The sequence below is a fragment of the Neotamlana nanhaiensis genome (assembly GCF_000943555.1).
GTDB lineage: Bacteria > Bacteroidota > Bacteroidia > Flavobacteriales > Flavobacteriaceae > Neotamlana > Neotamlana nanhaiensis.
In genome coordinates this window covers 57672-115342 of the sequence record NZ_JTDV01000014.1, presented here as the reverse complement: position 1 = coordinate 115342, position 57671 = coordinate 57672, and the positions used below count along the sequence as shown (strand labels likewise).

Below are 57671 nucleotides of genomic sequence, written 5' to 3'. Positions count from 1 at the left end.
GCGTTAAGACTTACCGATAAACTTACTGTAAATGCAAACTTATCGTTTATTTATAATAACGAAACGCAAAATAATCAAGGGCAAGCTTATAAAACTAGCCCAATGTATTTGTCGTTAACCAAATCGCCTTTTGTTGGTGTAAATATTATAAATGGCGATGGCGAAGTATCACCAAACCTAACCGATGTCGATATTTTTAATAGCAGTAACCCAGTAGCTATTCAAAGTAATGGCATAGGCGTAAATAAAAATTACCGCTTTTTTGGTAACCTTAATTTTCAGTACGACATAAGTAAAAACTTAAAAGCAAATTTAATTGCAGGACTTAATTTTAATAAAGAACGCGAAACCTTCTTTATACCAGATTATGGAGTTGCCGATATTATTTTACCAACAGCTATTGGTACAAACCGAAGCGGTAGTGAGGTGCAACGTTACTATGGTTTGTATACCGATACTTCGTTAGATTTTTCTAAAACAATCAACTACAAAAATCATTTCGATGTTAAACTAGGTTTAAGAACGCAAACAAACGAATCTGAAAGTGATTTAGGATTAGGCTTTAATGCTGCAACCGACGATTTTACCTCGGTTGGTTCGGGTAGTAATTTATTACGTATTATTGGCGGAAGTATTGGCGATTGGAAATGGTATAACGCTTATTTAAATGCAAAATACAATTACATTAATAAGTACTTTTTAACCTTAAATGCTGCTTACGATGGTTCTAGCCGTTTTGGTGAAGATGCTCAATTGGCTCCAATGGCTTCGCTTTCAGCAGGGTGGTTATTGTCATCAGAAGGCTTTTTGAAGAACGCTAGCTTCATCAACTTATTCAAACTTCGTGCAAGTGCAGGTATAAGTGGAAACGACGATATAGGAAACTATACAGCTCAACAACTTTATGTGTCTCAAAATTTATTAGGCTTACAAGGTTTGGTAAAGAGCAATATTGGTAACCCAGAGTTAAAGCATGAAACTGTTTTAAAATTAAATGCGGGTGCCGATTTAGCTTTGTTCAACGAACGTTTAAATGCATCTTTTGATGTGTTTCAAAACAAAACGACCGATTTAATTACATACGAAGCCATTAATACAACAAGCGGTTTCGATTATGTAGTAGCTAATAACGGAAGTATGCAAACCAAAGGTTTCGATTTTGGTTTACAAGGCAGACTAATAAATACTGCCGATATGACTTTCGATTTAGGCGTTAATGTTTCACGTTACAAAAATGAGGTATTAACTATGCCAAACGAGAATACTATTACCCAATTTGGTGGCGCTACTTATTTAACACAAGAAGGTTACGATGCTAACTTGTTTTACGGGTTACAAGCCAACGGGGTGTATGCTACAACGGCTGCAGCTAATGCCGATGGGTTATATCGTCGTTTAGAAAATGGAAGTCTTATTCCGTTTCAAGGTGGTGATATGATGTTTGAAGATGTAAATGGAGATAATATTATCGACGATAACGATCGTAAGATTATTGGTAATCCAAACCCAGACTTAACAGGAAGTATTAGTGCTAATTTTAGCTATAAAGGGTTAAGTGTTTCAGCGTTATTTAATTACTCATTAGGAAACGATATTTACAATTCGGTGCGTTACAATACTGAAAAAATGAGTGGTTACGAAAATCAAACTAAAGCTGTAAATAACCGTTGGGTTGCCGAAGGACAAGTAACCGATGTGCCAAGAGCAACATGGGGCGATCCGTTAGGAAACTCAGATTTTTCAAGCAGATGGATTGAAGATGGTTCTTTCTTAAGATTTAAAACCCTAATGATTTCGTACGATATTGATGTAGATTTTAACACTGTTAAATACATAAAAGTTTATGCCACAGGTAACAACTTATTTACGGTAACAGATTATTTAGGATACGATCCAGAATTTAGTGCGACCTCGTCTATTTTTGGTCAAGGTACCGATGTTGGTTTAATGCCACAGTTTACATCATTTCAATTAGGACTACGTTTAGGTCTATAATTTAAAAACAGAACTATAAATATAAAATGAACCATAGCAATATGTTGATATCAACAAAAATGATTCATGGTAATTAACATCTGACCGATGAAAAACAATAAATAAAAACAGATGAAAACATTTATAAAAAACTCACGAAATAAATTAATCTTAGCAGCCTCATTAGCCGTGGTTTTTAGCTTTAATTCATGTCAAGATTACCTCGATGTAGATCCTAAAGATAAATTAAACGAAGACCAAGTTTATAATGATATTTTCGATGCTGATGCTGCCGTAATTGGTATTTACGGTAAGTTTATGGGGCTTGCCGAAAAATACGTTGTACTTAACGAGTTGCGTGCCGATTTAGCGAGTACTACAAACAATGCCGATTTGTATTTGCAAGAATTAAACGAGCACGACGTGTCTATGGGGAATCCTTATGCGAATCCTCGCGATTTTTACGAGGTTATAAATCTTTGTAATGATGCGCTTAAAAACTTTCAGTCTATGTCAGACGATAACCGTTTAGACACCACTGAGTTTAACGAACGCTATTCCGATATCGGAAACATCCGTAGTTGGTTGTATTTGCAATTAGGTATTCATTATGGCGAAATTCCATATATCACCGAGCCAGTTGATAATGTAAATGATATTAAAAATGATACTAATACAATTACATTCGTTCAGTTATTAGATGAATTGGTTGCATTTACTGAAGATTTACCCTTTACAAATCCTTATAACCCAAACAGTACTTTAGTTATTGATGTTGATGGGTATAATACTGCGAAATTCTTTATTAATAAAGAGTGTTTATTAGGCGATTTAAATTTATGGAAGGGTAATTATGTTGAAGCTGCATCACATTATAAAAATGTAATGGAAACATCTACTTCAAGTAGTAGCCAAAGTGCATTATACGATATTTATCGTGTAAAATATGCCGATGTAGCTAATAATAACGACTTAGCTGTAGGTTATTTACGTTACCGCGAGCAAGATGCAAGATCGTTGGTTAATAATAATACCCAAGGATGGCGATCTATGTTTGCAAGAGAAAAAGATGTGCTTTGGAATACAGAATGGATTTGGTCTTTGCCTTTCGATAGTAATTTTGCACCTGCAAATCCGTTTATCGATTTATTTTCAAATCGAGCTGGAAGTTATTTAATAAAACCATCGGAATATGCGATGGAACTATGGAAAGGCGAAACACAGCGTAATGGTTTTTCTTATGATGCAAGAGGTGAAAAATTCACGTATAATATGATTAATAACGAACCTGTTATCATGAAATATTTGTATAAATTTTTGGATCCTACAAGTCAAATTCCAATTAGTGATTTCGAAAGAAACGGCGATTGGTTTTTGTACCGTGCTGGACAATTGCACTTAAGGTATGCTGAAGCTGCTAACCGCGATAGCCAACACAAATTGGCCGACGCTATCTTGAACTTCGGTATTCAGTCAGCCTATACTGTCGATGGTCAGGTTGATGTAACCGATATTGAACAAACACATTTACCATTTCCATATGATTTTGATGCACGTCAAGGCGATTTTCCTTACTTTAGAGGTGATTGGCATAGAAATGGTGGAATTCGTGGTCGTGCCTATGTTGAACGTGCCGAAGTATTTGGTGACAGTTTAATTTCTATTGAAAATAACATTATTAAGGAAGCTGGTTTAGAGTTGGCCTACGAAGGAAGCCGTTGGGCAGATTTACTTCGTGTAGCTTTACGTCGAAACGATCCTGCTTTTTTAGCTGATAAAATTTATAATAAATTAGAAAGCGAAGGAAACCCAAGAGCAGCAGAAGTACGCAGTAAGCTTATGGATGCAAATAATTGGTATTTACCTTTCGTTTGGAAAGAAGAATAAATAAGAGACGAGTAGTTTTAAGTAATTACTCCCATTAGTTTATATTTTGCTGGGGTTAGATTTTTATCTAACCCTTTTTTTTGAGTGTTTTACACCTCCCTTATTCCCTCCTTGTTAGGAGGGAAACTGTTGTGTTTATTAAAATTTTGCATAAAATTATTAAGAGTGTGAGTGTTCCCTCTAAAAAGAGGGGATTCAGGGGTGTGTTCTCAATAAGTAATTCGCATCTAACCCTATAAAATATCTTTTAAAAGATCATAATATTGCTTAGTAATATGCAATCCATTATGTCCAGCATCAGTGATGTAATACAGTTTTGTTTGTTCGGGTTGGATTGCTTTTAGTTTTTCGGCATTGGTTTTGGGGTTAACCAAAAAGTCTCGTGTTCCGCAGAAAATTGTAATAGGGCAAGATACCGATTTTAGAAACTCGTAGGAAGGGATGTCATATTTCATAATAAACTTAGGGATAGGTGGTGCGATTTCGTCGGCAATTAAGGTTTTCCATGAGTAGTAAGGTGCACCTAAAATTAGTTGTTTAGGGGTGTTTTTTGATGCTACATAAGACGCTAAACCCGAACCTAAGGAAAACCCAAATACAATAATATTTTGTTCGTTGTAATCTTGTTTAACAAAATTATAAACCTTTTGCGCATCGCTTAAAAGTTGGTCGCTATTATTGTATTCGCCATCACTTTTTCCGTAACCTCGATAATCAACAAACAGGACATCGTAATTATTTTCAAGATACAAATGTGCGCGAGTACCCCATTCGTGAATGGCTCCGGCATTGCCATGGAAATATAAAATTATGCCTTTAGAATGTTCTGCCTTAAATTTTACAGCGTTTAAATTTATGTTTGGTTCAACGGGAATAATAAGTTCTTCGAAAGGTTCGTTAAAGCTGAATTTATAATTTTTGTCTAAAATTTTAGGGTTGAAAAAGAAGCGTTCTTGTTTAAAAAATAAAAAGACTAGCGATACTAAGTAAAGACTAATTAATACAATTATAAGACGTTTAAAGAATCTGAATATTTTATAGAAGTTTATGGTCAACGGATTTCTTTTTAAAAATTTCAAATAAAAATACGCTAAAAACTACAATATACTCTAAAGCGATAACCCATAAATTTTCTGATTTATCCATAGAATTAGTATTTAAATACGCCAAGTAACTTAAAATAATAATATAACTCCAAACCAACGGAAACTTGTAATTGGTGAAAACGGATAGTATTAAAAGTGTTGAAATGTACCAAGGATGTACCGTTGTTGCTGTAAAAAAGTAAAACGATAGTACGAATAACATAGCAGAAATAAGCTGTGGTAATGTGCGGTTTTTTCTGAAAAAGGAAATGGCAATAATAAAAAGGATAACAATAATTTGTGAAAGTTTTCCAATTATGGCAATTTCGTTATGTCCTCGAAAGCTATATCCAATGGCTCTAGCGATGTAATAAAGACTAGCATTGAACTCGAAATTGTTAAACCATAAAGTCGTTGTTGTAGTATAGTTACTTATTAAATTAGAATTGTAAAAAGGAAGAAAAAGAAGCAACGTAACACCAATTACAATGATGTAAAATAATACTAGTTTTAAAAGTTTTGAGCTAAGTGATTTTAAGTTGAAATGCTTTACGTTGTTGCGATTTTTTTTAGTTATAAACCACTGAAAAAATAATGGGAGCAACATTAAAGGGAAAAGCTTTATTGAAATTGAACAAGCAAAAGTTAAGGCAGCAAGCATCGATTTTTTTTGCTGTAATAAGTACAAACTCCAAACAAGGAAAAAAATCATGACACCTTCGAAATGTAAATTTCCAGTAAGCTCAATTATTATAAACGGATTTAAAATATACCAATAGATTTTATGCTCAGGAAGGTTTAAGTCTTTTAGTAGTTTTTTTCCAAAATATAGGGTGCCAAAATCGGCTAGAATGATAATAACACGAAGTACAATTACAGAGCCTAAAATGTTGTGGTTTGAAATTAATGCTGCTAAAAAAAAACAGAGCTGATTTAGTGGTGGGTAATTGCTAAAATGGCTCGCATTTAATTGTCCCATACCTTGGCGTAGTATTTCGGCTTGAGGAATGGGAAATATATCGTTTTCTAAAAACGTTTGTACGCTATACAAATATGGATTATAACCTGCAAAAATAAGGCGTCCGTCCCAAATAAAGCGATAAAAATCTTGTGATAGGTTTGGGATGGCCAGTATAAAAAAGGCACGAAAACAAAATGCAAAAGCGGTTAAGGCTTTGGTGTTTTGTTTAAAGATGTTTACTATTTTATAAAACAGGTAAAATAATGCCGAGTAAAGCGTGACTAGTTTTATATAATCGGTGCGGACTAAGTTGTAGGCAAAAGACCAATAAAACAGCATGGAAGCAAGCACTAACAATAACGGAATTTTATAAGTTGTTATAAAGTTTTTGTTTAGTAACATACTTTAAATTTTGTTGTGAGCTCCGTTAGCGATTGCAACGGTTAGCTTTTGGCGAGGCGCGCATCGAGCCAAAACTATGAGTGTAAAGCGCGACCCTTTAGGGAAACGCCAAAAAAAATCAACAAGTTAGTTGTATTTTGATTTTAAATTTGCACTATACTTTTGATGCTAACGATTTGAAAAACACATAACCAAAGCCAACAAAAAGCATTAAATGGAATGGAAATAACCCAAAATCGCCACCTTGATTGCCTACTATAAACGCGCTATACATACCAAAACCAAAATAGAGCATAAGTAAACCTTCGAACACGACGTTTACGGAAAGGTTCTTTTTCATGTATTTGTTGGTTTTCCAGTTGTCTTTAAACTTGCTTAAATTGAATTTTGGCGTGCGTACAAATTCGCTTTTTTTACCAAAATGTCCTTCGAGAACGGCAATGGAATTGTGTAATGAAAAGCCCATAGCTATTGAGAAAAACACGAAAAACATGCCAATGTATTTAAAGAAGTTTTTAAAGCCAGAGCCGTAAATGTTTTTATACATGTGCCAGTAGCATATAAAAAATATTATGGTACTAAGCACAAAGAAACTCATAATGTAAAAATATGGTTTTAAGTGGGCATATTCGTTTTTAATGTATAGCATTGGGATGCTTAAAACCCCAACAATTAATACGTTTAAAAACATGGTACTGTTTAAAAGGTGAAGCAAACCGTGTATTTTGGTTTTTGCCGAAATGTTTGGAGATTTTAAGACGCGTCCAAGCATTTTTCGAAAGTTTTCGGCGCCACCTTTATTCCAACGGAATTGTTGCGAACGTGCTGCACTAATTACTACTGGTAATTCTGCAGGTGTTTCAACATCTTCTAGGTATTTAAATTTCCAGTTTTTAAGTTGTGCACGGTAGCTTAAGTCGAGGTCTTCGGTTAGGGTGTCGCCTTCCCAGTTTCCAGCATCGATAATGCATTGTTTGCGCCAAACGCCTGCAGTACCGTTAAAGTTTATAAAATGACCTTTACTATTACGGCCAACTTGCTCGAGTGTAAAATGCGCGTCGAGTGCAAATGCTTGTATTTTTGTAAGAATGGAGTAATCGCGATTTATGTGTCCCCAACGGGTTTGAACAACGCCAATATTTTCGTTTTTAAAGTATGGTACGGTGCGTAATAACCAGTCTTTATTTGGAAGAAAATCGGAGTCGAAAATAGCAATAAATTCACCTTTAGCAATGGCTAAACCTTCTTTTAACGCACCCGCTTTAAAGCCTTTTCGGTCGGTTCGAGTAATGTGTTTTATGTCTAAGCCAGTGGCTTGTAATTGTTCGATGTGAGCTTTAGTGGTTTCAACGGTTTCGTCGGTAGAGTCGTCTAAAACTTGAATCTCTAATTTGTCTTTTGGATAATCAATTTCAGCAATATTATCGAGCAAGCGCTCCATAACATACATTTCGTTAAAAACAGGAAGCTGTATGGTAATTACGGGAACTTCGTTGGGGTTTGATAAGTTAAATTTTTCACAATTATCTTCGGCCTTTTTAGAAGTTAGATAATTAAATAATAAATTTAACTGTGCTAAGGCATACATGAATATGAGCAGCAGCGAAATAGAATAAATTAAAATAATAACAGATTCAAGAATCATTTTTTAATACTGTATTTAAAAATCCAACCAAGTATTTTTACGCCTGCAAATATAGCACCTTTTATGGTACCTGAAACTTTAGATTGTCCTATTCTGTTTCTGTAATTTACGGGTATTTCGGTATACGATAAGTTTTGTTTTAATGCTTTTAGTTGCATCTCAACTGTCCATCCGTAGGTTTTGTCTTCCATATTTAAAGCTAAAAGTTTGTTGTATTTTATGGCTCTAAATGGTCCTAAGTCGGTAAATTTTGCATTAAAAAATAACGACATAAGATTGGTTGCTAGCCAGTTACCGAAAACTTGTGGAATTGTCATAGCACCTTGTTCTCGAAGTGTTTTTACCCGAGCGCCTATTACAAGGTCTATATTTTGGTTGGTTATTGGTTCTACTATTTTGGTTAATTCTTCAGGGTAATCACTATAATCACCGTCCAAAAATACAATAATATCTGGTTTTTCGATTTTTTTTGCGATATAATGCAATCCTTTTAGGCAAGCATAACCATAACCTTTATTTTTTTCGGTTAAAACGGTAGCTCCTGCTTTTTTTGCATTGTCCTCGGTGGCATCGGTAGAATTATTGCTTACTACAATAATTTCGTCTACCATTTTAGGAATATGCTGTATAACCAGTGCAATGGATGCGGCCTCGTTATAAGCAGGGATAATAACATTAATTTTTGGCATTTGGGTTGTTTTGCAGCGCCAAAAATACAATTTTAGTTTGTATTGTTATTTAATTGTTGTTGGTATTCTTCTTGTTGTGCGGGTACAATGTGTTTATCGAAATACCAAGAGCTCCATTTTTCTAGGGTTAAAAAGATACCAACACCTAAAACTATAATAATTACGGTTACCAAAATCAGGTTTTTTTTCTTGCGTTTAGGATCTATGGAGCATTGATTTTGTTTTTTTCTAAACATATAAATGCCATAAATACCAATAATTACGGCAGCAGCACGAAGTAGCCATGAACCAAGACCAACAGAGCCATCTTCGGCGTAAAAGAAATCGGCAAACGAAATGGCATAAATACCGCCCATTAATCCGAACATGAATAATACCGCGGGAGCTACACAGCATAATATTCCTGCAATACCTGCAGAAGCGGCAAACTTAAAGGCCCATTTAAAAATGTTAGGTTCTTGTGGCGTGCTGTTTTTTGTCATAACTTTTGTTTTTCGCTTTGGTCTTGTAAAACTTAAAAACCTTTCAAGGCAGCGACAATTTAATTTAAATTTAAAATACCATAGTGGTATTTACAGAAAATATAACAGTATATTTCTAGCATGAGAGCTATTTTTGTGTTTTGTCTGCTTATTTTAAGTGTTGGTTGCGCGCAGCCAGCGAAGTTGACCAAAATAAACGGCGTTAGTTTTGTAGCACATCGCGATTCCGTTAATCAAAAGCATATTAAACCGGTTGTAAATTTAAATGCCAATTATGCGGCCATTATGCCATTTGGTTTTATTCGAGATTTAAATCATCCTGAAATAGTGTTTAATACTAACAGGCAATGGTTTGGAGAAACGCGAACAGGTGTAAAACAGTACATATTTCAGTTAAAAAAAGAAGGTATTAAAACCATGGTTAAACCTCAAATTTGGGTTGGTCGTGGTATGTTTACTGGGTTTATTAAGTTGAAAACCGAAGCAGAATGGGCTGTTTTTGAGGCATCTTATACCGATTTTATTTTACAATTTGCTGAAGTAGCCCAAGAAACCAATGCCGAAATATTTTGTATAGGTACCGAATTAGAAGGATTTGTAGATAGCAGACCAGCATTTTGGTTTGGCCTTATTAAAAAGGTTAAAGCCATTTACAAAGGCAAGCTAACTTATGCCGCCAATTGGAATGAATTTAACAGAACACCGTTTTGGGAAGCCCTCGATTTTATAGGTATAGACGCTTATTTTCCAGTAAGCGACAGTAAAACACCAACAGTTGAAGCTTGTTTGCACGGTTGGAAAAAGCATAAAGCCGATATCTTAACCGTTCAGCAAGCAAATAATAAGCCCGTTTTGTTTACCGAATTTGGTTATCGCAGTGTAGATTATTCGGGCAGAAAACCTTGGGTTAGCGATCGAGATATGAATCAAGTAAATTTGCAAGCACAAGTAAATACCACCGAAGCTTTATTTAAAACCTTTTGGGACGAGCCTTGGTTTGCTGGTGGTTTTGTGTGGAAATGGTTTGTTAATCACAATGATGTTGGCGGAGAAAATAATCATCAGTTTACACCACAAAACAAACCTGTAGAAGCACTAATTAAAAACGAATACGCAAAAAAACGACATTATAAATTATGAGAACCTTTGCAATAGGCGATATACATGGCGGCTTAAAAGCCCTGACTCAAGTATTAAATAAATTAGAAATAAAAGATGAAGACACACTTATTTTTATGGGCGATTATGTTGATGGCTGGAGCGAATCGGCTCAAGTTATTGATTTGTTAATTGATTTATCTGAAACTATTAATTGCATATTTATAAAAGGAAACCATGATGTTTGGTGCGAAGACTGGCTTAGAAATAAGGAAGTAAACCCAACATGGTACATTCACGGAGGTAAAGAAACTATGGATAGTTATGAAGGGTATTCGGTGGAACAAAAAAAGATACATTTAGAGTTTTTCGAAAACACGCGAATGTATTATCTTGATGATAAAAATAGATTGTTTCTTCACGCAGGTTTTACTTCGATGCATGGTGTGGAACGGGAAGTAGTTAAAGAAACCTTGTATTACGACCGAACCCTATGGGAAATGGCTTTGACCATGGATAAAACCATCGACAAGGATGCTGTAATTTATCCGAATAGATTAAAGCATTATTCCGAAATTTTTATAGGCCACACGCCAACAACTAATTTTAATGAGTCCGAACCTATGCATGCCGCTAATGTATGGAATGTAGATACTGGCGCCGCTTTTAAAGGGAAAATTACAGGGATAAATATTGATACCAAAGCCTTTGTACAAAGTGATAATTTACCAGGTTTGTATCCTAACGAAAAAGGTAGAAATAAGTAAATGTTAGGCCAAGGCTTTTTTGTAATAACGATGCAATGTTTCGGGCGAGGCGCCTAACCATCGTTTTAAGTAAATGGTTAAAAATATACGTTGAAGCTTAAAAACACCTTGAGTTTCATACAAACGTGCCGATGTTTTTAAGTTTTTTTGAATTACCACAAACGTATTAATGCGGTAAAGCGTTTTTATTAAAATATAATCTTCGTAAATTATAAATGCTTCATTATAACCACCAATGGCATTAAAAAGCGATTTGGTGATAAACTGACTTTGGTCGCCACCTCGACAAGCCATCAAATTAAATTGAGTAAACCAACTAGCTAGTTTTAGCCACCAATGGTCGCTGTTAAATTGCATTTTAAAGCAGCCTGCTTCGTTGCCATTTTCAACTTCATTTAAAATAAAATAATCGAAATGTTTTGGCGGATACGAATCGGCGTGTAAAAAATATAAAATAGAGCCATTGGCGTGTTTTGCACCAAAATTCATTTGTTTGGCACGTCCTTTTGCCGCATGTAAAAGGTTAACTTGGTTTAAGTTTAGATCTTTAATTATGGAAACTGTCGCATCGGTGCTGCCGCCATCAACTACAAAAATTTCAAGATTTTCTGGAGATTTTGCGTTGTTTAATAGATACGCAAGTAATTTGCTAATATGTTCGGCTTCATTTAAAACCGGAATAATAATGCTTATTGTAGGCATATTTACTTTGTTTTTTAAAGTTGAATTCATTCATTTAAACTCCAGTTATACTCTAAATAACTTTTCTTGACATGAGGCGTTATTTGTACTTCAGAATAGGTGTTTAAAAAATCTATTAAATCCGTATTATTCGTTTTAAAATCTTTGGCAAACCATTTAAATATTTTCGAAAGTTTTAATTCGTTAGAAGTTATTTGGTTTTTGGTTGAATCGTTTAAAAATGCGTTTGTAGCTTTAGTTAATTGCGCGTTTAAAGAATCGGCCTTAAACGCTTCATTTAGTAATTTAGGGCAGGAAACCGATGCGCAAACAATGGCAAAATGTATGCGTGGTTCGTTCATTTTACGCAAAATAGTGTGTTCTATTTCGTTTAAATTAATCCATGTTTCACCGAGTTTCCAGTAACGCGCTTCCCAAGGATTTTTAATGTCTTTTATACTTTTTACCGGGTAATGGCGAAGGATTAAATCGATAGTAAAAGCGTTATAAGCATTTATCCAAAAGGCTAATTTTTGATTGGAGTTAAATTCTTGAAAGGCTTCGGCGTTGTACGTAGCTTGTAAACTTTTTATGTAACTTAAAAGTTTAACATAGTCAGTTTTAAAACCTTTGTAATTTACCTTGCCATCGGTTGAAACGTGTCGTTTTAAAAGTGTATCCCATTGGTCGTGTGTGCCTAAAAATCGTTTTTTAAGGATTTGTTTAGGTGTGATAAATGGTGTTGCGTCTTGGGTTGAAGTTTGAACTAGGTTTTTTGGAGTTGCTAGTGCTTCAGTGTTTTTAACAGCATCAATAACGGTTTGCGATACGCTATCTATTGTAGCATGCTTTTTTTGACTGACTTCGGGAACCTTTTTAGTTCCAGTACATGCTAAACACATCAATACAAGATAAATAACTATAAATGGTTTCATTTTTTTAAAGGATACATTTCTTGATGTAAAAAATCCTTCGGAAAATTTTCGTCGCCTTTAAAACCTAATTCAATATCTCTGCCATTATGCGGAATGTAATTGGTTTTAAAAATATAATCCCAAAGGCTTAAGGTTAGTCCGTAATTTACGCCGTGCCTTACATGCTTTGGTAAGTGTTTTACATGATGCCAAATATGCATTTTGGGGTTATTAAAAATGTATTTTAAAAAACCGTAATCCCATCCTAAATTAGCATGATTTAAATGCCCAATGGCGATGTTAAAAAAATGGATAATTGCAACATCTTGAGCATCGAAACCGCCAATAATAGCCAAAGGGATGTAAAGTAGAGATTTATAAACTACCGGTTCCATCCAGTGGTAGCGCAGGTGTGCAGCAAACCCCATTTCCTTAACGCTGTGATGGACTTTATGAAAATTCCATAGCCAAGGTACCCTGTGTAATAGTCTATGGGTGTTCCATTGAACAAAATCAGAAACCAAAAAGAAAATAAGTAAACCAAGCCATGTTGGTAAATCGTCAATATCAAATAATTGAAACTTGTAAAGTGAAAGGTTAAATAAACCTAAAATATCATTAAAAAATTGAGCAACTGTATTCGATAAAGCAATAAGAATGATGAGGTTTAATAGGAAAAAGTTGAAAAACATGTAAAATGTATCAAGCCAAAAATCTTTGCGAAAAACAGACTGGTTTTTCCGCCAAGGAAATGCAATTTCTAATCCCCAAACAACAAGCGATATCACAATTAATCCGTAGAAATAATTATCCCAATGGTTAATGTTTATAAGTTCGTGTTTTAGGTAATTCCAGTATCCAGAATACGATTTTTTTATGATATCTAAATACTTTTCCATGGTTATGCTTTGGTTTTAAAAAGTGATATTACACCAAAAAGAGGTCCTAAAAATAAGATAATAAAAATATAGTTTAGGTTTATGATTTGCGTGAGGTAAGCCATAAATTCAATACTTAAAATAGTAATGCTATAACCTATGCAATTAACTATGGTTAAAGCGGTGCCACGTGTTTCGGGATGCGCATGTTTAGCCGCCATAGTAGAAAGAAGTGGAGAATCCATAATAACCACCATGCCCCAAAATATTAGAAATAAAATGAATATAACTATTGATGATGTTGATAGGAACAAAGGCGAAAATAAACAACATAATCCAGAGAGTGATAAGGCAATAATTGTTGTTTTTTTGACAGTAATTCGTTCTGAAATATAACCACCAATAACACAAGCTATACTTCCCGAAGCAATAATTACAAACGCCCAAAATGGGATATTTAATGTTGTGTTTTGGTGCGTGTTGTAGTAGTTTAAAATTATAGGAACAAAAGCCCAAAAGGTATAAAGTTCCCACATATGGCCAAAATAGCCAAAGGCTGTTTTTCTGAATGTTTTCGATTTAAAAATAGAAATGAAAAGTGATAAATCTATTTTAGAATTCGCCATTCTATAAGGGCCATTTGGTACAAATATTAAAACTAATAAACCTCCAATACCGCTTAAAATTGAGGTGTAAATGATTGCCTGTTTCCAAATAGAAGCCTCAATAGTATGACTTAATAAATGAGGGAATGCGGTGCCAATAACCAAGGCGCCAACTAAAAAACTTAACGATTTCCCTAAGCCTTTTTTAAAATAGTCGGAAGCTATTTTCATGCCAACAGGATAAATGCCTGCAAGTAAAATGCCAACGCCAAACCTTAAGCCCATTAAACTTAGTAAACTGTTTTGTGGTAATAGGATACCCAAATTTAAAAGAGATGCCAACAGCGCGCTAATAAAAAACACTTTTGATGGCGAAAAGCTATCGGCTACATTAAACGCTGCAAATACTAAAGTGCCACAAATAAACCCGAATTGTATTGCAGAGGTTAGTAAGTTTAAAGCATTATTCTGTAGGCTAAAAGTTTCAATTATAGGGTTAATAACCGCATTTGAAGCAAACCACAACGATGTACAGCAAAACTGAGCCAATACAATTATGGTTAAAATGCGCTTATTGTTCATAATGAATTTTTAACAACAACCGCCACCGTCGTAATGATATGTTGATGGGCTAATAAAAATATCGTCGCGATTTAAACTAGCCAATGCAGCGGCTGTTTTGTCGCAAACAGCTAATGGTTGGTTTTTTAATAACACGTGTCCTTTTTTATCATCAAAATAATCAGACTTTCCGTAATAAATGGCCGCTTTCCCGGTGAAAATACAAGGCCCATCATTAGGCATAGGATCTTTTATAGCCGCAACCTCAATCGATTCGATATAAATTAACTCGTTTGTTGGATAATGTTTTGGATCTAAAATACGATATGGTTTTCTCGCTCTAATTTCTATAGTTCCAAAACCAGCATCAGTAAGCGCTTTAACGTATTCTGCAATGGGTAAGCTACCGCTTAAACAAAGGGCTCGAAGTCGTTCGTCGTTTCTAAGGGTTTCGTTCATGGGTTGTTCGCAAGTAGGATCGCTCATTACCAATCGTCCATAAGGTTTTAAAACACGATACATTTCGGCTATGGCTTGTTTTAAATCATCTGCTTTAAAAATATTAAACAAACAATTTTGAGCAGCAACATCAATCGAGTTATCTTCCACAGGTAAGTTCATAGCGTCGCCTTTTTTTAAATCGACAAATTCACTTTTAAACCAAGGATTTTCAGCTTCAGCTTCAATAAAGTTTTTACGAGAAGCTTCCAACATTTCATCGACAACATCAACACCAATAACACCACTTTTTTGCCGGTTAAAATAAGCAAATTGTAAAAGCTCCATACCACCGCCAACACCAACGTAAAGCGTTTTAGGATTGTTTGTTAAATCGCGCGCATGCACCGTAGAACCACAACCGTAGTTCATCTCTTGCATTATTTTCGGGATTTTTAATCCTGGTAATTCCCAAATAGGTTTTGTAGTGCAACATAAACCTACATCGGGTGTTAAGGCAGCTTCTTTATATACGTTTTTTGTGGTGTCTAGGTAACTCATGTTTTGGTTTTTAAATACAGTCTCAGTTTTTTAAGCGATATTGCGAGGCGTGTAATGCATGATGTGACAATCTTTTAAAAGATTCCTTCACTTTGTTCGGAATGACATTAAATACTTTTCAATAATTCTTTAAAAAGCAAAATCATATTAGGTTCTGCTTTCGAGGCATGCGCAATTATATCGTCGATATTTACGGGTTCTAAGTTATCTGGGTCGCATTCATCTGTTAAAACTGACACGGCAGCCACTTTTAAATTTAAATGATTAGCAACAATTACTTCTGGAACCGTACTCATACCAACGGCATCGGCACCAATAATTTTTAGCATGCGGTATTCGGCGCGGGTTTCTAGTTGCGGCCCAACAACACTAGCGTAAACTCCTTTGTGAAGTGTAATGTTATTTTTCGAGGCTATTTTTTTAAACGTTGTATTAATTTTGGCGTCGTAAGGTGCGCTCATGTCTGCAAAGCGCTCTCCAAGTTCGGAAACGCCTTTAAAGGCTAATGGTGAGCTCCCTTGAAGGTTAATGTGATCGTCGATGAGCATTAATTCACCTTTTTTAAAGTTTAAATTAATGGCTCCAGCCGCATTTGAAACTAGCAGCGTTTTAATACCTAGTTTTTCCATAATGCGCACCGGAAAAGTGACATCTTGTAAGGTGTAGCCTTCGTAAATATGAAAACGGCCTTGCATAACCACAACCTTTTTATCTTCAATATTACCGTAAACAAGTTTACCTTTATGAAACTCTACAGTGGCTGTCGGAAAGTTAGGAATATGGTTATAGCTTACTTGGGCAATTATTTCTATTTCATTAATTAATTGCCCTAAACCTGTGCCTAAAATAATCCCAATTTCGGGGCTATCGAAACCTTTATCTTTTAAATAATCAACGGTTTCTTCTATAAATTTAATCATGTAATTGTTGTATTTTTTCTTGTAATAGTTTGTTGTTTTTGTAAAAATGCGATGCAATTAAATCATCGTAAGTATCAATATCATTTAGGGTTTCTAAAGTACTAAAAGAATTGTTGTTTCGGGTTAATTCGTTTAGTGTTTCTTTTAAAAGCGAAGGTTGGCTCCATGGTTTGTTTTTAAAAATTTCAGGAATAAGTTTAGATAATCCAACGAGGTAATATCCGCCATCTTGAGCAGGACCAAATACAGCATCGTTGGTTTTTAAAGCTTCAAAACCTTGGATGATGTGTGTTTTGGAAATGTCTGGTAAATCCGAGCCAATTAGAATGATACGATTATAACCCGCTTTAAAGCCTTCTTTAAAAGCGTTTAACATACGTTCGCCTAAGTCTTTTCCGTTTTGAATGGTTTTAAAATGATTGCTCCAAGTGTTTTCATCAACAGAGTTTGAGAAATAAATACGCTTATCGCAATTTACTGTATTTACTACTTGCTCTGTAATTTTTAATAGTTGATTGTATACCTCGAAAGCGGCTAAATCGCCAATAGTTTTAGCGAGTCGGGTTTTTACGGTTCCTAAGGTTTTGTTTTTTACGAAAACAATTAAAAGCGTATTAGTCATAAATTTTGTTTCCTTTTTTTAGCCATTTACTCCACGATCTGGAAAATACGTGCACGTTTTCGGTAGGTTCGTTGTTTTGGTTGTAAACGGTAAAGTTGTTGTTTTTCCATTCAAAAATACCACCAAATAAGTTGAAAACATTCGTGTATCCTGCTTTTTTTAACTGTTTAGCAATGTTGTTTGAGCGTATGCCTAAACTGCAATAAACTACAATGGTTTGCTGTTTGTTTTTAAGTTTTTCTGAAATTTCTTGTATGCTGAAGTTATCATATCCAACGTGAATGGCATCTTGAATATGGCTTGTTTCAAATTCTATTTTTTCGCGAGCATCCAGAAGTGTTGCTTTGGTTTTTGGCATTGCTAATTCGTGCACGGATATATACGGAACCGATTTGTTATTATGATTTTTTAATAATTCCGACAGTGTTTCTTGTGAAAATAAGATTCCAGAGAATAGTAATGTTATGTATAAAAATTTCTTTTTCATTTCAAGAATGCCAGTTTTCGTTTGTACTATGCTACAGTACCTTGGCAACTGCTTCCAGCACCTGCGGTACAACCATAACAATGCTGGGAAATAACAATGTTTCTGCCTTCTAAAAGTGTTTCGTTGTATTCCGAAATGTGTTTTACTTTACTGTTTACAGGTAATTGTAGCATTTGATTAAAATCGCAATCGTACAAATAACCATCCCAACTTACAGAAATGGTATTGGTACACATTACGTTGGATACGGCAGCAGGATTGTAAGCATCAACAAGGGCATGCATATAATCTTCGTAATTTTCTGAAGCTATTAAATAATCTAAAAACCGACTAATTGGCAAATTGGTAATGGCAAATAAATTATGAAATCGAATGCCGAAATCGTCTATTAAAGCCTTCTTAAAATCTTGTTCCATGGATGCTTGGTTGCCTGGTAAAAATGCTCCCGAAGGATTATAAACCAAGTCTAACCGTAAATTACTATCTGGCATGCCGTAGCCAATGGCGTTGAGTTCTTGTAACGCTTTAATAGATTTATCGAAAACGCCATTACCACGTTGTTTATCTGTTTTTCCGCGAGTCCAATGCGGCATAGAACTTACGACGTGTACGTTGTGTTTTTTGAAAAACTCTGGTAAATCGTAATATTGTTTGTTAGCTCTAATAATTGTTAGGTTAGAGCGCACGATAAAATCTTTTATACCTGCTTTGGCAGCTTCTTCTACAAACCAACGAAAATTAGGATTCATTTCGGGAGCGCCACCGGTTAAATCGAGTGTATGCGCACCTGTGTTTTTAATAACTTCAAGGCACTGTTGCATGGTTTCGCGAGTCATAATTTCCTTTCGGTCAGGGCCAGCATCTACGTGGCAGTGGGCGCAAACTTGATTGCACATGTAGCCTACGTTTATTTGAAGAATTTCAAGTTTTTTAGCTTTTAAAGGAAACTGATTGGTTTCGGCAATTTTTTTAGCAAAGGTTGGTAGTTCGCCATCTTGAAAGATACCGTTTGATAGAATTTCAAGTTGCTTTTTACTATTTGCTAAGTCGCTTTCGCGTTTTTTTAGGGACTTTGTTGCCATTGTTGTTTATTGCTAAATGTATAGTTATTAGGTTAAAATAGGTTTGCGTTAGGGATTGTAGTGGAAAGCCCACAGCGACACCGCTAGGTGAGAGCGAGGACTTGTAGCGTAAAGCCCGACCCTTGTGGTAACGCCCAAATATTAACCGTCTAACTTATTAACTTTATTCATCATTTGTACACCGTGCACTAGCGTTGCGCCACTTTTTATTGCGGCGCCAACGTGTATGGCTTCCATCATTTCTTCTTTAGTAACACCGCGTTGTAAGCCGTCTTTTGTGTAGGCATCGATGCAGTAAGGGCATTGCTCGGTGTGAGCTACAGCTAGGGCAATTAAACTTTTTTCGCGAGCGGTTAAGGCGCCTTCTTCGAACACTTTGCCGTAGTAATCGAAAAATTTGTTCCCAAGTTCTTCGCTCCATTCGGTGATTTTACTGAATTTTCTTAAATCGGCAGGGTCGTAATAGTTTTTAGACATGTATGTTGTTTTTTATTAAAGATAGAAATGTATATGAAAATTGGTCGTTCTCTTTGGGAATTCTTAACAAAAAAAGGTTCAAGTTTAAGCCCGAACCTTTGTTTTTATGTTATTTAAAAGTTTAATCTCTTAAAACGCTTCTTGAAATTACAATTTTTTGAATTTCGCTTGTGCCTTCGTAAATCTGCGTTATTTTGGCATCGCGCATTAAGCGTTCTACGTGGTATTCTTTTACAAAACCATTGCCACCGTGAATTTGTACGGCTTCAACGGTGTGTTTCATGGCGACATCGGAAGCTTTTAATTTTGCCATAGCACTCGATGTGTCGTAATTTGCGCCTTGGTCTTTATCGAAAGCCGCTTTCATGACCAACATTCTAGCTGCTTCAATATCGGTGTACATATCGGCGAGTTTAAAGGCAATGGCTTGGTGGTTTGAAATTTCGGTGCCAAAGGCTTTACGCTCTTTGCTGTATTTTAAGGCTAATTCGTAAGCGCCAGATGCAATTCCTAAGGCTTGTGCGGCAATACCAATGCGCCCGCCAGAAAGGGTTTTCATGGCAAATTTAAAACCAAAGCCATCATCGGCAATTCTGTTTTCTTTTGGCACTTTTACATCGTTAAATTGTAGGGTATGCGTATCGCTTCCGCGGATACCTAGCTTGTCTTCTTTTGGACCAACATGGAAACCTTCCATATCTTTTTCAACAATAAAAACATTAATACCTTTGTGGCCTTTGTCTCTGTCGGTTTGCGCAATAACGAGGTAAATATCGGCTCTTCCGCCATTAGTTATCCAGTTTTTGGTGCCGTTTAAAAGGTAATGGTCGCCTTTGTCTATTGCGGTTGTTTTTTGTGACGTGGCGTCGCTACCAGCTTCGGGTTCGCTTAAACAGAAAGCGCCAACAAACTCGCCGGTAGCTAATTTTGTTAAGTATTTTTGTTTTTGTTCTTCAGATCCATAGGCTTCTAAGCCATAGCAAACTAAGGAGTTGTTTACCGAAACAATTACAGATGCTGAAGCGTCGATTTTCGATAATTCTTCCATAATAAGAACATAAGAAATGGTATCCATACCACTGCCGCCATATTTAGGATCGACCATAATGCCTAAAAAACCAAGATCTCCCATTTTTTTTACTAATTCTTTGGGGAAATGTTGTTTTTCGTCACGTTCTATAACGCCTGGAAGTAATTCGGTTTGCGCAAAATCGCGTGCGGCGTCGCGAATCATTTTATGTTCTTCGGTAAGTTCAAAATTCATTTTTCGTAATAATTTGTTTAGTTTAGTTCGGTTTTTTTTCAAATATAGCTTTTTGATGTGAATTTTTCAATAACGATGTTGTTTTTGCAAAACGGTAATTTTAAAGAGAGTTTTAAAAATAAAATTGAAGAATCTTTGGTTAAAGTTTAGTTTTTTGATTTTTTTTGAGAATATTTAGACAAAATAATTCGAATGAAAAATGTATTTCACGTTGTTGGTGTTATGTCGGGCACATCGCTTGACGGTATAGATTTGGTTTATGTGAAATTTGAAAATAAGCACCAGTTGCAATTCGAAATTTTAAATGCTGAAACTGTTTCCTATCCTAAAAAGTGGTATGACATTTTAAAGGGTTTAATTGAAAAAGATATAGATACCCTTAAAACAGTTGATGAAGATTACACCACATTTTTAGCCGAAATTATTAATCAATTTATAGCGAAGCATTATTTAAAAGATATTGATGCTGTTTGCTCTCATGGGCATACGGCATTGCATCAGCCAGAGCAAAATTTAACTTATCAAATTGGTAATTTACCCAAACTAGCAACACTAATTAACCAAAAAGTAGTTTGCGATTTTAGAGTACAAGATGTGGCTTTTGGCGGACAAGGTGCTCCTTTAGTGCCTATTGGTGATAAGTTGTTGTTTAGTGATTACGATTATTGCATAAACTTGGGTGGTTTTGCAAATATTTCAACCGAAATTAGTAATGCGCGTATTGCTTACGATATTTGTCCGGTAAACATAGTGTTAAATCATTATGTAAAACCATTAGGTTTTAGCTATGATGATGGTGGAGAAATTGCAAAATCGGGTGATGTAAATCAGGAATTACTCGCAGAACTAAATCAATTACCTTTTTACAGTAAGTCGTACCCCAAATCGTTAGGATTAGAATGGGTAAACAAAACTGTTTTTCCAATAATTGATGCTTATAAACTTGAAACTACAAATGTTTTACGAACTTTTGTGGAGCATATCGTAGTTCAATTAGCCGCAGAAATCAATAAAAAAAATAACGCTAATGTTTTAGTAACTGGCGGTGGTGCGTATAATTCCTTTTTAATGAAAGCCTTAAAAACCAAAACAAACAATAAAATTGTTATTCCCAAGCCTTCGGTTGTCGAGTTTAAAGAAGCGCTTATTTTTGGGTTGCTTGGTGTGCTAAAACTCACAAAACAAGTAAATTGCTTAAAAAGTGTAACTGGCGCTAGTAAAAATCATAGCTCTGGCAAAATTTATCTTCCTTAAAAATAACACAAAATTAATCTTTAAGGGTTTTAGTTTTTTATATTTGTTACCATACAAAATACGATTTATTATGACTCTGCTTTAGCTACGATTTATCTATCCTCAAATATCCCGAAATAATAAAATAGCTTAAATCAAGTCATATTATAAAAATGAAAGCATTACTTAAAAAGTACGAAAATAAAGAACCTGAAATCGTTTTTAACTGGAAAGACGCCGAAACCGAAGCTGAAGGCTGGGTGGTAATAAACTCCCTTCGTGGCGGTGCTGCTGGCGGAGGCACACGTATGCGTTTAGGGTTAGATGTTAACGAAGTTTTATCGTTAGCTAAAACCATGGAAATTAAATTTACCGTGTCTGGTCCTGCTATTGGTGGCGCCAAGTCGGGCATTAATTTTAATCCGCTCGATCCAAGAAAAAAAGGTGTTTTAGAGCGTTGGTATAAAGCCGTTTCGCCTTTGTTGAAAAGTTATTACGGTACTGGTGGCGATTTAAATGTAGATGAAATTCACGAAGTTATCCCAATTACCGAAGAAAGTGGTGTTTGGCACCCGCAAGAAGGTGTTTTTAACGGCCATTTTAGACCAACTGAAGCCGATAAAATTAATCGCATTGGGCAATTGCGACACGGTGTTATAAAAGTTATTGAAAATCCAAAGTATTCTCCAAATGTGGCTAGAAAATATACAGTTGCCGATATGATTACAGGATTTGGTGTAGCCGAAGCCGTAAAACAATACTATAATATTTATGGTGCCACTATTAAAGGTAAACGCGCCGTTGTACAAGGTTTTGGTAATGTAGGCGCCGCTGCGGCTTTTTATTTATCTCAAATGGGAGCGAAAGTAGTGGGTGTAATTGATGTTGTAGGAGGCGTAATTAATGAAGAAGGATTTTCGTTTGAAGAAATTACCGAACTATTTTTAAATAAAACAGGAAATACATTAAATGCTGAAAATTTAATACCTTTTAATGAAATTAATGAGAAAATTTGGGAAATAAATACCGAAATTTTTGCACCTTGTGCGGCATCTCGATTAATTACAAAAAATCAAATAGATACAATGATAAATAGTGGGTTAGAAGTGGTTTCTTGCGGGGCAAATGTGCCTTTTGCCGATAAAGAAATTTTCTTTGGTCCTATTATGGAATATACCGATGATCGTGTAAGTTTAATTCCCGATTTTATTTCAAACTGCGGTATGGCTAGAGTTTTTGCTTACTTTATGGAGCGTAAAGTACAAATGACCGACGAAGCCATTTTTAGCGATACATCAAATGTTATAAAAACAGCTTTACAGAATATTCACAATAAAAATAAATTACAAACAAAAATTAGTGCAACAGCTTTCGAAATAGCACTAAACCAACTCATTTAAATAATTTTCTCATGTTAAAATATTTTTTAGGAAGTAGTCCAAAGTGGTTTAAGTTAACCATGATTAGTTTTTTAATTTTCAATGTATTTTCGTTTTATGTTTTGGGTAAAACGGTAACCTCTTGGTTATTCATTGCCGAGTTTATATTTACTTTGGCAATGGCGTTAAAATGTTATCCGTTGCAATCGGGTGGTTTATTAGCTATCGAGGTTATTGCACTAGGGTTAACATCACCGCATAATGCTTACCATGAAGTGGACCAAAACCTTGAAGTTGTGCTGCTTTTAGTGTTTATGGTGGCTGGTATTTACTTTATGAAACCGTTGTTAATGTTTATTTTTAGTAAAGTATTTACTAAAATTAAATCGAAATTAGTGCTATCACTTTTATTTGTGTTTTTATCGGCTATACTTTCAGCATTTTTAGATGCTTTAACTGTTACAGCCGTTTTAATTAGCGTAGCGGTTGGTTTTTATGCAGTTTATCATAAAATACATTCTGGAGAATCGGATTTTGATAAAAGTGGAGTAAAAGATAAAAAAGAGTTGAGCGGCGAAACCTTAGAGCAATTCCGTAGTTTTTTACGTAGTTTAATAATGCATGGTGTTGTTGGTACAGCCCTAGGAGGTGTGTGTACGCTTGTTGGCGAACCGCAAAACTTACTGATTGGTGAACGTATGGGATGGGATTTTATTCAGTTTTTCCTTCAAATGGCTCCAATAACAATCCCGGTGTTATTTGCAGGTTTGTTAACCACCGTAGTTTTAGAGCTTACAGGAACCTTTGGGTTTGGAGCAAAATTACCTCCAGTAGTTGGAGATATTATTGAAAATTATACGAATGAGCAAGACGCTAATAGATCAGATAAACAAAAATATGCATTAATAGTTCAAGGGGTTGCGGCAGTATTGTTAATTATTGGTTTAGCCTTACACATTGCGCCAGTTGGTTTTATTGGTTTGGCTTTAATTATTTTCCAAACTGCATTTATTGGTATTATCGACGAGCATCAATTAGGACACGCTTTCGAGGAAGCTTTACCGTTTACAGGATTATTAGTGGTATTCTTTGTAATTGTGGCCATGATTCACGATCAGCATTTGTTTAGTCCAATAATTCACTGGGCTTTAGAGCAAGATCCAGCATCGCAACCAGGTTTATTTTACATTGCTAACGGCGTATTATCGGCAATTAGCGATAACGTATTTGTAGCTACCGTGTATATTGGCGAAGTACAAGAAGCCTTTAAAAGTGGCGCTATAGATAGAGAACATTTCGAGAAGTTAGCCATTGCAATTAACACAGGTACCAACTTACCTAGTGTAGCAACGCCAAATGGTCAAGCAGCATTTTTATTTTTATTAACGTCGGCTTTAGCGCCATTAATTAACTTATCGTATGGTAAGATGGTAAAAATGGCTTTACCTTATACTATTGTTTTAGGCGGATTAGGATATTTAATGGTAAAATTTGTTCTAGTATAATTTTATTAATAATTTTCCGTTACCAAATTAAGTAAATTATAACCTATGTTTATACAAGAAGTTCAAGACGGTGCAGAAGCACTAACTGATGGGGAATCGGTAGAAAAAACGCTCTCCATTATAGAATTAATAAGTAGTGGCGGTGTTGGTGGCCAAATAATTATTGCCATTTTGTTTTTACTTTTAGTAGCGGCCATTTATATTTATTTTGAACGCATTTTTGCTATTAAAGCAGCTTCAAATGTTGATGCTAACTTTATGAATCAAATAAAAGATCATGTAAGTAATGGTAAAATAGATGCCGCTCAAATGCTTTGTGCCCAAGTAAATTCGCCAGTATCACGTTTAATTGCCAAAGGTATTTCTAGAATAGGGAAGCCCTTAGCTGATATTAATACAGCTATTGAAAATGCGGGGCGATTAGAAATTTACGGACTAGAAAAAAACGTAAGTATTTTGGCAACAATTTCTGGAGCAGCACCTATGATTGGGTTTTTAGGAACAGTAACTGGTATGATTCTTGCTATTTTCGAACTGGCTAATGCTGGTGGTACCATTGAAATGGATGTGCTTGCTGGTGGTTTATATACCGCCATGACAACTACGGTTGCAGGTTTAATTGTTGGTATTGTGGCTTATATGGCATACAACCATTTGGTTGTTAGAACCGATAAGGTGGTTTATCAAATGGAAGCAAATTCCTTAGAGTTTTTAGACTTGTTAAACGAACCAACATAGTATGAATTTTAGAAGTAGAAATAAAGTAACACCAGAATTCAATATGTCGTCTATGACAGATATTGTATTCCTGTTACTTATCTTTTTTATGATTGCTTCAACCTTGGTTACCACAAATGCTATCGATATTATTTTGCCAAAAGCTAGTGGTAAAACCGAAAATAAACGCTCAGTTTCAGTAAGCATAAAAAAAGATTTAACATACTATATAGATCAAAAACGTGTTGGTGAAAGCGTTCTTGAAAATCAGTTATTAGCTGCATTATCTAGTCAAGAACAACCAACCATTGTATTAAGAGCCGAAAAATCGGTGCCCGTTGAAAATGTGGTTAAGGTGATGGATATTGCCAATCGAAATAAATTCAAAGTCATTTTAGCCGTACAACCTAAATAATTAGGAGTTTTCTACCAATAATTATGAAGTACTTAAACACAAAACACGAACGTAATTCTGCAAAGTTAACAGCTTTAATTACTGTTATTTTGTTGTTATTATTGTTTGTTGTTGGTACTACTTATGAAGATCCGCCAGAAGAATACGGTGTAGCTGTAAATTTCGGGACAAGTAATTTTGGTAGTGGTAAGGTTCAGCCCAAAGCACCTATAAAATCGGTTCCTAAAGAAATTAATGAACCACCCCAACCCGATGTTTCAAAGTCTGAACCATCCGCAGCGCCTTCCGAAGTTAAAGAAAATGTTTTAACGGCAGATAATGCTGAAGAAATTGCCATAAAAAAGCAAAAGGAAGCTCAAGCTAAGGCTAAAGCAGAAGCAGAGGCCAAAGCAAAAGCTGAAGCAGAACGAATTGCTAAAGAAAAGCGTGAGCAAGAAGAAAAAAGGAAAAAACTTGATGCTTTAATTGGTGGTGTTAGCAAGTCTGAAGGAACCAGTTCGGGTAGTGAAGGCGACGATAACAAAGTTGGTGATAAAGGTCAGTTAGATGGCGATCCGTATGCGCCTAGTTACTTTGGCGGACAAGGAACTGGAAGTGGTGGCGTTGGTTATGGTTTAAACGGACGCGGACGAGCCACATTTAAAACACAAAGACAAGATTGTAATGAATCGGGTAGAGTTGTGGTTAAAATTGTTGTTAACCAAAACGGGAATGTTATTTCGGCCGAACCAGGTGTAAAAGGAACTACAAATACGGCATCTTGTTTGTTAGAGCCAGCAAAAAAAATAGCGTTATCTCATAAATGGCCATCCGATTCTAAAGCACCTGTGAAACAAATTGGCTTTGTTACTGTAAACTTCAAATTAGGCCAGTAATTACATGACATATCAAGAAACCCTAAATTGGATGTTTGCGCAATTGCCAATGTATCAAAAACAGGGTAAAACGGCTTTTAAAAAAGACTTAACCAATACCGTAAATTTAGCACAATATTTAAATAATCCAGAAAGAAGATTTAAATCTATTCATGTAGCCGGAACTAACGGCAAAGGTTCTACAAGCCATATGATAGCTTCTATTTTACAGGAAGCTGGCTATAAAGTAGGTTTGTATACGTCACCGCATTTAAAAGATTTTCGAGAGCGTATTAAGATTAATGGACAAGTTGTTAGCAAGCAATTTGTAATGAGGTTTATAAAACGAAATAAGCCTTTTTTCGAAGCTAATAATCTTTCGTTTTTTGAAATGACAGTTGGTATGGCGTTCGATTATTTTGCCAAACAAAAAGTTGATATTGCTGTGGTTGAGGTTGGTATGGGAGGCCGATTAGATTCAACCAATATTATAACGCCAGAAGTTTCGGTAATTACTAATATAGGACTCGATCATACGCAGTTTTTAGGAGATACGCTTGAAGAAATAGCACACGAAAAAGGCGGTATTATAAAACCAAATATACCTGTTGTAATTGGTGAAACACAACATGAAACAACAGCGGTTTTTAAAGCATTATCAGAACAAAACAACGCAGCAATAACATTTGCTGACTCATCGGTTGTTGAATTTTATGAGTCGGATTTAAAAGGAAGCTATCAAGAAAAAAATAAAAAAACAGTTGTAAGTACTGTAAATGCATTGCAAGACTTGGGGTATTCTATTTCTAAAAATAATATTAAGTCAGGTTTTTTAAATACCGTTAAAAACACGGGGTTATTGGGGCGTTGGCAAATATTACAAAATACACCTAAGGTAGTTTGCGATACGGGTCATAATAAAGAAGGTTTAACTTATGTGATGAATCAGTTAAAAAATGAATCATATAACACACTTCATATTGTATTTGGAGTTGTAAATGATAAGGATTTAGATTCTATTTTGCATTTATTACCTAAAGAAGCGACCTATTATTTCTGTAAACCTGAAATTTCTCGTGGTTTAGATGAAAAAATTTTACAAGAGCGGTTTAAAATAGAAAGGTTGTATGGTAAATCGTATAATTCTGTAAATGAAGCGTATATATCTGCTTTAAATGAGGCTTCAGATGAAGATTTGGTGTTTGTTGGTGGTAGTACTTTTGTTGTAGCTGAAATAATTTAAAATTTTCTTGAAAAAGTTTTTGCAGATCGAAAAACTCGCTTATATTTGCATCCGCAATCAGGAACAATGATTGTTAAAACATAAGGGCGCGTAGCTCAGTTGGTTCAGAGCACTTGGTTTACACCCAAGGGGTCAGGGGTTCGAATCCCTTCGCGCCCACAGAAAGCTTCCAGAAATGGGAGCTTTTTTTGTGTTTTTATTTTTCTTCTATTTTATAAGTTATCCTGTTTTATTAATTTCGTATAAACTCTCGAACAATGACTAGTAGCCATATTAAAGATTTGTACAAAATAATTTTTCAATCTTACGCTAAGCCTTCCTTAGAAAGTCATATTGAAAAAATTATAGAACTTGATCCTTATTTGCCTTATAATTCTACTTTTTTTTGCATTACAAATACTCAAAAGCTTTCGTTTGAGTACGTGAGTAAAAACCTAAAGGCTTGTTTAGGGCTCGATGTAGAAGCTCTAAAATCTGGAGGTATGAATATGTTTTGGAAACGCATGCATCCCAACGATTTAGAACAATGGTTAAATGCGCTAAATGGTTTAATGGAGTTTACTTTAAATGAAATAGATGATGCGAGTAGGAGTAAGATGAGTTATACTTGGAATTACCGATTAAAAAATGGAAATAACGAGTATGTAAATATTATACAAAATACAACGCCACTTGAGTTTGATGCTAATAATAAACCTATAATTGGTTTGGCGCATTATACCGTTTTAAGTGGAGAAATAAATATGGAGGTTTGCGCTTCGGCAAAAATGTTAAATGAAAATAACGAGTACGAAACGAAGTATTTTAGTAACTTTTCAAATAAATTATTAGCTAACGGTGTAAGTAATCGAGAGCGTGATGTTATTAGATTGCTAATGTTGAAATATACAAGTAAACAAATAGCCGAAAAACTTAGTATAAGCCATAATACGGTCGATACGCACCGAAGAAATATTATGAAAAAACTCAATGTGTCGTCAACTGGAGAACTAATAGGAATGTTAAAAGGAAATAAATATTTTATATAAAAGGTAAGAAATACTCAAATTGAGTATTGTAATACTATTGATATTAACAGATATTTGTAGAGCTATTAATTAGTTCTTAGGGAGAATTTTTAAGGTGCCTGTTTAGTTTTTATAATTAAACAGGCATTAGCTTTTTTATAAAAGTTCTAAAACACGCTCTAAAGCCATGCCTCTTGAGCCCTTAATTAGTATAGTTGAAGATTGTAAGGTACTAATGTTGAATTGCGATTTAAAATTATTAAAAGTTTTAAATTGTTGTGATTTTGTTTGAGTTTTATAAAAGTTTTCTCCAATTAATATTACAGTATCAATACTTAATGAGGTTGCTAAATTGGCAATGTTTTGATGTTCTATTTCAGCTTCATTGCCTAATTCAAACATATCGCCTAAAATAGCTAGTTTTAATCCGTTTTGTTTTTCAAAATTTAATAGAGCCGCCTGCATGCTACTTGGGTTTGCATTATAGGCATCTAAAATTATTTTATGTTGCCCTTTTTGAATAATTTGAGACCGGTTATTTGTTGGGACATAGTTTTCTATGGCTTGTTTGGTGTCTTCAATTGAAACTTTAAAGTATTGGCCAATGGCTATGGCCGCTGCAATATTATTGAAATTATAATCGCCAATTAATTGACTGTTAATTTTAATACCTTTTAATAAACAACTCACAAAAGGGTTAGCTCCAATAAATTCTATGTTTAAATAGGTTGTTTTATTACCAAATGAGATTGTATTCGCGGTTTTAGTTTTTTCAACTTGTATCGTATCATTGGCATTAACAAATACAGTTTTATTATTATCTATTAAGTAATCATACATTTCGCTTTTTCCTTTTATAACGCCTTCAACACCACCAAAACCTTCTAAATGAGCTTTACCAAAATTGGTTATATAGCCATAGTCTGGCTGCGCTATTTGGCATAAAAATGCTATTTCTTTTTGGTGATTTGCGCCCATTTCTACAATACCTATTTCGGTGGTTTTTGTCATAGATAATAGTGTAAGTGGCACACCAATATGGTTGTTTAAATTACCAATGGTAGCTGTGGTACGGTATTTTTGTTTTAGTACCGTGTTTATTAGTTCTTTGGTTGTGGTTTTGCCGTTGCTTCCTGTTAAGGCTATAATTGGAGTTTTTAAATAATTACGGTGGTAAGTAGCTAGTGCTTGTAGTGTTTTTAACGTGTTTTCAACTAAAATGCATGCACTCGAAGTGTTGTATTCTGGATCGTCTATAATTGCGTATTTAGCGCCTAAACTTAAAGCTTTGTTGGCATAAGTATTGCCATTAAAATTATCGCCAGTTAGAGCAAAAAACATATCGTTTTGGCTTATTTTACGCGTGTCGGTATTTGCAGAATTACAGGTTAAAAATAATTCGTGAAGTTTAGCTATGTTCAAGTTTATGTGTCTTTTTGTTTAATTAAATGTATAAAAAAAGTCCTAACTAATGGTTAGGACTTTAAATTTATTATAAACTAAAATTTAGTTTTTTGTTTTGTTTTTGTTTTTGCTTTTAGAGCCTACACGAGACATAGCACATCTAAATCCAATATAATCGGTAGCCATATCTTGTGGGAAGAAACGGCGTTGAGCAGGATCTAACCAATATTCTCTATCTTTCCAAGAACCACCTTTGTAAACTCTAACTTCGTCGTTAATTAAAGATGTACGCCCATTGGCTTTGTCATTTTCTCTAATTAACTCACCGTTTTCAATTCGAGTGTTGTGTTTAGGAGCATTATACATTTCGCTGGTTTTGCCTTCATCTTCAAAATTACTAAATTCTCTAGAAGAACGTCTGTCACCATCTCTAAAGTTAATTTCATCACTTTTATCGAAGTTGGTTCGTAAGTACGTTTCGTTTTCATCAATAGGAACTTGTAAGATTTCACCAGGTAAGTTTCTAGCAATAACTTTTCCGTTTGATAATGTATCGTAAACAATATCATCGGTTGTGATTACTTTTACCGACCCGTCTTCGTTTAACGCATTTTTAGTATATACGTTACCACGATAGTAGTTAAAGTCGTTAAATTCGTCGTCAACAATAGGTCTGTAAACATCGGCAACCCATTCGGCTACGTTACCAGCCATATCGTATAACCCAAAATCGTTTGGAGCGTACGATTTAACGGCGTTTGTAATGTCGGCCCCATCGTCAGACCAACCTGCAATACCACCGTAATCACCTTTGCCTTGTTTAAAGTTTGCCATTTGGTCACCACGTATTTTGCGTTTTCCAGAGCGTGTATATTGTCCGTCCCATGGGTATTTTTTACGTCCGCGGTACATGTTGTAACTTCTTAATTCACTTAATCCTAAAGCAGCGTATTCCCACTCGGTTTCGGTTGGTAGTCTGTATTTTGGAGCAAATAAACCAGTTTCGCGTGTGGCATAAATGTTAGATTCGTTTCCATCTACATCGGTACGCACATAGCGTTTGTTTTTACCCTCAAAATTTGTAATTTCTTCATTACCACCGTAAGATTCGGTAGGCGCATTAATATAGGTATCTGTACTAAACGTTTGGTCTGAACTAACATCGGTAACTTTGGCATCACGCTTTAAAAATCCAGCTTTTTCTAAGTTGTATTCATTAACGCGATCTGAACGCCAGTTAGCGAATTCAACAGCTTGAATCCAGCTTACACCAACTACTGGATATTCACCATAACCAGGGTGACGTAAGTAGTTTTCTGTCATTACTTCGTTAAAACCTAAGCGGTTTCTCCAAACTAATGTATCTGGTAAGGCACCTTCGTAAATGGCTTTAAAGTGATCTTCAGATGGCGGGTAAACACGTTTAATCCAATCTAAGTACTCCATGTACATAGCGTTGGTAACTTCGGTTTCATCCATATAGAAAGACTGAACGTGTTGCTGATTAGGACTATTGTTCCAGTCGTGCATTACGTCGTCTTGCACTTGACCTTTTGTAAATGTTCCACCTTCAATAAACACTAAACCAGGAGCGGTTTCTTGTTCTTTAAAATCGGAATTGTATTGAAAACCTCCCTTTTTATCGTTAATAGCCCACCCAGTTGCGCGCGAACTATTTTTAGAGCTGGAAGATTTTTTACAACTCGTTGCGAATATAGCAAGTGCTAAAACTGCTATAATCTTGAATGCCATTACTTTTTTCATATCCATACGTTTAAGTAAGCTAATAATATTTTTGGTGCTGCAATATAGTAATTTAACCTAACAAAGCAAGCTATTTTGTGCATTTTATCCAAAAAATCATGTATTTCACCTTGTTTTTTATACCGTACAACGATGTTTTTCTTGTTTTTTGTCGTTGTTTTGTGTTGTATAAACGACTGTTTTACTAATTTATTATTGTATTTTTGAACTTGTTTAAAAATTGTTACAAATTTAATACTAACATGTTGCTAAACGCGTTTATTTAGTAATGAAAAAAAGATTTTTTTTAATACTGCTTTTTTTTACGGCAGTACTTTATAGCCAACAAAAAAAGTATACTATAGCTTGGAGTGATTACAAATCGCTTAGTGGCGATAGTTTTACAATTCAAGTGCCTAGATTCAATGATGCTAATTTTTCATTTAATTTTAACGATGGTTTATGGTTTGTAGATCAATGGGAAAGCACCGGTTTAATTAATGAAACGTCTGTTGTAGTTAATAATATTGTGTATGCTTCAATTTCGAAAAATGAACTAAAAAATCTGGATGAAAGTTTAATTCCGAACGAAGTAAAATTTACACTTAAAAATACAACCGCAAGAACAAAACAGTTTACCTATTTTCAAATTTCGCCTATAATTAAAGATAAGAGCGGAAACTTTAAAAAAATCATATCATTTCAATTAAATTACAGTTTTGGAAATACTGCAAGATTAAATTCAGGCAAAAGCTTTAATAATTTTAAAGGTATAAACAATTCGGTTTTACGATCGGGCGAATGGTATAAGTTTTATGTGGATACCACTGGGGTTTTTAAATTATCAAAATCTTTTTTGCAGCGTTTAGGTGTTAACGTAAACACTGTAGATCCAAGAACCATAAAACTTTATGGTTATGGTGGTAGCATGATCCCTTATGCGAATAATGTTGAATACCCAACCGATGTGCCCGAAAACGCTATAAAAATTATAGGTGAAGATGATGGTAATTTTGATAATGATGATTATATTTTATTTTATGCGCAAGGTCCTAAAGGTTTTAACGCCGAAAGCCAAACCCATATTAATTGTTATACCAATAAAACATATTATTATATAAATGTAAGTTCGGGCAATGGAAAGCGTATTACAACAATGGCACAACCATCTGGAACACCAAATCTTATTATAAATACATTTGATGATTATCAATATCACGAAAACGATGATTATAATTTAGTATCGCTAGGACGCCGATGGTTTGGAGATAAATTTGATGTTGAAACAACCAAAACTTTCGAATTTAATTTTCCCGATTTAGTAACAACCTCGCCAGTAAATGTATCGGTTAAAGTAGCTTCAACCGCATTAAGCAATAGTAGTATGGGGGTAAGTGTAAATGGAAATTCTGTAGCAAGTTTATCGCTTACCGAAATAGCTTCACCTACATTAGCTACAGGAGCATCCTATACAGGTGATGTTTCTGTAAATAATGCAAATATTTCGGTGCAATTAAATTACGATAAAGCAGGTAACCCGAGTGCAGTTTCTTATCTAGACTATATTGCCATTAAAGCAAAACGTAGTTTAAATTTTCACGGCGACCAATTTCAGTTTGAAAATAGCGAGGTTGTTACAAACTCAGGAATAGGAGAGTACACCATAACCAATGCCTCACAACTTTCAGAGGTTTGGGATGTTACTAATATATACGATGTAACAGGAGTTAATAATCTCGAAAATAGCTCAGAGTTTAGCTTTTTATCTGCCTTAGGAAGCTTAAAAACGTTTGTAGCCGTAGCACCTCAAGATTATTTTGAGCCTAAAATGGACTCCGAAACGCGAGTAATCAATCAAGATTTAAAGGGAACCGTTTTTAATAATGCTTCAGGTACATTTCAAGATATCGATTATATTATTGTAGCTCCATTAAATATGTTAAGTCAGGCACAGCGCTTGGCGAACATAAATGAATTACAATATGGTTTGCATGTTAAGGTGGTAACATTAAACGAAATTTATAATGAATTTAGCACCGGAAATCCCGATGTTGGTGCCATTAGAAATTTTGTAAAATATGTATATAATAATGCAAGTTCAGCTAATAATAGATTGAAATATTTGTGTTTGTTTGGCGATGGCTCGTACGATTATAAAAACAGAGTTGCAAACAACACCAATATAGTTCCATCGTGGCATGCTTATAATAGTTTTAGTTTAACAAATTCCTTTATTTCTGATGATTTTTACGGGTTAATGGATGATAATGAAGGTACTTTGGCAACTAGCGATAAATTAGATATTGCGGTTGGCCGTATACTTGCTGATACGCCGCAACGTGCCGTAGAGTTGGTTGATAAAATTGAATCCTATTACAATAAAGCATCTTTAGGAAGTTGGCGTAATAATTTTGTGGTAATTTCCGATGATGTCGATCAAGATTGGGAAGGATTATTGCAAGAAACAACCGATAATGTTGGGAATTTGGTAAGCAACGAAAAGCCTTTTATTAACGTAACTAAAATTCATTCTGATGCTTTTAAACAGGAAACTTCGGCAGGAGGTGAGCGCTACCCCGATGTAGCCACGGCAATCTCAAATGCCATCGATAATGGTGCTTTGGTTGTTAATTATTTTGGGCATGGTGGCGAAAACGGACTTTCAGAAGAACAAATCTATTTAAAAACAGATATTAACAATCTTAGAAACTTAAATAAATTAAATTGTTTTGTTACAGTTACTTGCGAATTTTCAAGGTTCGATAATCCACTTCGTGAAACTGCAGGCGAGTTTACCTATTGGAATAAAGATGCTGGAGCCATTGGTTTAATCACCACGACGCGTCAAATTTTCGTAAATTTTGCCATTAATTTTAATAACACTTTAGGGCAATATTTGTTTTCGTATAGCGATAACGATAATTATGCCGATCATGAATATCCATCAATGGCAGAAGCTTTGCGATTGGCAAAAAGCGATCCGTCGGTATCTAGTGCCAGTCAAAAACGACTCATATTTTTTATTGGCGATCCAGCTATGAAATTGGCTTTTCCTAAGCCAAATATTAGGCTAACAAAAATTAACGATGTACCAATTACACAAGCAACCGATACCTTAAAGGCATTAAGTTATGTAAAACTTGCTGGCGAAGTCACCGATTTATCAGGAAATATAATGTCCGATTATAATGGAGCCTTAGCTACAACTATTTTCGATAAGGATATTGAACGACAAACTTTGGCAAATGACGGAACTCAATTAAATGGAGAGTTAGTAAAACTCGATTTTACAACCCTTGGCGAAATTATTTTTAGAGGACAAGCTGCCGTTACTAATGGGCAATTTGAATTCGATTTTATTGTGCCCAAAGATGTTGGTATTCCTGTTGGATATGGTAAGGTGAGTTTTTATGCCAATAATGAAGCTTTAACCGAAAATCAAACCGGAGCAAGTATAAACACCGTACAAATTGGTGGTTTAAACGAAAATGCGCCCGAAGACAATACGGGGCCATTAATTACTTTGTTTATGAATGATGAAAGTTTTATTTCTGGAGGCATAACCAACGAAAGTCCTACGTTGTTAGTAAAACTTGAAGATTTAAACGGTATTAATACTGCAAGTGGCGTTGGGCACGATATAAAAGCAGTTTTAGATGGCGATGAAACCAATCCGTATATATTAAATAGTTATTACCAAACCGAAGTAAACGATTATACCAAAGGCGATATTGCTTATTTGTTTCGCGATTTAGAACCAGGTTTACATACTTTAACCATTACCGCTTGGGATGTTTATAATAACTCATCAACAGCCGAAATTCAATTTATTGTATTCGACGAGAACGAACAGTTGGTCGTAAATAACGTGCTAAACTATCCTAATCCGTTTGTAAATTATACAGAATTTTGGTTTAATCACAATAGTTCACAGGCTTTAGACGTTTCTATACAAATATTTACCGTTTCGGGTAAACTGGTGCGCACATTAAATGGGCAAACTACCAGTGCCTTGTCCAGAGATATTGTTTGGGATGGTCGAGACGATTTTGGCGATAAAATTGGTAAAGGTGTGTATATTTACAAATTAAAAGTGCATTCCAACCTTTTAAATAAAACAGTTGAAAAAATTGAAAAACTTGTTATACTCTAATAAAAACATATATTTGTTAACTAAACCTACATTTATGAAAAATCATATACTACTTTTCTTAGCGTTTGTTTTGCTTTTAAATACGCAAAGTTTTGCTCAAGAAACAACACAAATAGTGCCAAACGAAAACGATAGCCGTGTTATTACTACAGGTATTCCGTTTTTACTCATTACTTCCGATGCACGTGCAGCTGGATTAGCAGATATGGGTGTGGCAACAAGTGTAGATGCCTTTTCACAACAATGGAATTCTTCAAAATATGCCTTTTCCGAAACGCAATCTGGTATTGGTGTTAGTTATACGCCTTACTTAAGTAAATTGGTAAACGATATTTTTTTAGGAAGCCTTACATATTACAACAGACTTGATGAGCGTAGTGCTTTTGCAGCTAGTTTAAGATATTTTTCTTTAGGTGAAATTGAATTTGTTAATGGTCCAGACGATACACCAAGGCAGCAAAAACCAAATGAGTTGTCTTTAGATGCTTCGTATGCTTTGCGTTTATCCGATCAGTTCGCAATGTCTGTAGCTATGCGTTACTTACGTTCCGATTTACGTATCCAAGGTATTGGAGGCGATATAAGTGCGGCAAATACGTTTGGTGTCGATATTTCGGGATATTATCAAGGTGAGGAAGAAGCATACAATAGTTATAATGGCCGTTGGCGTGGTGGTTTCGCTATTCAAAATATTGGCCCTAAGTTTAAATACGATGAAGGCGGTCAAGAAAACTTTCAACCTACCACATTACGCTTAGGTGGTGGTTTCGATTTTATTTTCGACGACTACAACAAAATAGCTGTTACCGCAGAGGTTACTAAATTATTAGTGCCAACGCCACCAAAATACGGAACAGAGTATGTGTTTGAAGATTTAAATGGGAACGGAACTTACGAAGAAGAAGATGATAATTTAATTAGCGAAACAGAAAATGTTATTTACCAAGGTAAATCAAACGATGTAAGTTTTCTATCGGGTATGTTTCAATCTTTTGGTGATGCACCAGGTGGTTTTAGCGAAGAGTTAAACGAGTTTACCTGGGCGTTAAGTGCCGAGTATCAATACCAAGATTCTTTTGCGTTTAGAGCAGGTTATTTTAACGAAGCTGAAGATAAAGGAGCGCGTAAATTTTTAGCATTAGGTGCTGGCTTTAAAGCGAGTATTATAAATATCGATTTGTCTTATTTATTCTCGGCATCAAAAGTACAAAGTCCTTTAGAAGGTACGTTGCGTTTTTCGCTAAGTTTCAATATTGGCGAAGGTGCTTATGTAGAGTATTAGTATAAATCAACATAAAAATTAATAAAAACTATTGTCTATGGCAGTAGTTTTTTTATTTAAACAAGATTATAAGTACATTTGAGTATGAAGGAACTATCAATTGAATCTAAATTATATGTATTCGATAATTTAGAAGCACTTCCAGAGCAAGTCTATAACTTAATGTTACAGGCCTTCGAAGCTAGAAAAAAAGCTTATGCACCGTACTCTCAATTTCAAGTTGGTGCTGCTTTACTGTTAGATAATGGTGAAATTATTCTAGGAAACAATCAAGAAAACGCCTCTTATCCATCGGGTTTATGTGCCGAACGTACTGCTATTTATTATGCAGGTGCGCAATTTCCAGAAGCAAAAATGCTTCAAATGGCTATTTCTGCAGGCTCTTTAAAAAAAGAAACTACCGAGCCTATTCCGCCTTGTGGAGCTTGTAGGCAAGCTATTGCCGAATACGAAATTAAGCAAGAATCGCCTATCGAAATATATTTTATGGGGCATTCGGGTAAGGTCGTAAAATCACATTCTTTAGAAAATTTATTGCCTTTAATGTTTAATAAAGAGGCATTATAAAAAATTGAAGCAAAAAATTACGATTTTCGGTTTTTTCATTAATAACTAAAGTGTTACTTTTGTTACCCGCTTGTAACAGTTAAAAGTGGCAAGCAGTATTTTTCTTTATAAATTAAATTAAATGCAAAAAATCACAAAAGAGGTTTACCTCAAATGGTATGAAGACATGTTATTCTGGAGAAAGTTTGAAGACAAACTAGCTGCAGTTTATATCCAACAAAAAGTAAGAGGATTTCTTCACTTGTACAACGGTCAAGAAGCGGTATTAGCAGGAGCTTTACACGCTATGGATTTAACAAAAGATAAAATGATAACTGCTTACCGTAACCACGTACAGCCAATAGGTATGGGGGTAGATCCTAAACGTGTTATGGCCGAACTTTACGGTAAAGGTACTGGAACCTCACAAGGTCTTGGTGGTTCTATGCACATTTTCTCTAAAGAACACCGTTTTTTTGGTGGTCATGGTATTGTTGGTGGTCAAATTCCATTAGGTGCAGGTATTGCATTTGGTGATAAATACCACGGTAGCGATGCAGTTACCCTTTGTTGTTTTGGTGATGGTGCGGCACGTCAAGGGTCGTTACACGAGTCATTCAACTTAGCTATGCTTTGGAAATTACCAGTAATCTTTGTTTGTGAAAATAATGGTTATGCTATGGGTACTTCGGTTGAGCGTACAGCAAACCACACCGAAATCTGGAAATTAGGTTTAGGTTACGAAATGCCTTGCGGACCAGTAGATGGTATGAATCCTGTAAAAGTAGCTGAGGCTTTCGATGAAGCCATTCAACGTGCGCGTCGTGGTGAAGGGCCAACATTCTTAGAGTTAAAAACATACCGTTATAGAGGGCACTCAATGAGTGATGCGCAGCATTATAGAACAAAAGAAGAAGTAGAAGAATACAAGAAAATCGACCCAATTACTCAGGTAAAAGATGTTATTCTTGAAAAGAAATATGCTTCAGAAGCCGATATTAAAGTAATTGATAAGCGTGTAAAAGCTAAAGTTTCAGAATGTGAGAAATTCGCTGAAGAATCTCCATTCCCAGAAACAAATGTAATGTACGACGTAGTTTACGAACAAGACGATTATCCATTTATTAAACATAAACTATAAACAATGGCAGTAGTAGTAAATATGCCGCGTTTAAGCGACACCATGGAAGAAGGAACCGTGGCAACTTGGTTAAAAAAAGTTGGCGATAAAGTTGAAGAAGGCGATATTTTAGCTGAGATTGAAACTGATAAAGCCACGATGGAGTTCGAATCTTTTAACGAAGGTACTTTACTTCATATTGGTGTAGAAGAAGGTGAAACCACTAAAGTAGATGAACTTTTAGCTATTATAGGTGAAGCTGGCGAAGATATTTCTGGTTTATTAAGTGGAGGTGCTGCTCCTGCAGCCGAAACTGCTGAAGCTGCTCCAAGTACACCTGAAGCGCCTAAAGCAGCTGAAACTCCAGCTCAAGAATTGCCAGAAGGTGTTGTAGTGGTGACTATGCCACGTTTAAGTGATACCATGGAAGAAGGTACTGTGGCCACCTGGTTGAAAAAAGTAGGTGATGCTGTTGAAGAAGGTGATATTTTAGCTGAAATAGAAACAGATAAAGCCACTATGGAATTCGAATCATTCCAATCTGGTACTTTATTAGAAATAGGATTACAAGAAGGCGAATCGGCAAAAGTAGATTCGTTATTAGCCATAATTGGCCCTGCAGGAACCGATGTTTCTGGAGTAGCGGCAAATTTTTCAGCACCTGCTGCAAAAACCGAAGCTGTTAAAGAAGCACCAAAAGCAGAAGCGCCAAAAGCGGCACCTGCACCTGCGAAAACTGAAGCTAAAGCGAGTGCGCCAAAACCAACGCCTGTTACTGCAAACGGACGTGTGTTTGTATCGCCATTAGCTAAAAAATTAGCTGAAGAAAAGGGTATTAACTTAACAAAAGTACAAGGTTCTGGTGAAAACGGACGTATCGTAAAACGCGATATCGAAAATTATGAACCTGCTGCAGCAGTTGCAGAAAGTGCTCCAGTAACTAGTTTTGCAATTGCAGGTGAAGAAAACACCGAAGAGGTTAAAAATTCTTCAATGCGTAAGGCTATTGCAAAAGCTTTAGGTAATTCTAAGTTTAGTGCGCCGCATTTCTACTTAAATATAGAAGTAGATATGGATAACGCAATTGCTTCACGCAAAACGATTAACGCTATTCCAGATACAAAAGTATCATTTAACGATATGGTCGTTAAGGCTTGTGCAATGGCATTAACAAAACATCCGCAAGTAAATACCACTTGGGCCGATAATACAACGAAGTTCCACAGTCATATACACGTTGGTGTAGCTGTAGCTGTAGAAGACGGTTTAGTGGTTCCAGTAATCAAGCATACTAATGTATTAAGTTTAACGCAAATTGGTGCTTCAGTGCGCGATTTAGCTGGTAAGGCTAGAAACAAGAAAATTAAACCAGATGAAATGTCTGGAAGCACGTTTACTGTTTCTAACTTAGGTATGTTTGGTATCGAGAGTTTTACATCAATTATTAATCAACCAAACTCTGCGATTTTATCGGTTGGAGCAATTGTACAAAAACCAGTTGTTAAAGACGGACAAATTGTTGTTGGTAACACGATGATGTTAACGTTAGCTTGCGATCACCGTACGGTTGATGGTGCTGTAGGTGCACAGTTTTTACAAACATTAAAAACATTTATTGAGAACCCAGTAACTATGATTGCGTAGTTATAAGTTATTCAATTTATAATATTAAAAACCTGTTTCATAAGTTATGATACAGGTTTTTTTTATCTTTAAAACTATTAAAATCAATTAAAAAATGAAACATATATTTTCCCTTTTAAGTGTGTTTATGGTGTTTAGCTGTTCAACATCAAAAGCATTTCAAATTCAAGAATCTTCTGTAAAAGAAAGTTTAACCTATTTAGCTTCCGATGAGTTAAATGGTCGTCAAACCGGTACACCAGGCATCGAAAAAGCTGCCGTTTATATCGAGACATTTTTTAAGAAGAATGATGTAAAACCTTATTTTGAAACTTACCGAGATTCTTTTCAACTAAAGAAAATAACAGGATATAATATTGTAGGTTTCATAGAAGGAAATGATCCTGACTTAAAAGATGAGTTTATTGTGCTTGGTGCGCACTACGATCATATTGCAACTTCAAAAGCAGTTGATGGCGATTCGATTTCTAATGGTGCTAACGACGATGCATCGGGAACGGTGGCCGTCTTAGAATGGGCAAAATATTTTGCAAAAACCAAAACCAATAAACGAAGTATATTATTTACACTTTACGCTGCCGAAGAAATGGGCTTAAAAGGATCGGAGCATTTAGCTAAAGTTTTAAAAGACCAAGGATTAAATTTATATACCATGATAAATTTTGAAATGATTGGTGTGCCACGTGCTTCAGGTGAAACTTTAAGTTATATTACAGGTTACGATAAATCCAACATAGCAGAAAAATTAAACGCTTATGCAGGAGAAGAATTGGTAGGTTTTTTAGTGCAAGCGAAAGCTTATAACCTATTTAAACGTTCGGATAACTTTCCGTTTTTTAACGAATTTAATGTGCCTGCTCATGCTATTTCAACCTTCGATTTTACAAATTTTGAGTATTATCATCATGTGGATGATGAAGCCGATAAAATGGATTTTACGCACATGACCAGCTTTATAAATAAAATGATTCCTGCCCTTGAAGGTATGGCTAATGCGCCGTCGCAAGAAATAAAAATGAATAATGAGTAAAAACATCATCATAACAGGAACGAGTCGAGGCATCGGTTTCGAGTTGGTGAAACTATTTGCGAAAGCAGGACACAATGTTTTAGCGCTTTCGCGGAATGAAAAACCTATTCAACTTTTAAAACTTGACAATGTAACCGCGTTTTCATTCGATTTAGGCGATGCTAAAGCGTACAAAAAAGTACAAGATTTTATTTCCGAAAACTGGCAGCAAGTCGATGTTTTAATTAACAATGCAGGCGCTTTAATTAATAAACCATTTTCGGAATTAAGTATGCAAGATTTTGAGGCCGTTTATAAGACGAACGTTTTTGGTGTTGCCGAATTAACTCGTGTCGTGTTGCCGTTCATGCAAGCAAGTAGTCATGTGGTTACAGTAAGTTCTATGGGAGGTGTACAGGGTAGTATGAAGTTTCCTGGGTTGGCCGCGTACAGTTCTAGTAAAGGAGCTGTTATAACCTTAACCGAATTACTTGCCGAAGAATATAAAGACTCTGGAATAGCATTTAATGTACTTGCTTTAGGAGCAGTGCAAACCGAAATGCTAGAAGAAGCATTTCCGGGTTATCAAGCACCAACAACTGCCGAAGAAATGGCCAATTATATCTTCCATTTTTCATTAACCGGTCACAAATATTACAACGGGAAATTGTTGCAGGTTTCTAATTCTACACCTTAACTTATTTAAACGTAATTATTTGCATTAAAACAGAAAACAGATAGGATTGTAATAGGTTTTTCTATTTTAGCTTGTATGAAAAATACTTTCCTATTTGTATTCTTATTTTGTTTTTCGCTATACGTAAGTGCGCAAATAACTTTATCTCATAATGTTGGTGATGTATTAATTGATTCGGGTATGACGCCTTGCGAAGATGATGAATCGTGGGCTCGCGTTTTTAATCTATCCGATTATGGTAAAACGGCAAACGATCAGTTTATTATTAACACAGCTGAGATTGGAATTAGCAAATCGTATAATGGCGCATATCTTGGAGTTTCGGTTTATAGTATTGATTCAAACTTTCCTAATTCTAATCCTGTTCCTTTGGGAGCTGGTGGTTACGGGTTGTTGCCTAATATAGATTCTCCGCAAGTTGTAACATTAGATTTAGTAAGTCCAATAGTTGTTCCAAGAGAAGTTGATAGAATTTTAGTTGCTTTCCATAAACACGAAGACTTTTACAACCCTAATTCAGCAGAAGTTATAGTTGCCGGAACAGAACAAGATACGGATGTGTCTTGGTATTATGGGTGTAGAGAGTATTATGATTACGTAACAACAAATAATCTTAAAAATCCGGTTCCAAATGCTAATTTTTTCATTAATGTTACAGGAAACATGGTAGATGTTTCAAATTCTGGAGAACGGATAACTTTAATTCATAATGTTGGTGATGGTATTAAAAGAACTCGAATGTTTAGCTGTTCGTACGGCGCATATCATTGGGCGAGAGTGTTTAATTTAGGGGAATTTGGAATATCTCAAAATGAGGAATATGTTGTTACTTCTGGGCAAGTAGGTGTAAGTGGAGCTGATGGAGGAGCCAGTTTGAAATTTAATTTTTACAGGATTGATGATAACTTTCCTAATTCTTTTTCCGAAGAGAATTTAATAGGGAGTAGTCAATTTCAAAGAGTGCCACCCATATCAGAGTACAATCCTCAAATAATAAATATTGAATTCGAAGACCCCATTGTAATTAAATCTTCAGTTGATAAAATATTAGTAGAAGTTGTACATGATATTGTTTGGGGAAGCGGTGTTATGTTTGTAGCTGGTACCGATAATGATTTAGATTTTTCGTGGTACAAAGGTTGTGGTATGGGAGTTAATGGAGGTGATTGGTGTAATTTAGAATTTATAACAACAGATAAATTAAGTCGTGGAAATATTAATTTTTATATCAATGTTTCAGGTAAAGCAAATCCTGTTTCTAATTTGTCATTTGATATGGATATTTCAAATATTTGCTCGGAATTTTTAAAGGAATTTAGTGTTACAAATAAAGCTAATGTAGCATCAGTAATTTGGGATTTTGGAGATCCTGCTTCAGGGGTCAATAATACTTCTACAGATTTGTCTCCTTTTCACGATTTTTCAGTTGATGGTACCTACACAATTACAGCAACCGTAACAGCAATCGATGCTAGTGTGCATACATTTACTAAAACAATTGACGTTAGCGAACCACCACAAGCCTACGGTATTGAAAATGTTTACGCATGTGAGGATACTTATAATTCAGGAATGTCATCTTCTTTTGATACATCTGGCATTTTAGAACAGGTTTTAGGAGGACAAACCAATAAGGATGTTCAGTTTATAAATTCTATAGGAATGGTGTATGATAAATTACCAAACCCTTATAGTAATACAATGCAAGGAAGGGAAACGATAACAATTCGTGTTTCACATAGCAATAACCCTTGTTGTTATTCCGAAACGACTTTCGATTTTATTGTTAACCCGTTACAGCAATTAGAATCTATCTCAGATTTAGTAGTTTGCTCAATGGCAACCAATGGTTTTTCAACATTTAACCTTCAAGATGTACAAGAATCTTTAATAGGTACCGCGAATAATTTGCAAGTTTTATTTTTCCATGAAGATGGAGAACAAGTTCAAGGCGATTTAACAGCTGTAGAAAACACTGTTGCTAACGAAGAAGAAATTACAGTTCAAGTCCATAATACAGACACTAATTGCTACAATGAAACCACGTTTAAATTAAAAGTAAATCCGTTGCCCGAAGCTCATGTACTATCAGAATTAGTTGGTTGCGATGATAATGATGATGGTATTTCAGAATACTTTAATACCTCGAATGTAGAAACCGAAGTTTTAGGAAATCAAACAGGTTTGTTGGTGACTTATTTTAAAGCTAACGGTGAGGAATTACCCAATCCTTTACCAAATCCATATACGAATGCTACAGCAAACAGAGAGGAAATTACAGTACGCGTTACAAATCCTGCGACCTCATGTTTTTCTGAAGCAGTACTTGTTTTAAATACTTCAACTAAACCACAAATTAACGTGCCACAGTCAATTTTTAGTTGCGATTTAGGTAATGGATACGCAGATTTTGATACTTCAAATATTGAATCAGAAATTATTGGAAGTCAAAACGGATTGAAAGTACTGTATTTTGATGCTAATGGAAACGAGATAAATAATTTTGTTAGCTCTAACTTTCAAAATACAACACCTTGGCAACAAGCCATACATGTTCGGGTAGAAAATGAATTTAATAGTGCGTGTTATTCCGAAACAAGTTTAAATTTGGTTGTTAACGAATTGCCATCAGTAACGTTACAAGATTCTTATTTTTTATGTGATTTAGAACCTTTTTATACGTTGAGCATTGAAGATGGTTTCGATTCGTATTTATGGGAATATCAAGATGGCTCTCAAGTGTCAACGGGCAACGTTGTAAATTTGGAGCAGGCAGGAAATTATACATTAACATTAGGTAAAACCACGAACAACACCTATTGCGAAAATAGTTTTAATGTGGCATTAGTACGTTCTCAATTACCTACCATTACGAGTGTTGAGAAGCGAGAGTTATCCGATAAAAACTATATAGAAGTTTTTGTTTCTGGTGATGGCGATTTTGAATATTCTATCGACGGAGAAAATTTTCAAAACAGTAACTTATTTGCAAATGTATTAGGTGGAGTTTATTCAATTTCTGTTAGAGATAAATTAGGTTGTGGTGCCGATAATCAAACTGTTGTTTTGGTTGATTACCCAAAGTTTTTCACACCAAATAACGATGGTATTAACGATTATTGGAACATTAAAGGTGTCGAAAATTTCCCAGAAGCCACCGTGTTTATTTATGATAGATACGGTAAAATTCTTAAGCAATTAAAAACTAATAGTATAGGTTGGGATGGAACTTTTAGAGGCGAATTTATGCAAAATTCTGATTATTGGTTTAGCGTAAAATTAGATGAAAATTATAACTTTAAAGGACATTTTTCATTAAAGAGATAATATGAGTAAATACAAATGTATTATTTTCGATTGCGATGATATTCTAGTGGATAGCGAAATTGTAAGCAATCAAGTTTTGGTTGATATGGCAAACGAACATGGCGCCAATATAGATTTAGAATATGCTTTCAATCATTTTAAAGGAAGTTTTATAGAAGCTTGTGTGGAGAAAATTTCGGCTATAGCAACAAAACCACTTATTGATAATTTTATTGAAGTTTACAGAGAAAGAAGCTTTACTGCTTTTAAACAAAATATGAAACCTGTTAAAGGTATAAAACAAGTTTTAGAACATTTAGAATTACCGTTTTGTGTAGCTTCTAGCGGGCCAGAAGATAAAATAAAACTCAATCTAGAATTAACAGGATTATTACCGCATTTTGAAGATCGGATTTTTAGTTGCTACAAAATTCAGAAATGGAAGCCTAATCCAGCGGTGTTTTTATGGGCAGCTGAAACTATGGGTTTTAAACCAGAAGAATGTTTAGTGATTGAAGATAGTTTGTCTGGAGTAACCGCAGCCATAAATGGTGGTTTTGATGTTTTTGGTTACACCGAACGCGATTATAAAAACGAGTTGCAAACCAAAGCAACAAAAACATTTGGAGATATGAGTGAACTTCTAAATTTAATTTCAGGCCAATAAGTGCAATCTAAATTAAAAAATTACATACCCGATAATGCTTTAGAGTCAGTTTTAAAACTCTTAGAACACGATAATTTAATTGTAAAAATTAAAAGTGAGCGCAAAAGCAAACATGGTGATTATAGGGCGTTACCCAACGGGAAACATCAAATTACAGTAAATGCGAACTTAAACGAATATCGGTTTTTAATCACATTAATTCACGAAATCGCCCATTTTGAAGCCTTTAAAGCGTTTGGAAGACAAATAAAACCGCATGGTTTAGAATGGAAACGCACGTTTCAGCGCCTTATGCTGCCATTTTTAAACCCAGAAGTTTTTCCGATGAGTTTGCTGCCGCTTTTGGCTAATCATTTTAAAAATCCAAAAGCATCAAGCGACACCGATGTTAAATTAGCATTATCATTAAAACAGTTTGATGAACCCAATAATAAATCGTATATTTTTGAAATACCGTATGGTAGCATTTTTAAAATATACAACGGCAGAGTTTTTAAAAAAGTAAGTAAGCGTGTAAAACGCTACGAATGTGTTGAAATTAAATCGGGAAAATTGTATCTTTTCAATCCCAATGCAGAAGTAGAAATTATAAATACAAAATAACAATAACAAGTAAATAAAAACGAATAACAAAAAACACAACCATGAATAAAAATTATTATGCCATTTTAATGGCAGGTGGCGTGGGGTCTCGATTTTGGCCAGTGAGTACACAAGAGTTTCCAAAGCAATTTCACGATATGTTGGGCACCGGCGACACCCTTATTCAAAAAACATTTAAACGTCTTTCGCATCTTATTCCAAAAGAAAATATATATATTTTAACCAACGAGCGTTACAACGATTTGGTTTTAGAGCAACTTCCAGAGGTAACTCAAAAACAAGTGGTTTTAGAACCTGCAATGCGTAATACAGCGCCTTGTATTTTGTACGCATCATTAAAAATTCAAAAGGAAAATCCAGATGCAGTCATGATTGTGGCACCAAGTGATCACTGGATTGAAGATGAAGCAACGTTTTCTAAAAATGTAGAGCAAGCTTTTGAGTTTTGTTCAGACAACGATGCATTAATGACTTTAGGTATTCAACCAACTTTCCCAAACACGGGTTATGGGTATATTGAATTTGATAAAAGTGCTTCTGAAGACATAAAATCGGTTAACCAATTTAGAGAAAAGCCAGATTACGAAACGGCTAAATCGTTTATCGATCAAGGTAACTTCCTTTGGAATGCTGGTATTTTTATGTGGAGTGCTAAAAGTGTTGTAAAAGCTTTTGAGAACAATCAACCTGAATTATACAAACATTTCGAGGCGGGAATTTCGGCTTATAATACCGATGCCGAAGCAGCGTTTATTAAGGAAAATTATCCGTTAGCAGAAAACATTTCAGTCGATTATGCGATTATGGAAAAATCTGATAATGTTTATGTGATTGGTGCCGAATTCGATTGGAACGACCTTGGTACATGGGGCAGTTTATACGATAAATTAGGCGCTAACGATAACGGAAATGCGGTCGTAAATGCCAGAACCTTAGTTGAAGACGCTTCTGGAAATATGATTAGAACCAAAAACAATAAAATTGTAGTTGTAGATGGTTTAAATGATTATATTGTGGTAGATAAAGAAGATGTATTATTAATCTATCCGAAATCAAAAGAACAAGACATTAAAAAAGTACTCCAAAAAGTAAAAGATAAATTTGGAGAGCAATATGGTTAATAACATATGAGTGACGAAAGTAAATTCAATTTCTCTGAAGAAGAAGTTAAAAAAGAGCAAACCGTAGAACAGAAAAAAGAAGCAGTTAAAAAAGATGCTCAAGGTTTATTTAAGAGTATAAAAACTTTTTTTAGTGAGCTATTGGATTTTCGAGAAGACACCGATAGAGATGCGACTATTGCAGCTATTAAAGGCGATATACCGTTTAAAGGTGCAACGGCTTGGATTTTGGTGTGTTCTATATTTGTGGCTTCCATTGGTTTAAATGCCAACTCCACAGCAGTGGTTATCGGAGCCATGTTAATTTCGCCACTTATGGGGCCTATTTTAGGTGTAGGTCTGTCTATTGCCATAAACGATATTGATACCTTAAGACGCTCGTTAATAAACTTAGCCATTATGATTGTGCTTAGTTTATTAACGGCGTTTTTATTTTTTAGGTTCTTTCCGTTGAGTGAAGATACTTCGGAACTTTTAGGACGTGTAAAACCCGATATTCGAGATGTGCTTATAGCGTTTTTTGGTGGTTCTGCTTTAATAATTGCACGAACTAAAAAGGGGACCATTGCATCGGTTATTTTTGGTGTTGCTATTGCTACAGCGTTAATGCCACCACTATGTACGGCAGGTTATGGTCTAGCAAAAGCGAATTGGGAGTATTTTGGGCAAGCCATGTATTTGTTTACTATAAACACCATTTTTATTGCCTTAGCAACCTTTTTGGTACTTAAAATTTTGCGTTTCCCAATGCTTAGGTATGCAAATTCTAAGAAACGTAAACGCATTGCACAATTAGCAACCTTAATAGCAATTATGGTCATGATTCCAGCATCTTTTACCTTTTGGAGTGTGTATAAAGAAAGTACGTTTAATAGAGATGCGATTAAATTTATTGATACGGAATTAGGTGCATTGCCACATGCCGAATACATTAAAAAAAATACAACTTATAAATATTTTGAAGATGGTGATGGATTAATAGAATTAAATTCTTTTGGTTTAGATGAAATTCCAGAAAGCACGATTGGTTTGCTAAAAACACGTTTAGCCGATTATCCTGCTTTAGTGAAACAGAACACGAAATTAGTTTTTAACCAGAATAGAAATGCTTCGGTTGATGGTTACAATACCATGAAGCAATTACGCCTGCGAGATTCTTTGGATTTATTATCGCAACAAGATCAAATTCGTTACTTACAAAAGCGTGTTAATACCTTGGAGCGTTTAGAAAAAGATTATATTCCTTTTGAAGAGTTAACGCAAGAAATTAGCATGAATTACGAAACTATTGATGAGATTTCGTTTGCAAACATCATCCATTCTAATTTTAAAAAGCTAGATACTTTACCTGTATTTTCTGTAAAATGGGTAGATTCTTTAGCTAATGAAGCTGCTAGAAATAAAGACAAACAGAAGCTTGAAAAATGGCTTAAGTTTAAATTAGATTTAGATACGGTTGTTGTAAAACGTGTGAATTAAGAGTTCTCCTCTAAATACACTCTACGAACCTTTTTAAATAAATTTGAAGAATACACAAAATCGGTAACCGATTGGTTATCGGTTTTAAATATAGTGTCTTTAGAGCCTTCCCATTCTTTAAGGCCGTTTTTTAAGAACACAATTTTTTCGCCTATTTCCATAACCGAGTTCATATCGTGCGAGTTAATTACGGTGGTAATTTGATATTCGTCGGTTATCTCTTGAATTAAATTGTCAATTACAATAGATGTTTTTGGGTCTAAGCCAGAGTTAGGTTCATCACAAAATAAATATTTTGGGTTATTTACAATGGCGCGAGCAATAGCCACACGTTTTTGCATACCACCAGAAGCTTCACTTGGCATTTTTTTGTGAGCATCATCAAGATTTACGCGTTTTAAAACAAAATCGACACGATCTTCCATTTCGCTTTTACTTTGTTTAGTAAACATTCGCAATGGAAACATAACGTTTTCTGCAATCGTCATCGAATCAAACAAGGCACTACCTTGAAAAACCATACCAATTTCGGCACGAATGTTACGTTTTTCATCTTCCGATAGTTTCGAGAAAACCTGTCCGTTATAGGCAATGCTTCCTTCCTCGTAATTAAAAAGGCCTAATAAACATTTTAAAAATACAGTTTTACCCGATCCACTCTGCCCAATAATTAAGTTGGTTTTACCTTTATCGAAAGTGGTGGTTATGCCTTTTAAAATATGGGCATCTCCAAACGATTTATGTAAATCTTTAACTTCAATCATTAGCCTAAAAGCATTTGGGTTAAAAAATAATTTATTACAATTACAACAACACTGGTCCAAACAAACGATGTTGTACTGGCTTTACCAACTTCAAGTGCGCCACCTTTCATATAGTAGCCATGAAAAGAAGGAATGGTAGCTAATATAAAAGCAAAAACAATAGTTTTTATAAAGGCATAAACAATGTGAAACGGAATAAAATCGGTTTGAATACCAACAATATAATCTTCAACAGAGCTAAATCCGCCATAAACACATGCCGCCATACCACCTATAATTCCTAAAAACATAGCAATAGAAATAACAAATGGATATAATAAAAGTGCTATAAATTTAGGAAAAACTAAATAGTTTACGGCGTTAATTCCCATAACTTCTAGAGCATCAATTTGTTCGGTTACACGCATGGTGCCAATACTAGAAGTGATAAACGAACCCACTTTTCCGGCCATAATAATCGAAATGAAAGTTGGCGCAAATTCTAAAACAATAGATTGTCTTGTGGCAAAACCCACCAAATATTTTGGTATTAAAGGGTTATCAATATTCAGTGCGGTTTGTATACTAACCACGCCACCAACAAAAAACGAAATGAAGGCAACAATACCCAACGAGCCAATAATTAAATCGTCAATATCTTTTAAAATAAGCTGCTTCATGACGCTCCATTTTGTGGGTTTGCGAAACATTTCAGCAGTCATTAAAAAGTAGGCTCCAATATTATGTAGGTAATTCATAATTTAAATTGTAATTGCTAAAGTATAAAAAACTTGTTGGTATTTAACTTTAATTTTAAATTATGATGTATTAAAATATGTATTTTTGAACCTCATTTTTAGACTCGTTATGATAAATAGAATTTTCCTTTCGGTATGTTTGGTAGTGTTAAGTGTTACTGCAAAAGCACAAGATACAAACCAAAATACAAAGCCTAAATTAGTGGTTGGTATTGTGGTAGACCAAATGCGCTATGATTACTTAACGCGATTTTATAATAAATATGCCGAAGGTGGTTTTAAACGTATGATGAACGATGGGTTTAACTGTAAAAACAATCATTTTAATTATATTCCAACAAAAACAGGACCTGGTCATGCATCGGTTTTTACAGGTTCCACACCAAAATATCATGGTATTATTGCAAACGATTGGTACGATAAATACGGTAAAACAATGGTGTATTGTGCTGGTGATGATTCTTATGAATCGGTAGGAACTACATCAAAAGATGGTAAAATGTCGCCACACCGAATGAAAACTACAACCTTTGCCGATGAAAACAGATTGTTTACCCAAATGCGAGGAAAAACAATAGGAATTTCTATAAAAGATAGAGGTGCTATTTTACCTGCTGGACATACAGCTAATGCGGCCTATTGGTTTCGCGGAAAAGATGAAGGCGTTTTTATTTCGAGCACATTTTATATGAATGATTTACCAAAATGGGTAAAAGATTTTAATAATTTGAATGTTGCCGATACATATTTAAAAACTTGGGATACTTTTTTTGATATTGAAACTTACACTGAAAGCGGCGACGATTTAAATACTTTTGAAGGTGGTTATCGCGGAAAAGATGAAGCGATATTTCCTTACAATTTAAAGAAACTACACAAAATAAATGGTGGATATGATATTTTAAAAGCCACACCTTACGGCAATAGTATTGTTGCTGATTTTGCGATAGCAGCTTTAAAAGGAGAAGCTTTAGGTAAAGATGATATTACCGATGTGCTTACTGTAAGCTTTTCTAGTACCGATTATGTAGGACATAATTTTGGGGTGAATTCCAAAGAAGTTGAAGATACTTATATTCGTTTAGATAGAGATTTAGAACGTTTTTTTAAGGCTTTAGATGCTGAAGTTGGCAAAGGGGAATACACGGTTTTTTTAACAGCCGATCATGGTGCTGTTGAAGTGCCTTCGTACTTAAAATCGAAGCACATTCCTTCTGGTTATTTAAATAATAGAGAAACACGCAAAAAATTTGAAGCCTTTTTAACGGAAACTTTTGGAGTTGAAGATTTAATTGAAAATATTAGCAACGACCAGATATTTCTTAATTACGACCAGGTTAAAAAAACTGGTAAAACTTTAAGCGAAGTTCAAGATGTGATGGTTAATGAGCTTATTCAATACGATGGTGTTTACAAAGTATATTCTGCAACAACCATGAGTAATAACGATTTTACTTCAGGTATGGAAGAGTTACTACAAAAAGGGTATAATCAAAAATATTCGGGAGATATTTTAGTGGTTTCAAATCCAGGTTTTATATCTTATAGTAAAACAGGTTCTACGCATGGTAGCGGATTTAACTACGACACGCATGTGCCTTTATTGTTCTTCGGGAAAGGCATAAAACATGGCGAGACTTTGCAAAAAACAGTAATTCCAGATATTGCACCAACAGTATCTGCTTTATTAGGAATAAGTTTTCCTAACGGATCAACAGGACAACCTTTAGAATTTGTGTTGGATTAATTCAAGGTTGAAAAACAGTTTCTGTTAAGACATAAAAATACTTGTGATTGGTATTTATAATTTTAAAAAAAGAGGCTGTCTAAAAAGCCACATTTTTGTCAATCTGAACTTGTTTCAGATTCTAATGTGTTTTGTAAATCCATTGTTTAAGATTCTGAAATAAATTCAGAATGACAGATTTTACACTTTTTGGACAGTCTCTTTTTATCTATTCACTTTGCGAAATATAATCAGTTTAATTTTCTATCACAATTTTTCTGACTGCGGTTTGATTCAAATTATTTGAGAGCTTTACAAAATAAATTCCAGAATTAATGTTTGATACGTTTATTTCCAGTTTGTTGCTGTTTTTCAGTTTTTCTTGCATTATCAATCTGCCATTTAAATCATAAATTGAAACTTCAGATAAGTCATTAGAAGAAGAACTTATATTTAATGTGCCTTTGGTAGGTATTGGCCAAAGAGAAATATCATTTTCAAAACCAATATCTCGAACCGAAAGTGTGCCATTATATAAACTGGTTATTTGCTCAGGAGTCATTTCGTAGTTGTATATTCTGAAATCATCAATATTCCCATTAAACAAAGGATCTGGCCATTGGCTTTTTCCAATATAATTATTTACGGGCATGAAATCCGTCGGTCTTAAATTAATATTGGTATTTGAGGTAGCCAATTGTCCGTCAACATAAAGCGAACCCCCATTAGCTCCAAGGGTTACCGCTACATGATGCCATGAGCCTGTAGGTAATGGATTTGTACTCAGCTGCTGTTCGCCAGCATTACTTCCACTTGTTATTGCAAATCTCATAACGCTACCATTACTCGGGCTTAAGAACATATATTGGTTGGTGTTGTTACCAAAATCAAAAATTCTTTGCCAAGCGTTACCACCATTCCAATACACCCATGCTGTTATAGATAAGTTGTTTAGGTTATTTGCAACACCTTCAGGAGCCAATACATAATCGTCAACACCATCGAGTACAATGCCATTATCTAAATAGCCTGATGAGAAAGTAGCTTCACCAACAATTGTTCCTTCATTTCCATTTCCAGAACTATCAAACGCACTTACGCCACTGGTTTCGTCAAATTTATAATGTAAAATATTTTTTCTAACGGTTATAGTAAAACTTAATGCAGAAACACAGCCCTCATCATTTGTATAAATAACGTTAGCAACACAAGATTCGGTAGGAGAAAAAGTTTGTTCTCGAGACGATCCAGAAGTACTGCAACCACTCCAATTCCATGTGCCTCCAGTTTCGGGTTGAGGTGATAATGTTACCGATGATCCTGCATCAATGGTCACCTCGTTTACTTGCGCTAGTTCTCCGGCATCGATTCCTATATATGGTACAACAGCGGTAGGCGTACAGCCATCAGCTAAAATAATATTAGGTGAGGGTGGTGTATCCATTTCGCCACCAAAATAAAAACTAAGATTTGGAGGCTGGTTATACGAATTGTTTTGCCATGCAATGGCTGTTCTGTAGTTAGGATCATGCATTAAGGTATACATTCTTTGATCTGTGCTATAAGGAGTAACAAAAACAACCAAACCAGTGTTGTCTGAACGTCTGAATATCGCTTCTTCTCTCCAATCTCCTAAAATATCAGCCATAAGGCAAGGATTGGATTTAGTTCCATTATTGTCGGAAATTGATGCTATATTATACAATGTGGCTACCCTATCGGTTCCGCTTCCATTCCATTTAGTTATTACCGTTCTGTCTAGTAATTCACGCTGAACGTCACCATCCCACCAAATGCCAAAGTTCATGGTATATCCATTTCCGGCTGTTGTAGGATATGTTGATGAAATTAATGCTCCAGTACAGCTACGAAGCCCAGAACCATCCCAACCCCATATTTCCATGCCTTTGTAGTTTGGGTCTATATCGGCAGCCATACATCTTCCAATATCACCACTTGACCAGTTTGCCCATTGTATTGTGCCATCGGCAGCATTTCTTAAAGCTAAACCTGGTACTGTTGTGCCATTAGCGCCCTCCATACAACTATAATATTCCAAACCAGGTATATCAGGATTAATGTCTGCTAAATGCGCAGCGTCGCCATGGCCAAAACCAGTAGAGTAAATACTATTGCCATATTCATCAACCGCCATGGCTCCATAGGTTATCTCGTCCCGACCGTCGCCATCAACATCACCGACAGCAAGATTGTGGTTTCCTGATCCGGTATAAATAGTGGCTGTACCGTTAGGGTCGCTATCCCAAGCCCATTCCTTTGTCAATTCTCCATTTCTAAAATGCCATGCTTCAAGTTTTATGCGATGATAAATTCCCCTGCTGATTACAAAGCTTGGATTCACCCCATCGGTATAGGCAACAGACCACATACATTTAGTAGCACGGTGACCAAGTTGAGACATGTTTTGTCCTGGTAATCCCCATTGCACTATGGGATCAAGGTCTATATACCAATCCCATGCAACTTCTGCACCCGTTTCACCATCAAATATTGATATATAGTCGGGACCTTCGGTTCTGTAGTAAGAGCTATTTAGTGCTGCTGTTCCACTATAATCTATTTCTCCATCTTGATCTCTGTCCCCAATGTTATTGCCTAAACCGTCAATCATGCCATCTGAAGTTCTGGTGGCAACCTCGGCTTTTCCATCATTATCTAAATCGTAAACTAAAAAGTTCACTTCCACCGCGTTTATCAAATTAGGTCCCAAATTAATGGCCCACATAAAAGTACCATCAAGTTCATAAGCCTCAAGATAGTGATAATAGGGGCGTGTAGGAGACTGATCATTTGAGAGCCTTTTTACAACAATTTCATATTCACCATCACCATCGAGGTCTCCAACAGAGGCATCATTAAGGTGATGGGTATCGAAACCCCCGTTAAGTGGTCTTGCTGGAATAGAAAAATATTCCCATCCTTTAATGCTAGAAGCAGGAGAAAGTTCTTGTTCTGTTCCGCCAATAACAGCAGCAACACTATAGGAATCATCGGTACTTATTGCATCAACATAATTTGAAACATTAAGATTTGAAGCAATTAGCGTTGTGCCACGGTATAGATTGTAAGTGGCATTTTGGGTGTACTCATTTGCAGGAATACGCCAGCTTATTAGCACAGAATTTGTACCGGTTCGCATGGCGATTAAACCTCGATCGAGGTTTTCCATGTAACGTTGTCCAAAAAGTGAGAAGCTGAAAAGTGTAAACATTCCAAGTAGGAATGTTTTGTGGTATTTAAATAATTTCATCTTATGTTGGTTTAGTTGATTGTTAAGTGTGTTGTTTACACTTATAAGATTTTGTTAAAAATACAAAATAAATAGAAAGGATTACCCTGTACTTACCTGCTCGACTTCAAATATTTAGAAAATACAAGGAATTGGTCTTTTTAATATATGAGTTTTATTTATAACTTAACAAAAACATGGTTGTCTAGATTTTAAATAAAATTCTCCTTGTTAAACAAATATTGGTACGAATGCTATTTTGTAGGTGTTTGATAAAAATAAATAATACTTTATCAACTTTGTTTTGAAGATATTAAAACTAGCCAAGCTTTTTAAGTATTCCCTTCCAGCGTAAATTCCTAATAAATTTACCTTCTTCTTTGTTTACCAAAAACGCAGGTTTTTCATTTAAAGCTTTAAAATAGCCAAGTACATAATTTAGCAGTACTGTTATGCTTCGCTTTTTATAAGCTATTTTTAAAGCCGCAATTGCAGTAATTGTAAATCCGTAGCGCATTTTATACATGGCTTCACCTTGCAGGTATTTTGATGTTTTATTATAGTTTGCCCCAGTGGGTTTAAGGTGTTTAATGCGAAGCGATTGGTCGGTTTTTACATCCCAACCATGGTATTTCGCTAATAAAGTGTCTACGGTATCCCAACCAATGGATGGTTTTAAACCGCCAATAGCATTAAAGCAAGCTTTTCTGTATGCTTTAAACGGTCCCCGTACATGGGTTTTGTTTGCAATATTTTCGTAAACCCAAGCATTGTCTTTTTTTATAAAAGCTAAACCACCTGCAATTCCAACATTTGGGTTGTTTTTAAAAATCGCATTTATTCTTTCTAAATAATTGTTTGGTAGAATAATATCGGCGTCGAATTTGCAAATAATATCAAAATCGGAATTTAGGCTATTAAAACCTTTATAAAAGGCATTAATAACTTTTGTTCCTGGGCTATGGATTTGTGATGATTTATGGTTGATTAAGCTAATCCACTCATGTTTTTCACAATATGCTTTAACAATAGTTTCTGTATCGTCGGAAGAATTATCGTTTACTACTACTAGTTGTTTTGGTTTGTAGGTTTGATTTACCAAAGAATCTAACGTTAATCCAATAACATCTTGTTCGTTGTGCGCAGGAATGATTATTGAAAAGTTCATTTAATCTTTAGTTTTGTAAGCTTCAATTAATCCCGTTTTAGATTTTGGAACAAAGAAGCAATTTCTAACGCCATCATCGTACGTTCTTTTTATAGTATTGACTTTTTTTAATCCCTTTACTGTATGATTATAGAAGTCGTAATCGATTGCGGTAAAGAAGGCATCTAATTCTGCCTCAATTGTATTATATAAAGTTTCACAGATAACAATAGGTTGGTGTTTAACGATTGTTTCCTTGCTAGCTTTTAAAATACTAATCTCGGTACCTTCTGTATCCATTTTTATTAAATCAATTTTATCTAAATTGTAGTTTTTAGTAAAATTAGTTAGTGTGGTTGCTTTAACAGTGTTTTTTATAAAATTTCTTGAAGTTGTTTTTGTGCCTGCATTTCCCTCACCAGCTAAATCGTATTTTAGAT

The 57671-nt window shown here is 35.1% G+C and carries 48 protein-coding genes and 1 tRNA gene (2 of these 49 cut by a window edge); 26 read left to right on the top strand and 23 right to left on the bottom strand.

All coding sequences use genetic code 11. The features are described 5' to 3' along the window. Positions 1-1995 carry the 3' portion of a SusC/RagA family TonB-linked outer membrane protein gene (locus PK35_RS14295; RefSeq protein ID WP_044627303.1) on the top strand. The gene continues 1170 nt to the left of window position 1, outside the view, so only the last 1995 of its 3165 coding nucleotides appear in the window; its start codon lies beyond the left edge, outside the window; its stop codon occupies positions 1993-1995. Between the two features lie 111 nt (positions 1996-2106). Beyond that, on the top strand, positions 2107-3861 hold the full coding sequence (locus tag PK35_RS14290; RefSeq protein ID WP_044627244.1) for a RagB/SusD family nutrient uptake outer membrane protein: 1755 nt from the start codon (positions 2107-2109) through the stop codon (positions 3859-3861). Positions 3862-4094: 233 nt separating this feature from the next. On the opposite strand, the gene PK35_RS14285 is transcribed toward PK35_RS14290, so the two are convergent. From PK35_RS14285 to PK35_RS14265, 5 genes are all read right to left on the bottom strand, one after another. Next, a complete protein-coding gene (locus tag PK35_RS14285) occupies positions 4095-4916 on the bottom strand; it encodes an alpha/beta hydrolase (RefSeq protein ID WP_052826020.1) in 822 nt (273 codons plus the stop codon). Further along, positions 4897-6309, bottom strand: a complete 1413-nt coding sequence (locus PK35_RS14280; RefSeq protein ID WP_044627243.1) for an MptA/MptB family glycosyltransferase — start codon at positions 6307-6309, stop codon at positions 4897-4899. Before PK35_RS14280 ends, PK35_RS14285 begins: the two co-directional genes overlap by 20 nt. A 154-nt stretch (positions 6310-6463) precedes the next feature. Continuing rightward, positions 6464-7954: a cellulose synthase family protein gene (locus PK35_RS14275; RefSeq protein ID WP_044627242.1), complete on the bottom strand. Its 1491-nt coding sequence runs from the start codon at positions 7952-7954 to the stop codon at positions 6464-6466. Continuing rightward, positions 7951-8643, bottom strand: a complete 693-nt coding sequence (locus tag PK35_RS14270; RefSeq protein ID WP_044627241.1) for a glycosyltransferase family 2 protein — start codon at positions 8641-8643, stop codon at positions 7951-7953. The genes PK35_RS14275 and PK35_RS14270 overlap by 4 nt, the downstream gene beginning before the upstream one ends. A 32-nt stretch (positions 8644-8675) precedes the next feature. Further along, positions 8676-9125, bottom strand: coding sequence for a hypothetical protein (locus PK35_RS14265; RefSeq protein ID WP_044627240.1), 450 nt, complete (start codon positions 9123-9125; stop codon positions 8676-8678). A gap of 120 nt (positions 9126-9245) precedes the next feature. On the opposite strand from PK35_RS14265, the gene PK35_RS14260 reads away from it, so the two are divergent. Beyond that, a complete protein-coding gene (locus PK35_RS14260) occupies positions 9246-10265 on the top strand; it encodes a glycoside hydrolase family 113 (RefSeq protein WP_044627239.1) in 1020 nt (339 codons plus the stop codon). Next, positions 10262-10990, top strand: coding sequence for a metallophosphoesterase family protein (locus tag PK35_RS14255; RefSeq protein ID WP_202903836.1), 729 nt, complete (start codon positions 10262-10264; stop codon positions 10988-10990). Before PK35_RS14260 ends, PK35_RS14255 begins: the two co-directional genes overlap by 4 nt. 3 nt (positions 10991-10993) lie before the next feature. On the opposite strand, the gene PK35_RS14250 is transcribed toward PK35_RS14255, so the two are convergent. The 11 genes from PK35_RS14250 to PK35_RS14200 form a co-directional block, all read right to left on the bottom strand. Then, complete coding sequence (locus PK35_RS14250) at positions 10994-11722, bottom strand: TIGR04283 family arsenosugar biosynthesis glycosyltransferase (protein ID WP_238320925.1); 729 nt, start codon at positions 11720-11722, stop codon at positions 10994-10996. Beyond that, on the bottom strand, positions 11719-12606 hold the full coding sequence (locus PK35_RS14245) for a DUF547 domain-containing protein (protein WP_044627237.1): 888 nt from the start codon (positions 12604-12606) through the stop codon (positions 11719-11721). The genes PK35_RS14250 and PK35_RS14245 overlap by 4 nt, the downstream gene beginning before the upstream one ends. Next, positions 12603-13484 carry a sterol desaturase family protein gene (locus PK35_RS14240; RefSeq protein ID WP_044627236.1) on the bottom strand — a complete coding sequence of 294 codons (882 nt, stop codon included), beginning with the start codon at positions 13482-13484 and terminating at the stop codon, positions 12603-12605. Before PK35_RS14240 ends, PK35_RS14245 begins: the two co-directional genes overlap by 4 nt. Positions 13485-13486: 2 nt before the next feature. Beyond that, positions 13487-14650 (bottom strand): MFS transporter, encoded by a 1164-nt coding sequence (locus PK35_RS14235; protein ID WP_044627235.1) that lies wholly within the window; start codon positions 14648-14650, stop codon positions 13487-13489. A 9-nt stretch (positions 14651-14659) separates the two neighbouring features. After that, positions 14660-15628, bottom strand: coding sequence for an arsenosugar biosynthesis arsenite methyltransferase ArsM (arsM, locus tag PK35_RS14230; protein ID WP_044627234.1), 969 nt, complete (start codon positions 15626-15628; stop codon positions 14660-14662). Positions 15629-15735: 107 nt separating this feature from the next. After that, on the bottom strand, positions 15736-16548 hold the full coding sequence (locus PK35_RS14225; protein ID WP_044627233.1) for a purine-nucleoside phosphorylase: 813 nt from the start codon (positions 16546-16548) through the stop codon (positions 15736-15738). Further along, on the bottom strand, positions 16541-17170 hold the full coding sequence (locus PK35_RS14220; protein WP_044627232.1) for a TIGR04282 family arsenosugar biosynthesis glycosyltransferase: 630 nt from the start codon (positions 17168-17170) through the stop codon (positions 16541-16543). The genes PK35_RS14225 and PK35_RS14220 overlap by 8 nt, the downstream gene beginning before the upstream one ends. After that, the gene (locus PK35_RS14215; RefSeq protein ID WP_044627231.1) at positions 17163-17657 is read right to left on the bottom strand and encodes a rhodanese-like domain-containing protein; all 495 of its coding nucleotides are present in this window, start codon (positions 17655-17657) and stop codon (positions 17163-17165) included. Before PK35_RS14215 ends, PK35_RS14220 begins: the two co-directional genes overlap by 8 nt. 26 nt (positions 17658-17683) lie before the next feature. Further along, positions 17684-18739 (bottom strand): arsenosugar biosynthesis radical SAM (seleno)protein ArsS, encoded by a 1056-nt coding sequence (gene arsS, locus PK35_RS14210; protein WP_044627230.1) that lies wholly within the window; start codon positions 18737-18739, stop codon positions 17684-17686. A gap of 141 nt (positions 18740-18880) precedes the next feature. Beyond that, a complete protein-coding gene (locus PK35_RS14205; RefSeq protein ID WP_044627229.1) occupies positions 18881-19216 on the bottom strand; it encodes an arsenosugar biosynthesis-associated peroxidase-like protein in 336 nt (111 codons plus the stop codon). A 121-nt stretch (positions 19217-19337) separates the two neighbouring features. Then, positions 19338-20480, bottom strand: coding sequence for an acyl-CoA dehydrogenase (locus PK35_RS14200; RefSeq protein WP_044627300.1), 1143 nt, complete (start codon positions 20478-20480; stop codon positions 19338-19340). Between the two features lie 192 nt (positions 20481-20672). On the opposite strand from PK35_RS14200, the gene PK35_RS14195 reads away from it, so the two are divergent. From PK35_RS14195 to PK35_RS14155, 9 genes are all read left to right on the top strand, one after another. Beyond that, positions 20673-21734 carry an anhydro-N-acetylmuramic acid kinase gene (locus tag PK35_RS14195; protein ID WP_044627228.1) on the top strand — a complete coding sequence of 354 codons (1062 nt, stop codon included), beginning with the start codon at positions 20673-20675 and terminating at the stop codon, positions 21732-21734. A gap of 152 nt (positions 21735-21886) precedes the next feature. After that, a complete protein-coding gene (locus PK35_RS14190) occupies positions 21887-23113 on the top strand; it encodes a Glu/Leu/Phe/Val dehydrogenase dimerization domain-containing protein (protein ID WP_044627227.1) in 1227 nt (408 codons plus the stop codon). 11 nt (positions 23114-23124) lie between these two features. After that, positions 23125-24597, top strand: coding sequence for a sodium/proton antiporter NhaB (gene nhaB / locus PK35_RS14185; RefSeq protein ID WP_044627226.1), 1473 nt, complete (start codon positions 23125-23127; stop codon positions 24595-24597). A gap of 45 nt (positions 24598-24642) precedes the next feature. Further along, complete coding sequence (locus PK35_RS14180; protein WP_044627225.1) at positions 24643-25335, top strand: MotA/TolQ/ExbB proton channel family protein; 693 nt, start codon at positions 24643-24645, stop codon at positions 25333-25335. Between the two features lies 1 nt (position 25336). Beyond that, complete coding sequence (locus PK35_RS14175) at positions 25337-25729, top strand: ExbD/TolR family protein (RefSeq protein WP_044627224.1); 393 nt, start codon at positions 25337-25339, stop codon at positions 25727-25729. A gap of 23 nt (positions 25730-25752) precedes the next feature. Then, the gene (locus PK35_RS14170; protein WP_044627223.1) at positions 25753-26604 is read left to right on the top strand and encodes an energy transducer TonB; all 852 of its coding nucleotides are present in this window, start codon (positions 25753-25755) and stop codon (positions 26602-26604) included. Between the two features lie 4 nt (positions 26605-26608). Further along, positions 26609-27826: a bifunctional folylpolyglutamate synthase/dihydrofolate synthase gene (locus PK35_RS14165; protein ID WP_044627222.1), complete on the top strand. Its 1218-nt coding sequence runs from the start codon at positions 26609-26611 to the stop codon at positions 27824-27826. 84 nt (positions 27827-27910) lie between these two features. Then, a tRNA-Val gene (locus tag PK35_RS14160) sits at positions 27911-27985 on the top strand. A 98-nt stretch (positions 27986-28083) separates the two neighbouring features. Further along, entirely contained in the window at positions 28084-28854 is a 771-nt protein-coding gene (locus PK35_RS14155; RefSeq protein ID WP_044627221.1) for a LuxR C-terminal-related transcriptional regulator, read from the top strand. Positions 28855-28989: 135 nt separating this feature from the next. Here PK35_RS14155 and PK35_RS14150 read toward each other — a convergent pair whose 3' ends face one another. Beyond that, positions 28990-30255, bottom strand: coding sequence for a UDP-N-acetylmuramoyl-tripeptide--D-alanyl-D-alanine ligase (locus PK35_RS14150; protein ID WP_044627220.1), 1266 nt, complete (start codon positions 30253-30255; stop codon positions 28990-28992). 84 nt (positions 30256-30339) lie between these two features. After that, positions 30340-32007, bottom strand: coding sequence for a gliding motility lipoprotein GldJ (gldJ, locus tag PK35_RS14145; protein WP_202903835.1), 1668 nt, complete (start codon positions 32005-32007; stop codon positions 30340-30342). Between the two features lie 262 nt (positions 32008-32269). On the opposite strand from gldJ, the gene porU reads away from it, so the two are divergent. From porU to PK35_RS14085, 12 genes are all read left to right on the top strand, one after another. Then, on the top strand, positions 32270-36133 hold the full coding sequence (gene porU, locus PK35_RS14140) for a type IX secretion system sortase PorU (protein ID WP_044627219.1): 3864 nt from the start codon (positions 32270-32272) through the stop codon (positions 36131-36133). Between the two features lie 34 nt (positions 36134-36167). Next, positions 36168-37415, top strand: coding sequence for a type IX secretion system outer membrane channel protein PorV (gene porV / locus PK35_RS14135; protein WP_044627298.1), 1248 nt, complete (start codon positions 36168-36170; stop codon positions 37413-37415). An 84-nt stretch (positions 37416-37499) separates the two neighbouring features. Next, entirely contained in the window at positions 37500-37982 is a 483-nt protein-coding gene (gene cdd, locus PK35_RS14130; protein WP_044627218.1) for a cytidine deaminase, read from the top strand. A gap of 121 nt (positions 37983-38103) precedes the next feature. Then, positions 38104-39102 carry a pyruvate dehydrogenase (acetyl-transferring) E1 component subunit alpha gene (gene pdhA / locus PK35_RS14125; protein ID WP_044627217.1) on the top strand — a complete coding sequence of 333 codons (999 nt, stop codon included), beginning with the start codon at positions 38104-38106 and terminating at the stop codon, positions 39100-39102. A 3-nt stretch (positions 39103-39105) separates the two neighbouring features. Continuing rightward, positions 39106-40725, top strand: a complete 1620-nt coding sequence (locus PK35_RS14120; RefSeq protein ID WP_044627216.1) for a pyruvate dehydrogenase complex dihydrolipoamide acetyltransferase — start codon at positions 39106-39108, stop codon at positions 40723-40725. Positions 40726-40819: 94 nt separating this feature from the next. Then, positions 40820-41755 (top strand): M28 family peptidase, encoded by a 936-nt coding sequence (locus tag PK35_RS14115; protein ID WP_044627215.1) that lies wholly within the window; start codon positions 40820-40822, stop codon positions 41753-41755. Further along, a complete protein-coding gene (locus tag PK35_RS14110) occupies positions 41748-42431 on the top strand; it encodes an SDR family NAD(P)-dependent oxidoreductase (protein ID WP_044627214.1) in 684 nt (227 codons plus the stop codon). Before PK35_RS14115 ends, PK35_RS14110 begins: the two co-directional genes overlap by 8 nt. Before the next feature lie 75 nt (positions 42432-42506). After that, positions 42507-45758 carry a T9SS type B sorting domain-containing protein gene (locus tag PK35_RS14105; protein WP_044627213.1) on the top strand — a complete coding sequence of 1084 codons (3252 nt, stop codon included), beginning with the start codon at positions 42507-42509 and terminating at the stop codon, positions 45756-45758. A 1-nt stretch (position 45759) separates the two neighbouring features. Next, positions 45760-46404: an HAD family hydrolase gene (locus PK35_RS14100; protein WP_044627212.1), complete on the top strand. Its 645-nt coding sequence runs from the start codon at positions 45760-45762 to the stop codon at positions 46402-46404. After that, on the top strand, positions 46405-47007 hold the full coding sequence (locus PK35_RS14095) for a SprT-like domain-containing protein (RefSeq protein ID WP_044627211.1): 603 nt from the start codon (positions 46405-46407) through the stop codon (positions 47005-47007). A 41-nt stretch (positions 47008-47048) separates the two neighbouring features. Next, the gene (locus PK35_RS14090) at positions 47049-48128 is read left to right on the top strand and encodes a mannose-1-phosphate guanylyltransferase (protein WP_044627210.1); all 1080 of its coding nucleotides are present in this window, start codon (positions 47049-47051) and stop codon (positions 48126-48128) included. A gap of 6 nt (positions 48129-48134) precedes the next feature. After that, positions 48135-49607: a DUF389 domain-containing protein gene (locus PK35_RS14085; protein WP_044627209.1), complete on the top strand. Its 1473-nt coding sequence runs from the start codon at positions 48135-48137 to the stop codon at positions 49605-49607. Here the strand turns inward: PK35_RS14085 and PK35_RS14080 are convergent. Beyond that, entirely contained in the window at positions 49604-50371 is a 768-nt protein-coding gene (locus tag PK35_RS14080) for an ABC transporter ATP-binding protein (RefSeq protein WP_044627208.1), read from the bottom strand. The two genes, PK35_RS14085 and PK35_RS14080, sit on opposite strands and share 4 nt — an antisense overlap. Then, positions 50371-51108 carry an MlaE family ABC transporter permease gene (locus PK35_RS14075; RefSeq protein WP_044627207.1) on the bottom strand — a complete coding sequence of 246 codons (738 nt, stop codon included), beginning with the start codon at positions 51106-51108 and terminating at the stop codon, positions 50371-50373. The genes PK35_RS14080 and PK35_RS14075 overlap by 1 nt, the downstream gene beginning before the upstream one ends. A 109-nt stretch (positions 51109-51217) precedes the next feature. Here PK35_RS14075 and pafA point away from each other — a divergent pair, with 109 nt between their 5' ends. Beyond that, positions 51218-52855 (top strand): alkaline phosphatase PafA, encoded by a 1638-nt coding sequence (gene pafA / locus PK35_RS14070; protein ID WP_044627206.1) that lies wholly within the window; start codon positions 51218-51220, stop codon positions 52853-52855. Positions 52856-53090: 235 nt separating this feature from the next. On the opposite strand, the gene PK35_RS17205 is transcribed toward pafA, so the two are convergent. From PK35_RS17205 to PK35_RS14055, 3 genes are all read right to left on the bottom strand, one after another. Continuing rightward, positions 53091-56105, bottom strand: a complete 3015-nt coding sequence (locus PK35_RS17205) for a rhamnogalacturonan lyase family protein (protein ID WP_082048592.1) — start codon at positions 56103-56105, stop codon at positions 53091-53093. A 298-nt stretch (positions 56106-56403) separates the two neighbouring features. Continuing rightward, positions 56404-57252 (bottom strand): glycosyltransferase family 2 protein, encoded by an 849-nt coding sequence (locus PK35_RS14060; protein WP_044627205.1) that lies wholly within the window; start codon positions 57250-57252, stop codon positions 56404-56406. Next, on the bottom strand, positions 57253-57671 hold the 3' end of the coding sequence (locus PK35_RS14055) for an FkbM family methyltransferase (protein ID WP_044627204.1). 490 nt of this gene lie beyond the right edge of the window; only the last 419 of its 909 coding nucleotides appear in the window; the start codon falls outside the window, past its right edge — the gene reads right to left on this strand; its stop codon occupies positions 57253-57255. It lies immediately after the preceding gene.

Coding starts and splice junctions, on each gene's coding strand:
- PK35_RS17205 (WP_082048592.1), bottom strand. CDS start 56,105: ATGAAATTATTTAAATACCACAAAACATTCCTACTTGGAATGTTTACA.
- PK35_RS14180 (WP_044627225.1), top strand. CDS start 24,643: ATGTTTATACAAGAAGTTCAAGACGGTGCAGAAGCACTAACTGATGGG.
- PK35_RS14165 (WP_044627222.1), top strand. CDS start 26,609: ATGACATATCAAGAAACCCTAAATTGGATGTTTGCGCAATTGCCAATG.
- PK35_RS14080 (WP_044627208.1), bottom strand. CDS start 50,371: ATGATTGAAGTTAAAGATTTACATAAATCGTTTGGAGATGCCCATATT.
- PK35_RS14250 (WP_238320925.1), bottom strand. CDS start 11,722: ATGAATTCAACTTTAAAAAACAAAGTAAATATGCCTACAATAAGCATT.
- PK35_RS14265 (WP_044627240.1), bottom strand. CDS start 9,125: ATGACAAAAAACAGCACGCCACAAGAACCTAACATTTTTAAATGGGCC.
- PK35_RS14255 (WP_202903836.1), top strand. CDS start 10,262: ATGAGAACCTTTGCAATAGGCGATATACATGGCGGCTTAAAAGCCCTG.
- PK35_RS14220 (WP_044627232.1), bottom strand. CDS start 17,170: ATGACTAATACGCTTTTAATTGTTTTCGTAAAAAACAAAACCTTAGGA.
- PK35_RS14195 (WP_044627228.1), top strand. CDS start 20,673: ATGAAAAATGTATTTCACGTTGTTGGTGTTATGTCGGGCACATCGCTT.
- PK35_RS14170 (WP_044627223.1), top strand. CDS start 25,753: ATGAAGTACTTAAACACAAAACACGAACGTAATTCTGCAAAGTTAACA.
- PK35_RS14100 (WP_044627212.1), top strand. CDS start 45,760: ATGAGTAAATACAAATGTATTATTTTCGATTGCGATGATATTCTAGTG.
- PK35_RS14120 (WP_044627216.1), top strand. CDS start 39,106: ATGGCAGTAGTAGTAAATATGCCGCGTTTAAGCGACACCATGGAAGAA.
- PK35_RS14085 (WP_044627209.1), top strand. CDS start 48,135: ATGAGTGACGAAAGTAAATTCAATTTCTCTGAAGAAGAAGTTAAAAAA.
- PK35_RS14215 (WP_044627231.1), bottom strand. CDS start 17,657: ATGAAAAAGAAATTTTTATACATAACATTACTATTCTCTGGAATCTTA.
- PK35_RS14110 (WP_044627214.1), top strand. CDS start 41,748: ATGAGTAAAAACATCATCATAACAGGAACGAGTCGAGGCATCGGTTTC.
- PK35_RS14235 (WP_044627235.1), bottom strand. CDS start 14,650: ATGAACAATAAGCGCATTTTAACCATAATTGTATTGGCTCAGTTTTGC.
- PK35_RS14225 (WP_044627233.1), bottom strand. CDS start 16,548: ATGATTAAATTTATAGAAGAAACCGTTGATTATTTAAAAGATAAAGGT.
- PK35_RS14240 (WP_044627236.1), bottom strand. CDS start 13,484: ATGGAAAAGTATTTAGATATCATAAAAAAATCGTATTCTGGATACTGG.
- PK35_RS14075 (WP_044627207.1), bottom strand. CDS start 51,108: ATGAATTACCTACATAATATTGGAGCCTACTTTTTAATGACTGCTGAA.
- gldJ (WP_202903835.1), bottom strand. CDS start 32,007: ATGGATATGAAAAAAGTAATGGCATTCAAGATTATAGCAGTTTTAGCA.
- arsS (WP_044627230.1), bottom strand. CDS start 18,739: ATGGCAACAAAGTCCCTAAAAAAACGCGAAAGCGACTTAGCAAATAGT.
- pdhA (WP_044627217.1), top strand. CDS start 38,104: ATGCAAAAAATCACAAAAGAGGTTTACCTCAAATGGTATGAAGACATG.
- PK35_RS14190 (WP_044627227.1), top strand. CDS start 21,887: ATGAAAGCATTACTTAAAAAGTACGAAAATAAAGAACCTGAAATCGTT.
- pafA (WP_044627206.1), top strand. CDS start 51,218: ATGATAAATAGAATTTTCCTTTCGGTATGTTTGGTAGTGTTAAGTGTT.
- porV (WP_044627298.1), top strand. CDS start 36,168: ATGAAAAATCATATACTACTTTTCTTAGCGTTTGTTTTGCTTTTAAAT.
- PK35_RS14275 (WP_044627242.1), bottom strand. CDS start 7,954: ATGATTCTTGAATCTGTTATTATTTTAATTTATTCTATTTCGCTGCTG.
- PK35_RS14205 (WP_044627229.1), bottom strand. CDS start 19,216: ATGTCTAAAAACTATTACGACCCTGCCGATTTAAGAAAATTCAGTAAA.
- PK35_RS14260 (WP_044627239.1), top strand. CDS start 9,246: ATGAGAGCTATTTTTGTGTTTTGTCTGCTTATTTTAAGTGTTGGTTGC.
- arsM (WP_044627234.1), bottom strand. CDS start 15,628: ATGAGTTACCTAGACACCACAAAAAACGTATATAAAGAAGCTGCCTTA.
- porU (WP_044627219.1), top strand. CDS start 32,270: ATGAAAAAAAGATTTTTTTTAATACTGCTTTTTTTTACGGCAGTACTT.
- PK35_RS14090 (WP_044627210.1), top strand. CDS start 47,049: ATGAATAAAAATTATTATGCCATTTTAATGGCAGGTGGCGTGGGGTCT.
- PK35_RS14175 (WP_044627224.1), top strand. CDS start 25,337: ATGAATTTTAGAAGTAGAAATAAAGTAACACCAGAATTCAATATGTCG.
- nhaB (WP_044627226.1), top strand. CDS start 23,125: ATGTTAAAATATTTTTTAGGAAGTAGTCCAAAGTGGTTTAAGTTAACC.
- cdd (WP_044627218.1), top strand. CDS start 37,500: ATGAAGGAACTATCAATTGAATCTAAATTATATGTATTCGATAATTTA.
- PK35_RS14155 (WP_044627221.1), top strand. CDS start 28,084: ATGACTAGTAGCCATATTAAAGATTTGTACAAAATAATTTTTCAATCT.
- PK35_RS14105 (WP_044627213.1), top strand. CDS start 42,507: ATGAAAAATACTTTCCTATTTGTATTCTTATTTTGTTTTTCGCTATAC.
- PK35_RS14270 (WP_044627241.1), bottom strand. CDS start 8,643: ATGCCAAAAATTAATGTTATTATCCCTGCTTATAACGAGGCCGCATCC.
- PK35_RS14060 (WP_044627205.1), bottom strand. CDS start 57,252: ATGAACTTTTCAATAATCATTCCTGCGCACAACGAACAAGATGTTATT.
- PK35_RS14200 (WP_044627300.1), bottom strand. CDS start 20,480: ATGAATTTTGAACTTACCGAAGAACATAAAATGATTCGCGACGCCGCA.
- PK35_RS14290 (WP_044627244.1), top strand. CDS start 2,107: ATGAAAACATTTATAAAAAACTCACGAAATAAATTAATCTTAGCAGCC.
- PK35_RS14115 (WP_044627215.1), top strand. CDS start 40,820: ATGAAACATATATTTTCCCTTTTAAGTGTGTTTATGGTGTTTAGCTGT.
- PK35_RS14245 (WP_044627237.1), bottom strand. CDS start 12,606: ATGAAACCATTTATAGTTATTTATCTTGTATTGATGTGTTTAGCATGT.
- PK35_RS14280 (WP_044627243.1), bottom strand. CDS start 6,309: ATGTTACTAAACAAAAACTTTATAACAACTTATAAAATTCCGTTATTG.